A 57410-nucleotide genomic window follows, 5' to 3' on the forward strand; every position below is an offset into this window, starting at 1 on the left:
CCAACACCCGTCAATGACCGTCTGAGCGCAGAAGTCCGTGCCCGTGAAGCAAGCTTCGCCAGAGCAGTGCAATGAAGATCGCCAGTTTCCATTCAGCCTCAGGGCAAAGCTACGGTCTTGTTTCTGCGGACGGGCTGCACCCGGTGACGACGGATTTTGCAGCACAGTATACCAGTTTACGCGCGCTTCTGGACGCCGGTATGTTGGAAGAGCTTGCCGGTAATTGCGCGAGGCTGGCGCTGGATTTGTCCTCTGTGCAACTCTTGCCGCCAATCCCGAGCCCTTCAAAAATCCTCTGCGTCGGCCTGAACTATCGCAAGCCTTACCCCGTGGCCGGGGCCGCTGTTCAGTCAGACGATATCGTTATTTTCGGGCGGCACGATGACACGCTGGTTGGCCACGGCGCATCGCTTGAAATGCCCATAGGTGACGCGGCGTTCAGCTTCGACTTCGAAGGCGAAATCGCTGTCGTTATTGGCAAAACCTGCCGCCATGTCACCGAAGCAGATGCCTTGTCCTATATCGCGGGCTATGCCTGCATGAATGAAGGATCGGTGAGGGGCTGGCAGAAACATTCGGTCCATGCGGGAAAGAATTTTCTCGCGTCCGGGTCATGGGGGCCGTGGCTCACCACAAAGGATGAGGCCGGGCCCATTGAAACCATGGCATTGATCACGCGGGTCAACGGCAAGGTCATGCAGCAGGCAACCGGCGCCGACATGATCCACTCTTTGCCCAAGCTGATCGCCTACATGGCCCATATCACCCAGTTGAACCCCGGCGATGTCATTGCCACCGGGTCACCTGATGGCACCGGCGGCAGCCGGAGCCCAACAGCCTTTTTAACCCCCGGCGACGTGGTCGAGGTCGATATCCCGGCCATTGGCATGTTGCGCAATCAAGTCGCCGCGCAGGCGGCCGAATAGGACGACACCCATGCATTCAGAGCTTAAAAAATTGCGATTTTCGGTTAAACCTTTTCCAGTTGAGGGAAACCGCCCTATCGAACTGGCCCGCACCATGGCCGTGCATCCGCTGACTTATCAGGAGTTGCCCTATGAGCCTGAGTATTCGCTTTATGCCGGGCGGCTGACGCCCGAAAAAATGACCAACGCCACCCCGGACGAAATGTATTGGGCGGCGCGCCAAGGGATCATCTTGCGACATACTGGCGAACATCCGTTCGAGATCGCCGGCCCGGATGCGTTGAAGCTGTTGCAAAGGATTTTTCCACGCGATGTATCCAAGGTGAAAACCGGGCGCTGTTCCTATCAATTCGCCTGTTATCATGATGGTGGCATGATCACCGATGGTCTGCTTTTGCGGGTGGCTGACGACCGCTACTGGTTTGCACAGGCCGACGGCGATCTGTTCTCGTGGTATATGGCACATTCTGAGGGGCTGGATGTCACGATTGGTGACCCGGACGTTTGGGTAAGCCAGGTCCAAGGTCCGCATTCGATGAAATTACTTGAACACCTGTTGGACGGCCCTATGCCCGATCCGTGGCGTTATTTTGATTGGACCGAGGTTAGCATGGCTGGCCAGAAGGTTGTCATCAGCCGCACCGGCTTTACCAATGAGCTCGGCTGGGAGATCTATTTCCGCCCGGAAAACGATATCGAGACGCTGGGCGATCTGATCCTGGACGAGGGCACAAAGATGGGTCTGCTCCTGACCGCGACCCCTGGGTTCCGCGGTCGCCGAATTGAAGCAGGCCTGTTGTCCGCGGGCCAAGACTTCAACCGCCATACCACGCCTTTTTCAGTGGGGCTGGGTAAGTTCATCGACTTCGAGTCCGGCGACTTTATCGGGCGCGAGGCGCTCATGGCGGCAGACAAGACCTGCCGCAGCTGGGGTATCCGGGTCGAAGGCGGCATCGCCTTGCGCGGTCAAACCTTACAGCAGGACGTTGAGAAAATAGGTCGGGTCACATCCAGCACATGGTCGCCCTATCAGGTATGCGGCATTGGGATCGTCCACATGGACGATGATACCTTCGGCCCCGGCAGCATTGTCGACGTCGATTGTACGGATGGCACAAGACACCGGGCAGAACTTTGCGCCCTGCCAATGTATGATCCGAAAGGCGAATTTGTACGCGGGATCAATACGACAATCCCAGCAGGGCCCGAACCTTGGTCGGGGATTGCATTAGGCAACGACACAGCCAAAACCGCCTGAACGCAAAGGTTTAGACAGAATGAATCCTGACGACTCTCTGCGAGAGGTATCTCTCGCCGATCGGTTTGATCTGAGCAAACACACTGTATTGCTGTCGGGCACACAGGCCCTGTTGCGGATCGCGTTGATGCAGCGGGCGCGCGACGCGGCCGCAGGTCACAATACCGCGGGATATGTTTCGGGATATCGTGGGTCCCCTTTGGGTGCTGTGGATGCAACATTTGAAAAAGCGCAGCCACTTCTGGAGTCCGCGGAAATCCGGTTTCAACCGGGTTTGAACGAAGATCTGGCTGCCACCGCGATCTGGGGCACCCAACAGGCCGAACTTCGGGGCGAAGGGCTTTATGAGGGCGTATTCGGGCTGTGGTATGGCAAGGGTCCGGGTGTGGATCGGTCCGGCGATGTCTTTCGCCATGCCAATCTTGCAGGAACCTCACCCATGGGAGGGGTTCTGGTTGCGGCTGGTGATGATCACACCTGCGAAAGCTCGACGACCTGCCACCAGTCCGAACTGGCCTTGATCGACGCGATGATTCCGATCCTGTCGCCTGCAGGTCTGCAGGACCTGCTGGATTTCAGCATCCATGGCTGGGCTCTCAGCAGGTATAGCGGCTGTTGGGTCGGTCTGAAGTCGCTCAAGGATACGATCGAAGCGACGGCCGTTGTTGATGGCGATCCCTTTCGTATCGAAACTCGGATTCCGGACAGGAGGATTGAGCAGGCCCTCAACATCCGCCTTGGCGACACACCTCAGGAACAGGAAGGCCGTTTGCATCTGCACAAGATACCGGCGGCTCAGGCCTATGCACGCGCCAACGGGCTGGACCGGCGCATGCACGGCACCAAAGGTGCGCGGATCGGTATCGTCTCATCCGGCAAAAGCTGGTTGGACCTTGCCCATGCCTTTGACCTTCTGGGCCTCGACGACGACGCAGCACAGCGGTTGGGGATCACGACTTACAAGGTCGGGATGGTTTGGCCACTGGAACCTGTCAACTTTGGCGACTGGGCTTCGGGCCTGGACCACGTGATCGTCGTCGAGGAAAAGCGCCCGGTTCTGGAGCCACAGGTCAGGAATAGCGTGCCTGCCGGGGTGACAGTGCTGGGTAACAATGACCTGCAAGGCGCGCCGCTTTTCCGCTCGGTTCTCGATCTTGATCCCGCGAACATTGGGCTTGGTCTCCTGCATGCGCTTGACCAGATCGGCATGGATACAAGCCAGTTTAAAGGCCGCGCGGAGCGGCTTTGCAGCTTGATGCAGGACAACCCGGCGCCAGACCTGACCGAACGCAAACCCTGGTTTTGCGCAGGTTGCCCTCACAGCAGTTCGACCCGCCTGCCCGATGGCGCGCGCGCCTATGCGGGGATCGGGTGCCATTATATGGCACAGTGGATGGACCGGGAAACCAGCGGCTACACCCATATGGGCGGCGAAGGGGCCAATTGGATCGGGGAAGCACCTTTCTCCAAACGCCCTCATGTTTTTCAGAACATGGGCGATGGAACCTATAATCACTCGGGTAATCAGGCGGTCCGGGCGGCTGTCTATGCCGGCACCAACATCACCTATAAAATCCTCTATAATGACGCTGTGGCGATGACCGGTGGGCAAGAGCATGAAGGCGCCATGACCCCCTATCAGATCGCGGCAGAGTTGCTGGCCTTCGGCGTGCGCAAGGTTGTCGCTGTCATCGACGAAAAAGAGGAAACACCACGGTTGCCAAGCGGGGTGCCATCACTGCCCCGCGGCAAGTTGCAAGATGTGCAAGAGGAGTTGCAGAGCATCAAGGGCGTGACGGCGATCATCTATGTCCAGACCTGCGCCGCCGAAAAACGCCGCCGCCGCAAGCGCGGTAAATTCCCCGACCCGGACAAACGGGTCTTCATTAACCCCGCAATCTGCGAAGGCTGCGGTGATTGCGGTAAGGCTTCGAATTGCGTGGCGATCCTGCCGCTGGACACGCCCTTTGGACGCAAGCGGCAGATAGATCAGTCGGCATGCAACAAGGATTTCTCCTGCCTGAACGGGTTTTGTCCCAGCTTTGTTACCCTGTCGGGCGCAACGCCCAAGGCATGGACTGCAACTGGCGCAGAGTTTCGGGATCTTCCTGATCCGGTGCTACCGCAACTGGATAGGCCTTGGAACATTCTGATCACCGGGATCGGCGGCACAGGCGTGGTCACTCTGGGGGCATTAATGACAATGGCGGCGCATCTGGAAGGCAAGGGGGCCGCCGAATTGCAGATGGCAGGTCTTGCTCAGAAGGGCGGCGCCGTGTCGATACATTGTCGAATTGCGCCCAGCCCGACCGACATAAAGGCAACCCGTCTGACGACCGGCGAAGCAGACGCCGTCATCGCCGGAGACCTTGTGGTCGCAGCCGGAGGTAAAGCCCTGAACCTTATGGAACCGGGCCGAACCCGCGTCATTGCCAATGAGACCACCGCGATGACTGGCCAATTCACCCTTGATCACGCTTTCAAAATTCCGGGTCCCGAGTTGCAGCACCGGATCAAAGAGCGCGTCGGCGCTGATGCCATGACCCTGATTGATGCCTCCTCGGCTGCGCGGGACCATTTAGGGGACAGTATCTACAGCAATGTTCTTTTGCTCGGGGCCGCCTGGCAGGCCGGATTGGTGCCCCTTGGTCGTGCGGCGCTGCGCAGGGCAATAGAGTTGAACGGTGCCGGCGTCGAAGGTAATTTGCAAGCTTTTGAGACCGGGCGCTGGTGTCACTTGCAGGCATCCGACAGTGTAACCCCCCCGGAGTCTACCACCGATACCGCACAAGAACGGATTGACCAGCTTGCTGAGTTTCTGATCGATTACCAAGGTGCCGCGCTTAAAACGCGCTTTGTAAACATGGTGGCCCGGGCCCGCGAAGCCGAGGCAGCCAAAGGCGTGACAGGTTTTGCCGAAGCCGTTGCCGATGGGTATTGGAAACTTCTGGCATACAAAGACGAATATGAGGTCGCCCGGCTTCACACACGCGAACTTGACACCTTGCTGGAGGCGAATTTCTCTTCCGTAGAGCGGCTGACCTTCCATCTTGCGCCCCCGCTCTTCAGTCGGGTGGGGAAAGACGGACGTCCGGTCAAGTCAGAATTCGGTCCTTGGATACGTCATGTTTTTCGGGTTTTATCGGGGATGAAGCGGCTACGCGGCACCCCGTTCGACATCTTTGGTTATACCGCCGAGCGACGGCATGAAAGACGTATGATCCGTCAGTTTGAGCACGACATCGAACAGGTAATGCCGGTTTTGTCTGTCGAAACGATCGCAGACGCAATCACGCTTGCCCGGCTTCCCGAAACGATCAAAGGTTTTGGGCATGTCAAAGCCGCGAATGCAACGCGTGCTGACGCGCAAAAGGTTCAACTGTTGGAAAGGCTTGGATTACTGGCCACCTGAGCGAGCCAAAATTGAGGGTGTAGTTGCGGCCAATCGAGCTGTTGAGGCGACAATGGCGCCTTCGCGCGGTCCCTAACGCCGACATCAAGCAGCCGTTGATCGAATGGTGTGGTGACATAGAATTCGATTGCGTCTGGTGTTAGGACGGCATCGTAGAACTCTGCCGCCCGGCCCAGATCATTGGTTCCGACCATGACATAACCGATCGCTTCTTGGTTCCCTTGTTTTAGGTAAGCCAGTTAGCGCTGGCGGGTCTCGTAGTCCGGGTTTCTCCAAACCTCAGCCTCGATGCGGGGCAGCGGCGCGTGGCCCAGAATGTCATCGCTCAGCTTTTCCGCCAGCATGATCGTGGGGGCATTGGTGTTGCCATTCGTCACGAAAGGCATGATCGACGCATCAACGACCCGAAGGCCGACCAGACCGTGAACCCGTCCGCGGGCATCGACAACGGCACCCTTGTCGGTCTCGGCCCCCATGCGCGCGGTGCAAGACAGGTGCCATTGCGTGGTCGTGTGCGTATTCAAAAGCGCATCGAGTTCCGCATCCGATTGCGCCGCCGCGCCTGGGAATATTTCATCGCCCTTGAGATCGGAGAACGCAGGTTGTTCGACAAGTTCACGAACCAGCCGGATGCCCTTGCGCATCAGCGCCCTGTCCCGGCTGTCCTTGAGATAGTTCACAAGGATACGCGGCGGTGCCGAAGGATCGGCACTGCGCAGCCGCAATTCACCGCGGCTATGCGCCCGCATGAGGCCGACATGGATTTGAAACGCGTGCTTTTTGAGCGGCTTCCATGTCGCATCGTCCACCGCGATCGGCGAAATGATGATCTGAAGGTCCGGATACTCCACCCCTGCGTCGGACCTGACACAAGCGACCGCCTCGAAAAGATTTGAGGCCACGATGCCGCGCCGGGTCATCAACCATTGAAAACCCGCCGCGACCTTCGCCAGCGGCTTTGTCTTGGGCCAGAACGAGACGGGCTTCAGGCAATTGTATTTCAGCACGAAATCTGGGTGATCGTTCAGGTTCTGACCGACACCGGGCAGATCGTGACGCACCTCGATGCCCTTGTCCTGCAAATGGTCCGCCGGGCCTATGCCGGACAGCATCAGGATATGCGGTGAGCCAACCGCGCCAGCGCTCAGGATGACTTCCCTGCGGGCGCGCGCAGTCGCGATCTGACCCGCCCGGTTCATGTAGGCGACCCCGACGGCCCTGTTTCCGTCAAAGACCAGATGCTGCACGCTTGCCTGGGCCAGAATCTTCAGATTTGATCGATGGCTCGCCGGATCGAGATAGGCGCGCGCGGTGCTCCATCGCTCACCCTTGAATACGGTGCGATCCGAGACGCCGAACCCTTCTTGGCGATAGCCGCTTATGTCGTCGGTCAGCGGGTATCCTGCCTGCTGCCCGGCTTCGAGAAAGGCGCGGGTTATCGTATCCTTCGGCGCGGCGCGATGCACATGCAGCGGGCCGCCATCGCCTCGGTACGCATCCCCGCCGGCGCAATAGGTTTCCATCCGTTTGAAATACGGCATCACATCGGCATAGCCCCAGCCGTCACATCCGGCCTGGCGCCAGCCTTCGTAATCCAGCGCATGCCCGCGAATGAACACCATCCCGTTGATCGACGACGATCCGCCCAAGGTCTTGCCGCGGTCATGCTGGATTTGCCGGTCGTTCAGCTCCGGCTCGGGTTCTCCCTGAAAGGCCCAGTTGTGCTTTGTGCTCTTGAGATTAGACAGCACAGCCGCCGGCATCTTGAGCGACAGCCCGCGGTCTTCCGGTCCGGCTTCGAGTAGTAGAACGGTGGTCTTGCTATCGCTGCTAAGCCTGTTGGCAAGAACACACCCGGCCGAACCCGCGCCGACGATTACAAAATCATATTCCATTCCGATTTTCCCGGTTGCCACTTTGCCGCAGGAAAGAGGGCTGCCATTCGTGCGCGGTTCACGTTCGGCGCCCTTCCCATGCTTACTTAATTATTGTAAAAATAACCTTTTGACAAGAAACTTACCAATGGTTAGTTAGCGATGTTGCCGCTTTAGTCATCTTGGAGCCTGATCGCAATGCCAAACGAGATTGCCGATGTCAGATGGCCTCATGGGGGCAGCATCGGCTTCAATACGGCCGGGCGGCGATCAAGACTGGAGAACCTGGAAACCTGGATCACGGAAGCAACCCCTGGCGGTCGTGGGTGGGGGATGGTCAAGCCATTCCTCATTCTCAGGTTGACTGTCGCAGATGGCGCTGTTGGCTCGGGCGAGGCTTATACCCTGCCATGCCGTGAACGCGCGGTTGCAGAAATCATCCACGCATTGGGGCGCAGGATGGCTTCGGAGGATGTTCTCAATTCGTGGCTGTTTCGCGAGATTGCTGCTGACATCGCCGGAAATCACCGGAGCATGGACTTCGCGACCGCGACCAGCGCTTTGGAGATAGCGCTGTGGGATCTGGAAGGCAAACGCCTGAGAAAACCTCTTTGCGAACTCCTCGGCGGCGCGCGCGAACATGCCGTTCCGATTTACGGAAACATCTGGAGCGAAACTCAGTGGAACACCCGGTCGCTTTTCAGACGCGCGGACAAGCTGGTTTCGGACAGGCAGTGCCTTGGTGTCGAGATTGATGCGCAGGCTTTGCACGCATGCTCGTCCGATTATCAAGAAAGCGCGTTGGGTGTATACGCGTCTCCAGCATGAGCACTGTGGTTGAGGGGCGCGCAACGCTTGCCTGCCTGTATGCCGGTGCCGTCTGGGGCTTGTTCTGGATACCATTGCGCGCGCTTGAAGGGGCAGGGCTGCACAGCCTGTGGATCACGACCGTCTATTTCCTTGTTCCGGCAGTCTGCATCCTGCCTCTCGCGGTGCTGCGCTGGCCCCACATCCGGCGGGCTGGGCTGGCGTTTCAGATCACAGTGGCCGCGAGCGGAGCGGCATTGACGCTTTATTCGGCATCCATTGTTTTTACCGATGTCGTGCGCGCGCTGATGCTGTTCTACCTGATGCCAGTCTGGAGCATGCTTTTGGCGCGTGTTGTGCTCAAAGAGCGGATTACCCCGATACGTATTGTTGCGATCTGCATGGCAATTTCCGGAATGCTGATCATGTTCGGACTCGGTGTCCGGTTTCCTGTTCCGCGAAATGTGGGGGACTGGATGGGGCTTGCGGCCGGTGTGTTCTGGGCGATTACGATGGTCCGGGTTCGGTGCCACCAGCATCATGCCTCTGCCGATCTAACGGTCGGCTTTTTCTTTTGGGGGCTGATAGTTTCGGCGTCTGCCGCACTGATGCTCGCGCCCGAGCACATGCCGTCATGGGATCAGACAAAGCCGACCCTGCCTCTGCTGCTGCTGTTCATGTTGCTGCTGGTCATTCCGGGCACCTATGCGTCGCTCTGGGGGCCGAAGTTCCTCAACCCGGGCGTTGTCGGCCTGCTTTTCATGACCGAAATCGTGGTTGGTGCGATTTCGGCCGCGCTTCTGGCAGGAGAGCCATTCGCCGCCCGAGAAGCGATCGGCGTGCTGCTGATCGCCGGAGCAAGCCTTGTGGAACCCCTGGTATCGCTCCGGCGCAGAAGGGTTTGACGTGACATCGGATGGCAATGTCCAAGCGCATGCATTCAATTGGTGGATCAGTCGGTCGAAATCACGCTCTTGAACTGATCGCGCAGCACGTTTTTTTGAACTTTCCCCATCGCATTGCGTGGTAATTCATCCACGAGAACAAGCTTTCGAGGATGCTTGAACCGGGCAAGCCGTGACTGAAAACCTGCCATAACCTGATCGAGGTTCGGGGCATTTCCCGGTTCGGGGACAAGCACACCCAGAACGGTCTCACCGAAATCCGCGTGCGGCACGCCGATCACCGCGCTTTCCAGTACGCCGGGCTGAGAGTCCAGCACCACCTCGATTTCCTTGGGGTAGATGTTGTAGCCGCCGGAAATGATCAGGTCCTTATTGCGGCCTACGATATGCAAATAGCCCTCACGGTCGATTTTCCCAAGATCGCCTGTGATGAAGTAGCCGTTGCTGCGCAGTTCGGCCCCGGTCTTTTCTGGCATCCGCCAGTAGCCCTTGAAGACGTTCGGCCCGCGCACCTCGATCTGGCCGATCTGGCCTTGCGAAAGCGCCTCGCCCGTGGCCGGATCGGTGATCTTCAGGTCTACTCCCGGCAGCGGAAAGCCCACAGTGCCGGCGCGGCGTTCGCCCTCATAAGGGTTCGAGGTGTTCATGTTGGTTTCCGTCATGCCGTAACGTTCCAGTATCCGGTGCCCGGTGCGGGTCTCGAAGGCAACGTTGGCTTCGGCCAGAAGCGGCGCGCTGCCCGAGATGAAAAGGCGCATGTGAGCGGTCAAGCCGCGAGTGAAACGGGGATCGTCCAGAAGTCGCGTGTAGAACGTAGGCACACCCATCAGCGTTGTGGCTTGCGGCATCCACTCGATCAATCGGTCCAGATCGAACCGAGGCAGAAAGATCATCGCCCCACCCGCCATGAGGGATACGTTGCTGGCGACGAACAGTCCGTGGGTATGAAAGATCGGCAGGGCATGCAGCAGCACGTCGTCGGCGCCGAAGCGCCATTCCTCGGCCAGTGTCATGGCGTTCGAAAGCAGGTTCCCTTGGGTTAGCATTGCCCCCTTCGACCGGCCCGTGGTGCCTGAGGTATAGAGCAGGGCGGCGAGATCGTCTTCCGAACGGCTGATCGTCGGAAATTCCCGTAGCTGGCCCCGTGCCTTTTCCATGAGTGTTCCCGAGCCATCCGCGTCCAGCGTTTCGACCCGTGTCCCCAATCCTTCGCAAACTGGTGAAAGCGCCTGGTATGAGTTTGCATCACAAATTAATGCGGCAGCGGCACTGTCTTTGACAAAGTAGCGCAGTTCGTCGGTGGTATAGGCCGTGTTGAGCGGCAGAAAGACGATCCCCGTTTGCACGCAGGCCGCATAGAGCGCCAGCGCCTCGGGGGATTTCGCAACTTGAACGGCAAGCCGGTCACCAGGCTGCAAGCCGCTTCGCGTCAGAACATGGGCCAGCCGCGCCGCGGTTTGAAGGAAGCCGTCGTAACTGATCGTCGATCCGTCTTTGAGCCACAGGAAGGGTCTGGAACTGCCAGCATGCTTGCCGAACAGCTGATCGTAGAGCGGGTTCGTCATATCGGCTTGTCCTGGGAAAGGTTTTTTTGTGCCGTCGCCGCCAGCGCACGGATACCGGAGGAGGCGGCGATATCATGATGGGTCGCAAAGCGTTCGTGGTTCTGCGCGACCTTGGCGAGGTCATAGAGATAGTTCACCATCACACCGACCGATTGGTTCAGCCCTTTCTGCGATACATCCGCGCCGGTATGAACCTCACGTACCATGGCACCGTTGCCCAGATGGAAGCGTGCCACCGGGTCCAGCGGCAGCCCGTCGGCGCGCTTTGCCGCGAGCAGGTAAAGGGCGGCCAGAGCGCGCAGAACCTCTGGCTCTAAGATGTCGTCGGACAATTCTCGCTCCTGCAACCAACGGGCAAAGCCGGGCATCGGCGACAGGGTGACGAAGGTTTTCAAGCCGGGCAGCTCCCGCGACAGATCGGCCGCGACCTGCTTGATCAGGGAATTGCCGAAAGAGATGCCGGCAAGACCCGCCTGACAGTTCGAGATCGAATAGAAGACGGCCGTGTCCGCGTCTTCCGCGTCGATGATTTGGCGGGTTTCTGCCAGCAGTTTCTGGATGGACCCTGCGATGCCGAGGGTCAGGGCAACCTCGACGAAGATCAGCGGTTCGTCCGGCATGGCAGGATGGAAGAAGGCGAAGCAACGCCGGTCGCCGGGCTCCAGTCTGCGCCGCAGATCGTCCCAGCTGTCGATCGCATGCACGGCCTCGTAGGCGATGATCTTCTCGAGAACATGGGCGGGACTTTCCCAGCTGATCGGACGTAGGACCAAGAAGCCGCGATTGAACCAGCTGACGAAGAGGTGGCGAAAATCGAGATCCAGAGCCGCTAATGCAGGCTCCTTGCCCCCAAGCCGCAACAGTTCCGCGCGCATCCGGACAAGTTGACCGGTGGCGCCCGGCACCCGGTTGAGACGCCGGATAAGTTCCTGTCGACGCGGTTCTGCCTTCTCTACATAGGCGCGATAGGTGACTTTGGACGGTGCATGCTGATAGGCGTCGAGTGCCGCCCGAGCAGCGCTTGCGTCAATGTCCATGGCCGTGGCGATGTGACGGAAGATCGTGAGCTTTTCGTCATCATCAAGTCGATCGAACCGACACAGGAATTCGCCGGCAAGGGCAATGCCAGAGGTTTCCCCTGCGGAACCGATAAGGTCCTCGGCCAGTTCGGCCAGTGAAAGGTCCTGGAGGGCCAGCGGTGGCGATGGCCGGTATCGGCGCTCGAATACCGTCGAAAGGAGATCGGCGAGGCGTGTCATCTGCGGGTCTCATTCGTGGGATTGTGAAGCGTGCGGCCGCGCCTGAGCTGGGGCGCCAGAAGTGGCGCATGCGAGAACAAAACCCCAGACATGAAACCCGATAGGCCTTCCGCGCCACGAATGGCGCGGAAAGCGGTGCGGTGCGGGAGGAAACTACGCCATCCACCAACGTTCCAGAATCCGCCGACCATCGAAGCCGCGCACCCAAGAAACTTCGCCGTGGGCGATCTTGTCGTTTCTGGCATGAACGGAATTGGCGAACATCGGAACGATAACGCTGCCTTCGTCGCGCAGAAGAATTTGCATCTCGCGGTACATTTCCGCACGCAGCCCCTCGTTGAGTTCGGCGCGAGCGGACACCAGAAGCTCGTTGAAACGCGGATTATCCCACTGGGATTCGTTCCATGCTGCTCCCGCCGCATATGCGGTCGAGAAAATCGCGTCTTCGGTTGCGTTGCCGCCCCAATAGCTGGCGCTCCACGGTTTCTTCATCCAAACGTCTGACCAGTAGCCGTCATTGACTTCGCGGACCACGTTGATGTTGACGTCAACCTTCTTGGCCGACGCCTGGAAGAGGACGGCCGCATCAACGGCCCCACCGAATGCGGCCTCGGCCGCGCTGAGATCGACGGAAATCTCGCCCAGCCCCGATTGCTGCCAATGATACCGCGCCTTGTCCGGATCGTAGCTGTTCTGCTCGATATCCGCGGCATGGTAGCGGTAGGACGGGCCGATCGGGTGATCATTGCCGATCACGCCATGGCCGAACAGGATCTTGTCGAGGATCTCCTGCCGGTCGATGGCGAATTTCAGCGCCTTGCGCAGGTGCGGATTGTCGAACGGGGCGACGGTGCCCAGCATCGGCAGGCTGTAATGCAGCGGGCCCGCGCCTTCCTCGATGATCACGTCGGAGTTTCTTTGTAGGAGCGACAGGGTCTTGAGTTCCACATTGTCGATGCAATCCACCTCGCCGGTGATCAGCGCGTTGGTGCGGGCGGCGGGATCGATGATCGAATGCAGGTCGATCGTGTCGGCATGGGCCGCGCCCTCTTTCCAGTAGTTCGGATTGCGTTCGAACTTGTAGAGTTGGCCCGGTTTTTCGACCTTGAGCACATAAGGTCCGGTTCCGCCAGAACGCCAGTCGATACTCCCGTCCTTCGAGGGGTAGATGCCAAAGAACGCTTCGTTGAAATTGAAGGGGAAATCGGCGTTTCCTTCGGACATCGCGATCACGACCGTATCGGGCCCGTCTGCCTTGACCTCGGTCACGGCGGCCAGAAGTGGCTTGCCGACCGACTTGGAGTCCTCGCCCCGGTGGTAGTTGATTGAGGCGACCACATCTTCGGCGGTCATGGTCTTACCGTTATGGAATTCGATCCCCTCACGCAATTTGAAGGTCCAGACTGTGGCGTCGGGCGACGACGACCATTCCGTCGCGAGCGAGCCGACCAGCTTGCCGGAGGCATCCACTTCGGTCAGCGTATTGGACACACCATAAGCCGCCGTCCATTGGATGCCGTTGGTGACCGTCGCCGGGTCAAGCGTATCCGACGTGCTGCCATGTCCCATGGCGAGGCGCATATGCCCTCCGCGCTTTGGTGTAGCGGCCTGTGCCTTGGTTAGCAGGCCCGCACTGAAGCTCGCGGCCATGCCCAGGGCCGCTGTCCGGCCCATGAACTCTCGCCGCGCATGTGGCCCTTTTCGATCTGAGCGATCAGCCATTTGGCGTGTTTTTCATTTGAATTCATTTCAGTTCCTCCCTGCCGTCCATGTGGCCGGATCCCTGTGCACATCTAGCGCAAGCATTGAGATCATACCGACGGTAGTTAAACTTACCAATGGTTTGTAATATGAGTCAATAGATGTAAATATGGTCCACAGATTTGCAAGTTCGGACTGATTGCACCTCGACAGAAGTATGCGCCATGCGAGATCAGTCGTTTCTCAGCGTGGAAGCTGTGCGCATTCTTGCTGTGCCGCATTCGCCCGGTCCTGACAGGTCGGCGGCCGGTTTGCCTGAGCTCCGTCGACGTGCGCAGGTGCGCGCGAACGCACGTCTCAAAGAAATTCTGCGGGCTACCGGGGTTGCGTCACGCAAGTCTGCTATCGGTGGCATTCCCTGCTTGGAACTGGTTCCGGTCGCGCCGACCGCTTCATGGCCGATCCTCTACGGGTTCGGTGGCGGCTTTGTTCAGGGCAGTCCGGTCGAGGATTTGCCAATAGCCGCACCGCTTTGCGCAGCTACTGGCGCGCGTGTGATCATTCCCGATTACCGTCTCGCGCCTGAGCATCCTTGGCCAGCGGCTGTGGATGACGGTTTCGCAGTCTATCGGGAAATGGCGCGGCGGCCATTCGCAATCGTCGGAGAATCCGCCGGCGGAAACCTGGCGCTTGCCCTCATGCTGCGCGCTAGAACGGCGGGGCTGTCACTGCCCTTGGCCGCCGCGCTTTTGTCCCCTTGGTGTGATTTAAGCAATTCCGGCGACAGCCTAAGCTTCAACGACGGACGCGATCCGTCGCTTTCCGCACGAAGTTCGTGGCAGGCGGCTCAATATTATGTCGGTGAAAACGCGGTGAATGATCCCGGCATCTCGCCGGTCAACGGCGTGTTCGACCCAGGGTTTCCGCCATTTGTCATCACCACGGGCACCCGCGACCTTCATCTCAGTCAGGCGGTGCGGCTTTCGCAGGTGCTCAGAGGCGACGGTGCGCGCGTCGACCTGCAAGTCTGGGATGGATTGTGGCATGTGTTCGAATGGTACGATCACCTGCCGGAGGCGAGATGTTCGATTCGCCGGATCGCGGCGCATCTGAAATCATGCATGGCCGGATGAGCCCTGTTTCAGGCGAACAGGGCCTTTTCCTGAAATGCCTTGGAGCCGAGCGCAATACTCGCGATGCCCTCGATCTTGGTTCGGGCTTCTTGGTGCTTGCGGACGCTTTCGGGATCGCTGGGAAGAAGTTTCATCAATGCGTATTCCATGTCAGAAATTGCCTCGTTGCTGTCCACGGGCTCTACTCGCGCACCGGTCCGGCTCCAGATTCCGTCGATGAGAATGCCGAGGGTCCGTGCGGCGTTCCGCGCCTCGTCCTCGTCGAGGAAGTGTTTCAGTTCGTGGACAAGGTTGTTCTGAATCCGGGTGTTGTTTGCGATCTGGATGCGTTGACATTGGGTGTTGTGCGGCACCTCTCCCAAAAGTGACACCCACGCCTGACAGACCCCGCTGTTGAAGATGGAGTCGTGGAAGTTGGCCACGATTATGGCCCAGAGCCTTTCATAGGGGGTTTCCGCATATCTGTAGAGTTCAACGACGCAGTCGCTCAGAAGTCCATTCGATCTGCGAAATACCGCCTCCAGAAGATTGCTCTTGTCCTTGAAATGGTGAAGCACCACGCCCTTCGAGACACCTGCAATCTCGCCGACTTTTTCGAGAGTCGTCCCGCGCAGCCCATAGCGGACGACGGCCTCGAATGTCGCACGTGACAGTTCGGAACGCCGGATTGCACTAATTGATCTGGATTTCATTGGGCGCTTTCCTGGTTCGTTGATTTTGTAATTGCGTAATAAATTGTTTGCGACGCGGGCACAACTATAGACTATTGACACACAAAACTGACCAAAGGTAAGTAACGTAGACAGCAATTAGAAATGGCTGCGCGATGGCATGAGCTGATCGTTGACGGCCAAAGGGAGGAAACAAGATGTTCAATATCGCAAGAACGGCACGATTGATGGCCTTTGGGCTTTGCGTCGCGGGCGGGATGGCTGTTGCGGCGGAGGGTCCGGAAAGCGACGAGCCGATCAAGGTCATCCTGAATGACTGGACCGGCCAATACGTCTCGGCGAAAATCGCTGGCGAGCTGCTCAAGAAGATGGGCTACAACATCGAGTATGTCAGCGCCGGCGCGATCCCTCAGCATGCGGGGCTGTCTCAGGGCAACCTGCATTTCCAGGCCGAGGTCTGGAGCAACAATGTCGGCGATATCTATCCTAAAGCAGTGGAAAAGGGCGATATCGTTGAAATAGGAGAGCTCGGGCTCGATGCTTGGCAGGACTGGATGTACCCGGCCTATCTGGAGGAAAAATGCCCAAGCCTGCCGAGCCATACCGCGCTCTGGGACTGCGCGCAGCTCTTTGCGACGGCGGAAACCTTTCCCAAGGGCCGACTGATCACCTACCCGGCGGATTGGGGTACGCGATCGCGCGACCTGGTTGAGGCCATTGATTTGCCATACGAGCCCATACCCGGCGGAAGCGAAGGAGCGATGATGGCGGAAATCCAGTCGGCCTATGCCGTCGAAGAGCCGATCTTGATCATGTGGTGGGCTCCGCACTGGGTGTTTGCCGAACATGATTTCAAGTGGATCGAGTGGCACGAATCCTGGGGTAAATGCGATACTCTGGAAGAGCAGGACAGCCAGACACCCGACAACATGTGCGGGTTCGAACAGCCCACCGTGGTCAAGGTCGTCTGGAGCGGGTTCGAGGACAAATGGCCGGCCGCCTACAGGATGCTGTTGCTCTACGAACAGACCAACGCGGATCAAAATGCCGCTATCCTCGAAATCGACCAAAAAGGTCGCGATCTGGACGAAGTCGTTGAGGAATGGTTGGCAAACAACGAAGACCGCTGGAAGGTCTGGATTGACGAGGCCATGCAGTAACCGCGTTGCTGCGTCGCTTTGGATCGGGGCTGATGTCATTCAAGGGCCGCCCCGATCGCCTTTACAGAAGCCAACCGCAAGCCATTGCAAATCTTGGCAAGGGCTGAATGCGCGACCAGCGCGCATCGCCCGCAATCCGAACAACCCGCATCCGGAGCATCGCATGAAACCCTCAGCAAGTGACCTTAGAGAGGTGAAACTGTCGTGCCGGAACGTCTGGAAAATCTATGGCGCACAGCCCGAGCAGTTTTTCCAGGGGGTAGGGGGCCGTATGGCTGACGCAGGGCAGCACGCGGGCATCATTCGCGGTAGCGGCCACATCGTCGCCAATGCCGATGTCAGCTTTGATGTGCATGTGGGCGAGATTTTCGTCATCATGGGGCTGTCGGGATCAGGTAAGTCCACCATCGTGCGTTGTCTGTCACGGCTGGTCGAGCCCACCGCAGGGGAGGTTCTACTGGATGGTGAGAATCTGCTGAAAAAATCGGATGAAGAACTGACCGACATACGCCGCCACAAGATGGGCATGGTGTTTCAGAGCTTCGGGCTGATGCCGCATCTCAATGTCATCGACAATATCGCCTTTCCGCTCAAGCTTCAGGGGGTCGGTGAGCGCGAGCGGTATACCCAGGCCAAGCGGGTGATCGAACTGGTGGGTCTGGAAGGTCGGGAGAGCAACTATCCCAAAGAGCTTTCGGGTGGACAACAGCAGCGGGTGGGGATCGCGCGTTCGCTGGCGGTCGAACCGGACGTGTGGCTTCTCGACGAACCGTTTTCAGCACTTGATCCGCTCATCCGCAAGCAGATGCAGGACGAGTTCCTGCGCATTCAATCCAAGCTGCACAAGTCGATCGTCTTTATCACTCATGATTTCCAGGAGGCTCTGCGCATCGCTGACCGCATGGCGATCATGCGCGATGGCGCGGTGGTGCAGATCGGCAGCCCGATCGACCTGATCCTGAACCCCGCCGACGATTATGTGCGAGAGTTCACCCAGGACGTGCCGTGGGAGCGTATCCTGCGGGCCGAGGACATTCTGGACAATACGATAAGCCAGGCTGACGGGCTCGACCGGGTGCCCGAGGGAACGCTGGTGGAATCCCTGCTGCCCAAGCTTGCTGGAAATGCTGCCGGGCTTGTCGTTGAGGATGCGAGCGGCAAGTGCCTTGGCGTCGCGACCGCGCGGGGATTGGCCACCGCGCTGGCGTCGGGATGTGCCACGACCATGACCCAGCAGGAGGGCTAGGCGATGCGTTTCAAGCTTGGCCGCGATGATCTACTTTGGGTTTGCGTGATCTGTATCACGTTTGCCTGTCTGGCACTTCAGGGCGAATGGGCCTGGATGACCAAGTACCCCGAGGATATGATCCTGCCGGTTGCCCGCTGGCTGAACGTGATCATGGACGGGATTGTCACCTATACCGGCTGGTTCTTTCTTGGCGTCTCGAAGGTTCTTGAATGGCCGATTGATGCGGTCAGGCAAGTCCTTCAGGCGCTTCCCTGGTCGGTCACTACTTTCTTGTTCTGTTTGGTAGCATGGGCCGCCGCAGGCTGGAAGTTGGCGGTATTTACGCTCGGCTCGCTGCTCTACATGCTGGTGATCGGCTATTGGAGCGAAAGCATGAATACGCTGTCGCTGGTTGCCATATCCGTACCATTGGCCATCCTTGTGGGTTTCATCTTTGGTGTCTGGGGATTCTTTTCGGATCGGGCGGAGCGGGCTATCATGCCGATGCTGGATGTCCTGCAGACGGTCCCGTCTTTTGCCTACTTGCTGCCGATCCTGATGCTTTTTGGTTTTGGCACCGTGGTCGGGTTGATCGCCAGCGTGCTCTATTGCTTCCCCCCGATGGTGCGCAACACCATTGTGGGCCTGCGGGGTGTCTCTCCGGAAGTGATCGAATCCGGCCTTATGTCCGGCGCAACCCCCGGTCAGCTTTTCTGGCAGGTCCGGGTGCCCTCATCGCTCAGGCAACTCTTGCTGGGTGTCAATCAGACAACGATGGCCTCTCTTAGCATGGTCATCATTGCCTCGATCATCGGTGGCACCTCTGACATCGGCTGGGAGGTGCTGACCCAGATCCGCAAGGCGCAATTCGGAGAAAGCCTTCTGGCCGGTATGGTGATTGCCCTTATGGCGATGGTGATCGACAGGGTGACCGCCGGCTTTGCGGCACGTTCAGGCCGCTACGAGCCTGAACACCAAGGCGTTGCGCAACGGTATCGTCACTGGCTCATCGCAGGTGTGGGAGCGGCCCTGCTTTGGGCGCTGGCGCAGGTGCTCGGGTTTCTGAGCGAGTGGCCGCGCGGCTGGGAATATTATCCGGCCCAGGTGATGAATGACGGGCTGACCTACCTGATCGTCAACTTCCGTGACCAGATCGAGGCGATAAAGAATTTCGCCTTCTTCTTCGTCATGCTGCCCACCAAGATCGGTTTGCAACAGGCGGTCAGTCCGTTCACATGGGGCTTTGAGCTGACGCCACCGCTTCGCATTGCCTATGCCGTGACGATCCTGATACTGACGGTCCTGGCCATGATCCGGGGCAAGAACACGATGGCGATTACCATACTCCTTCTTGCCATCCTGTTCTACTTCGGGCTCACGGGGATGCCATGGCCCGCCCTGCTGTTAATCTGTTCTCTGGCCGGCTGGAGGATCGGAGGGCGGGAACTGGGGATCGGAACCTTTTTGGGACTTGGCTTCATCGTGGTGACAGGCACGTGGCCCGAGGCGATGCTTTCGGTATATCTCTGCGGCATTGCTGTGTTTTTGTCATTCACGGTAGGCACCGCAATTGGAGTTTGGGCCGCGCATAACGATACGGTTTCGGCAATCGTGCGCCCCATAAACGACACGCTTCAGACCATGCCGCTTTTCGTAATCCTCATTCCCTTCGTGATGATTTTCAAGATCGGCGAGTTCACGGCGCTTCTGGCAATCATCGCCTACGCGATTGTTCCGGCGGTCCGCTATGCCGAGCATGGGCTGCGCAACCTGCCAGAGACCGTGATTGAAGCCGGCACGATGATCGGCGCCACCAAGCGGCAGATGCTATGGCAGATCAAGATACCTCTGGCCCTTCCGGTGATGATGTTGGGGCTGAACCAAACCATCATGTACGGAATCGCTATGTTGGTGATCGCGGCGCTTGTCGGGACCAACGGGCTTGAGCAGATCGTCTATATCGGGCTGAGCGACGGGAATTTCGGCATCGGCATCACCGCCGGGATCGGCATGGCCATCATCGCGATCATCACCGACCGCATGACCCACGCCTGGAGCCGGAAACGCCAAGAAAAACTAGGGCTTCGCTTAGCATGACAGAACATGACGATCTTCCCCTGACCAGTTTCCATTGGGGCACCTATCGCGCATGGGTCAGCAATGGCCGAGTGCAGGACCTGCTTGCCTTCGAGCACGACAAGGATCCGTCGCCAATCGGGCCGGGCATTCTGGACGCACAGCATGGACCTACCCGTGTCGACGCGCCGATGGTGCGGCAAAGCTGGCTCGAGGGCGGGCCGGGCACCCGTCCCGATCTTCGTGGCATCGATCCCTTTGTCGCGGTCAGTTGGGAAGAGGCCAACACGCTGGTCGCGGCGGAACTGAATCGCGTGCGCCACGGCTTTGGCAATCGCGCGATCTTTGGCGGCTCTTACGGCTGGGCCAGCGCCGGGCGGTTCCACCACGCGCAAAGCCAGCTCAAGCGGTTTCTGAATTGCATTGGCGGCTTCACCGGCTCGAAGTTCACCTACAGCTTTGCCGCCGCCGAGGCGATGATTCCACATGTCCTCGGCAGTTTCCGCGCCTATCTGGACACTTGCACCAGTTGGGAGTCGATACGCGACAACACACGGCTCTTCGTCTGCTTTGGCGGCGTGCCGCTGAAGAACGGGCAGATCAGCCAGGGCGGAACCGGCTGCCATATCCAGCGCGATGGGTTGGTGGACGCCGGGACCGCAGATATTCATTTCGTCAAAATCAGCCCGCTGAAATCCGATCTGCTGGACGAGGTGGGTGGTGAGTGGCTGGCGCCCAGACCCAACACCGACGTGGCGCTGATGCTGGGGCTGGCGCATACCTTGCAGACCGAGGGGTTGAGCGACCGGGCGTTTCTTGACCGCTACACGACCGGGTTCGCACATTTCCTGCCCTATCTGATGGGCGAGACCGACGGCGTGGCGAAATCCGCCGACTGGGCCGCCGAAATATGTGAAATTCCGGCCGCGACGATCCGTGCATTGGCCCGGCGCATGGCGGCCGATCGCACGATGATTTCGGTCAGCTGGTCACTCACCCGACAGGATCACGGCGAACAGCCGTTCTGGATGGCAATCACACTGGCCGCGATGCTGGGTCAGATCGGACTGCCCGGTGGCGGCTTCGGCTTTGGCTACAGCGCGATGAATTTCATTGGCGGAAAATTCACCATCCTGCCCGGCGCATCCCTGCCGCAGGGCGAGAATCCGGTGAACGATTTCATCCCGGTGGCTCGGATCACCGACCTGCTGCTGCGCCCGGGCGAACCTTTCGATTTCGACGGCTCTCGTCATGAATATCCCGATATCCGCCTTGTGTGGTGGGCCGGTGGCAATCCGTTCCACCACCATCAGGATCTCAACCTGATGATGCAGGCCTGGCAGAAGCCCGAAACGATCATCGTCAATGAATGGTGCTGGAACCCCCTCGCCAAACGCGCAGATATCGTCCTTCCCTGCACCACGCCGCTAGAACGGCAGGATATCGCCATGACCCCGCGCGACCCCTACGTGGTGTCGATGTCGAAGCTGACAGACCCCTACGAACAGGCCCGTGACGATTTCGAGATATTAGCAGGCATCGCTCGCGAAATGGGCTGCGAGGAGGCGTTTACCGAGGGCCGTACCCAGCTCGAATGGCAGCGCCGGATTTACGACCAGACGGTCCAGCGGGCCAGCGCTGTGGGGATCACGATCCCTGACTACGAAAGCTTCCTCGAAAAGGGCTGGTTCAGGATCGACGATCCCGCCGACCCGATTGTCATGCTCAGTGATTTCCGCGCCGATCCGCTGGCCAATCCGCTGGCTACCCCCAGCGGCAGGATCGAGATATTCAGTGGGACTGTCGCCGAATTCGGCTATGATGACTGCCCTGGCCACCCGGTCTGGCGTGAACCTTATGAGTGGCTGGGCAAATGCGACCACTATCCGCTCCACCTGATCTCGAACCAGCCCAAGGACAAGCTGCATTCGCAGCTGGATCACGGCGGTGTCAGCCGCGCCGGAAAGGTGGCCGGGCGCGAACCGCTGCACATCCACCCCGATGATGCTGCCGTGCGCGGGCTGAAGGATAGAGATGTCGTGCGGGTGTTCAACGATCGTGGCGCCTGTCTGTGTGGCGCGGTCCTCGACGCTTCGATCCGCCCGGGCGTTGTACAGATGAGCACCGGGGCCTGGTACGACCCGGACGAAACCGGCCTGTGCAAACATGGCAACCCAAACGTTCTGACCCGCGACAAAGGCACATCGAAACTGGGCCAGGGACCAAGCGCGCATTCGTGCCTGATCGAGGTCGAGCTTTTTAACGAAACACCTCCGCCTGTCACGGCCCACGAGCCGCCGAGCATTGTCAGGCTTCAACCAAGCGAAACAGAGACAAAGACATGAGCAATCTTCAGGAAGCCTCCGACCTCGTGAGTAAAGTCGCCGTAAGTGCGCGCAGATTTGAAGAATCGCCGTTCATTGCCCGTACTGCCAACCCGCAGATGGTGCGTGGCGTTTATGCCGGTCGGTTCTTTGCGATGTATCTGGGCGAAGACCCGATCGAGAAGTACTGGTGCCTGCGTCAGAAGGCGCTGATCTTCGACGTGCCGGAAAAGCCGGTTGAAATTTCCGGTCCCGACGCGGTGCCGTTCCTGGAAAAGGTGCTGTCCCGCAAGGTCGCCACGATGACACAGGGGCGCGGCTACTATGCCATTGCGTGCACGCCGCAGGGCGGCGTCTTCATGGACGGTGTCGTGTTTCGCCTCGATGAAAACCGCTTCTGGTATGTGCAGGCCGACGGGCCGTTCGAGACCTGGCTGATCGCCCATTCCGGCAGTTTCGACGTGACCATATCCGACCCGCGCAGCCGGGTTCTGCAAATCCAGGGGCCGGCCTCGATGGCGATCATGAGCGCGGCCTCGGATGGGGCGATCGACGAGACGCTGAAATATTTCCGCTCTGGCTATTTCGACTTGGGCGGGCAGCGGCTCTATGTCTCGCGCACCGGGTTCACCAATGAGTTGGGATACGAGATATACAGCGACGGCGCTAATACGGACCATCTGGCGCTGTGGGATCATCTGATGGCCTGCGGCGCGCCGCACGGGATGGAGTTTTCCTCGACCCGTGCGCTGACCATTCGGCGGATCGAGGGCGGTATCCTTGGCAATCTTACGGACATGACGCCCGACATGACGCCCTTCGAGGCGGGACTCGCGCCGTTCATTGACATGGATAAGGGGGACTTCATCGGGCGCACGGCGCTGGTGGGCAAGGACACGCGGTCCTGCCTGTTCGGGCTGACCTGTGAAACTGAAACCCCTGCGGCGGGCGGTGCGGTAATGGATGGTAGCAGAGTGGTCGGCCGGATCACCGCAGGTATCCCCTCACCAACGCTGGGGCTGGGCGTGGGCTATGTCCACTTCAACGCCCCCGACGATTGGGTCGGCCGCACCCTGAAGATGCACCTTCCAGATGGCGACCTCCATGACTGTCAGATCGTAAACGTGCCGTTCTTCGACCAAGAAAAGAATATCGTCCGCGGCGTGGATCGGACCATTCCGGAACGCCCTTCAAACTAAGAGAGAATAGCAATGCAGACCAATACAGAGGCAGAAATTCTGGAGCCGCAGGATTGGAGTTTTCCCGTACCTATAGCCTTTGGGCCGGGCCGGTTAACCGAAATCGGTCAGAGATGCCGCACGATGCATCTCAAAAACCCGCTGATCGTGACAGATTCCGGCAGCCGTAACCTGCCATTCATTGGCCAATTGCAATCGCATCTAGCCGAGGCTGGACTTTCATCAGGTGTTTTCTCGGACATTTCACCCAACCCGCGCGATGATGAGATCGAAACGGGGCGTGCGTCATTCCGGTCGGGCGGTCATGACGCGATCATCGCCATCGGTGGCGGCAGCGCGATGGATGGCGGCAAGGCCATCTGCCTGACGGCGGAAAACGAGATCGACCTCTGGGCGTTCGAGTTTGAGCAGGCCCCGCCCGAGATCGACGGCGGATTTCCCGCACTGATCACCATCCCTACCACCGCTGGGACCGGGGCCGAGACCGAGAGCACCGCGATGGTCACTCATGTCGAAAAGGGCATGAAGTTCTGTATCTGGCATCCCGACCTCAAACCGGCACTGGCGTTGCTTGATCCTGAACTGACGGTGGGTCTGCCCGTCAACCTGACCGCGTGGACCGGGGCCGATGCGCTGACACATGCGATAGAGGCTTATTGTGTGCCCGGTTTTCACCCGCTTTGCGATGGTCTGGCGCTTGAAGGGTTGGCACTGGTCTCGAAATGGTTGCCGGTGGCGGTGCGCGAACCGGAGAACATGGCGGCGCGCGGCGGCATGCTGGTTGGGTCTTGCCTAGCTGGAATCGCATTTCAGAAGGGTCTTGGCCTCGTTCACGCGATCTCTCACATGGTTGGCGCGGAATATAACACTCAGCACGGGCTGACCAATGCGATTGTCCTGCCGGTCGTCCTGCGGTTCAACCTTCCGGGTTTGGAGCACAAGGTGAAACGGATGGCTGACTCGATGGGCCTGCTGGATCATGGCATCGATGAGTTCATCACCGAGATCGAGCGCCTGTTGGATGAAATCGGAATCCCGCGATCGTTGGATGCAATAGACGTGCCTCAGAATTGCGCCCAGCGCATTGCCGAAAAGGCGATCCTTGACAGTGCTGCGGGAACGAACCCGCGCGCAGCCAGCGTGGAACAGATACGCGAACTGACCGCAACGGCAATTGTCAAAGCACGCTGACAGGGAGCAAGCCCATGGAAAAACTTGGAAAGTTCTACATCGGCGGACAATGGGTCGAACCGGACTCGGATCTCACTATGCCCGTTTTGAACCCTGCGACTGACAAGCAGATCAGCACCGTCGCAATGGGCAACGCGGCGGATGTGGACAAGGCAGTTATGGCCGCCAAGACCGCCTTCGAGAGCTTTTCGCAAACCAGGAAGGCAGACCGTTTGTCCCTTCTTTACCGCTTGAAGGCCGTCACCGAAAAGCGGTTCGAGGATCTGGCTCAGGCGATGCGCATGGAAATGGGGGCGCCGATCACCATGTCGCGTGAGGTGCAGGCCGATGCAGCCGTGGGCCACCTTCAGGGGTTCATCGATGCGTTGGAGGAGCTTCAGGAGCGGACCACGCTGGCCAACGGCGATGTCATGCTGCTCGAACCGATTGGCGTTTGCGGGCTGATCACCCCTTGGAACTGGCCGATGAACCAAATTGCGCTCAAGGTGATCCCCGCGCTGGCGACTGGCTGCGCTTGCATTCTCAAACCATCCGAACACACGCCGGTCTCGGCCATGGTCTATGCCGAGATCATCCACGAAGCAGGCTATCCGCCGGGGGTCTTCAACCTGGTGAATGGTGACGGCGTATCGGTCGGTTCGGCCATGTCGCGTCACCGGGATGTTCAGATGATGTCCTTCACCGGCTCGACTCGCGCAGGCATCGCCGTGACGCGGGATGCTGCCGAGACGGTCAAGCGCGTGACGCTGGAACTCGGCGGCAAATCCCCCAACATCGTGTTTGCCGATTGCGATCTGGAGACGCGCGTGACCGCCTCGGTTCAGGACTGCATGTTCAACACCGGGCAATCCTGTGATGCGCCTACAAGACTTTTGGTCGCGCGGTCGTGCTATTCCGAGGCGCTGAAGATTGCCAAGCGCGCCGCAGAGGCCATAACAGTCGGTGATCCCGCGCAGGAGGGCGATCATATCGGCCCGCTCTTCGACCGGATTCAGTTCGACCGGGTTCAGACGATGATACAGGCAGGGATCGAAGAAGGCGCGACCCTTTTGGCGGGCGGCCCCGGCAAGCCTGACGGGTTCGAGACCGGCTGGTTCGTCAAACCCACGATTTTTGCCGATGTCCGCAACGATATGCGCATCGCGCAAGAGGAAATCTTTGGCCCGGTGCTGGTGATCATTCCCTTTGAGGACGAGGATGAGGCTATCGCGATCGCCAACGATACGCCATACGGGCTTGCCGCCTATATCCAGACCGGCAATTCGGCCCGGGCGGAACGCGTCGCGTCGCGCCTCCGCGCTGGTGCGGTTCACATCAATGGCGGGGCTTTCAACTACGGTTCTCCTTTCGGGGGATACAAGCAGTCTGGCAATGGTCGCGAAGGCGGCCTGATGGGGCTGGAAGATTACCTTGAAACAAAAACCCTGCACGGCATCACCTGACCGGAACAGACTGACAGGAACGGAGCTACAACAATGACTGAACGCACCCCGCGCCCCCGTCGAAGCTTCATATTCACGCCGGGGCTGCGGCCTGACATGTTTTCCAAGGCGCTAGCCAGCGGCGCGGACATCGTTTGTGTCGAGCTCGAGGACGGGATCGCGCCCAAGGACAAGGCCGATGCGCGGCAAAAGGCGCTGGCGCTGTTCGAGCAGCCTCAGGCCGATGACGGGGTTGAGAGGATTGTGCGGATCAACTCGATGCGAGAACGGTTCGGGATCGAGGATGTGACCGCGATCCTCGCCACCGACACGCCTCCGCCTGCGCTGATGATGCCCAAGGTGCGGACGCCGGACGAGGTGGTGATGCTGGATCAGCTTCTGACCGAGGCGGGACACGCTACGCGCCTGCACGTCATCATCGAGACGAACGAAGGACTGGAGGCCGCAGTCGAGATCGCGCGGTGTTCGGACCGGATCGATGCGATGTTCTTCGGCGGCGTGGATATGGCTGCCGAACTGCGATGTGTGAATTCCTATGATGGGCTCCATTATGCCCGCGCCCGCGTGGTGCATGCCTCTGCGGCAGCGGGCCTCGATGTCATCGACGTGCCTTTCCTCGATCTTGATGACCCCGAGGGAATGAGGATCGAGGCGGAAAAAGTCCGTGATATGGGCTTTGCGGGCAAAGGCTCGATCCACCCCAAGCAGATCGCCGCATTGAACGAAGTGTTCACGCCGTCCGAGACGCAGATCGCGCGCGCACGCCGCATCATCACCGAGTTCGAGGCCGCCGATACAGGCCTTGTGGTGATCGACGGCAAGCTGATTGAAAAACCGGTGCTGCGCGACATGTACCGGATTGTCGCCATTGCCGGCCGGATGGGGCTCTAATCCACATTTCGTGCGTCCGTGCAATTTCAGTGACAGCACACCCTTGCCAGTCAAGCCACACAATTCCCAGCCATTATTGGCTGCCGCGTGTCGTTGAACCGGCGGATTGGGCCAGGCCGATCATGCACTAACAATCAAATTGGACCACTCAAGTGGGGCTGGCCATTCTCTCCTCACTTCTTGGTAATTTCTTCTTTGATCTTTTGTGTGGCCGGATGCTCCGGACCATAAAGTTTTTCACTGATGTCGAGTGTGTCGGCGAAGGCTGCCTCAGCTTTGCGATCGTGCCCCGCCTCTCTGTAGGATATCGCTAAAAACAAGAGACTTCTCAGAGTAGAGCTGTGCTCCCTCCCATTCTGCCTTTTATAACCCTCTGACAGCTTCTGGTATTGATCCGCGGCTTCATCAAAGCGCCTTGTCTGATAGTAGAAACCGCCAAGTTCGTTGATGCTGGCCAATGCTTTGGGATGATCAGGCCCAAAACGTTCCTGATAGTTTTCTGCAGCGCGCAGCAAAAGTGTTTCAGCCACTTCTGTTCGATTCAGGGCAAAATTTGCGCGTGCGAGATTTGCGAGGCTGAGGAGCGTTAGATTATGGGTCTCTCCAAGGCGTTTCCCACGCGCTTCATAGACGTTTTCCAAAAGCTTCAGCGCCTCTCCCTCTTTACCTGTGCGCTGATAAAGCACAGCAAGATTATTCTGCGCACTCAACGTATTTGGATGATCTGGGCCGAGTGTCTTTCGAAATAGGTCCAGCGCCGGTTCCAAAAGCGGTTCCGCTGAACTGAAATCATCAGTGTCACGGTACAGGGCACCGAGATTTGTCATGCTGGTCAGTGTGGCGGGATGTTCAGCCCCCAAAGTCCTGCTCCTTGAATCGAATGCACGGGCTAAAAAATCCCTTGCTCGATTAAAGCGTGATGTCCTGTGGTAAAGGGTTCCGAGATTGTCCACCACAATCAGGGTCTCCTCATCCTCCAACCCTTCCGTTCTTTCCAGGGCCTCCAGAGCCTTCAGGAACATCTCCTCTGCGGTTTCGTAACGGCCGGTGGCGCCATACAGACCGGCAAGTGCGACAAAGCTTTCAAGCGTATCTGCGTGCTCGCTTCCCAGGGCCTTTCGGCGCGCCCAGAGGGTCTGAGTCAATAGCGGTTTGGCCTCTTCGAAACGACCGGCAGTGGCATAAAGGCGCCCGAGATCACCTTGGCTGCGCAAGGTATTCAGGTGCTCTTCTCCAAAGGCCTCAACGTTTCGCTCGATTGCCAGTAGGTAGAGAGCTTCCGACTCCGCGTATAACCCGTTGGCCTTATAAACGAACGCCACGTCATTCAGGATCGCCAACGCCGTGGGATGCTTCTCACCCAGCGTCATTTCTGCCTTCGAGAGAAGATTGTCCGCATCCGAAAGTGCCAAGGGATAGGTCCCGGATTCAACTGATTTCTGGAGCGCCGAATGCGCTTCTATAGCTGAAGCATCAGACGCATCGGAAAACACTTTTTCCGGAAGTGCTATCGCCGCGACAATGAACAAAATTGCCGCAAAAGCCCTGCTCGAAAGAACCTTCATTTTAAGCCGCTCTCTTTATTTCCCCTGAGAATGTTCTGTAAAACCCGGCTCACGGTTATTGTCGGAATGCCGCGTAAGTCTTGGGGGTTTCACGCGCGCGCTACTTCGGCTGATGTTTCAGAAAAACGGTGTAACGGTATAAGAAACCTACTTTTACAACTGCCTAAATGTTCACAAACCTCTCAGTTGAAAAGTTCTCACATTCATTTGAGCAGTCTCAAGTCTTAAAACTCACTGACTGAAAATTCGGCAATTAAGGGGGGTAATTTTACGATATCTTTCAATCCTGCACGAAGCTCTGCGTTCAACTCAAGCACCTTATCGCGCACACATCAAGCTCAACTTCTGAGAGATTAAAATTGCTGCAGTATTTCATTTCATCGACGTTCTGACACCTGCCATGACCAAAAGGCTGTCGGGCTGAAGCAGAAGTTCCATTCGCCGGGAAGAATTCTGCGAAAAAAACCGCATCAGACATGCCGAGAGCAAACTCAGGGAGGCTATCGTCCCCCAAAGCAGGGTTGGGAGTCGATACGGGCCGAGATGCCCTGTCCGGGCTGATATTCGTTGACGATGACTTGGTCTGGAATGGTTTGGAAATGACCTTCAGCGGCCAAACGCTCTGCCAGCTGCTGGAAAGAGTCAGGCAGCGGCCCGAGGTAATCTTCCCGCCGGGCCTGCCGCGCCTTGTAGTCATAACGATAGCCGTAGTGCTGGGCCCGCCGTTTCAGATCAGTGCGCCAGGGGGCCGCGTCGATCTCGCGGACGAGCCTATCGGCTTCGTCCTCCGGGATGTAGTTTTCCAAATAGTTTATCCCGTCCGGCCACTCATCTCGAAGCGATAAAATTTGAGATGGTCCAGACATGCGGATTACCGTGTGACCCATCGCGTTCGGCACGTTTGATTGGCATATTCCGGCTGTCTTTGCAGCTCCATCAGGACGATATGAGAATCCACGACATTGATGCCTTTGTTTCCCATCGGTGCGCCAGCTTCTGAAATTAGGTTTTCATAAAGCGCAGGGTTCTCAGCCTTGAGAACTAGGCCAGTGTCTTTCCGCCATGCGAACCAGAAATCATCTTGGGGGTCAGTTTCTTCAGCAAGCCCATGAACCGTCGTTTCTGTTGAGAAGAATGGCCATGCGTCTCCGGGTAGCAGAGATTGCCCGTTGTCAAACTTGGGAACAATGTCTGGCCTGAAATATGGCTTACTCAAATCAATCAGCGCCTGTCTTCCGATATTCAGCCCGTTGGGAAGCTGCACGCAGTGCGTTGGCAGCCCCCAGTAGACCCTAAAGGAAAGAACGGTTGCGATCACCCCGATTGCCAAAACTGGCATGAATCTATCCATAGGCGCTTCGCGCAGGGTCCAAATAGGTTTGGCCGCTTAATGTCCCTGACCAATAGTCAGTTATCGAGCATGGCTCACCGGTTTGAACTCCAAGCCGTTGAGGTCCACGCGGCGGAAGGCGAGTGCGTCCCCTGAGATGGTTGTCGAGAGGTCTGTGGATGTTCTCAAAGATGGTCTCTCCGGGATCGATCACCTCAATGCCTATGTCGGCGGGGTCGGCAAACTCGTCCCTTAAATAGAAATCAAACGATCCTTCAACTGCTAGAACACCATGCTGTTCCTCTACGCTGCCCGAAAACGTGCCGCCGATCACGGTATCTCCGATGCTGAAAACAACACTGGTCATATTGTACGAGCGATAAAAGGTTTCACGGAACATCCCACTTCGCTTGTCTCGTGCTCGCCACGCAATTTGGTCCTTCAGCCGTTTTTCCACCTGAGCCATTTACTCATCAACGATTGCGGAAAGATGGCCGGTCTCGTGTACGGTGACGCCTCTACTGTTTCCACGGTAGTAGTGGTTCGCAAAATCCCTGCTGCTCCAAGCCGCACCGCCGTCTAGGACATCCTGCAACGTGATTTCCATGAACTCGGAGGTGTCTGGAAGGTATGGTTCCGCCGTACAGCGGCATCCATAGTCTTTCCCGGGGTGCCCACCTTCTGGCGGATTGTCCCATGAGAAAACTTGTCCTTCGCGCTCGGCATGAGATGAACGAACTTTTCCATCGCGTCTGGTCCGCCAGATGTAGTGCGTGGTTGGCTGAGTGTTCTTCGTCTCAAACCGGATCGGAGTTCCCTTGCGCAAATATTGCACAAAGGCTTCCCGATATTCTTGCGGATCGATCAGAGTCATGTCACGCGGCAGGCTGCCTATTCAGAACACCTTTGTGCCGATGATCGCTTTAGAAAACGTTAACCATGAGTCGGGTGGCCTCGCTCGTCGATGTAGCGACCCTGAGAGGCTCCGGGGGGGGCTCAGAGATCCTCCGTCGCGGCAAGGAAATCTGATAACATGGCATGGAGTAGTTTGAATCCGGCGCGCTTGCATTCTTCGCGGCGAATCTGCTCAAAGGCTTTCTTGGAATCCTCGGTTCGGACGTGCCCTTGCTTCAAGCCAGCCCCACCCAAACACCGCCGTCTTCCTGTCTATGTACGGGGTGGGGTGGCGGGACAGTCGCCGTGTGCGTATGGTGTGCACAGCGGGTCCGCTCCGGTATTGGGCGCATCCGAGGAGATTGCTGAATGCCCCTGAACGCAGCCACCGAGGCAGCGCGCCTATCTACGGCACCGATGATGGATTGGACCGACCGCCATTGCCGGTATTTGCATCGGCAACTGAGCCGCCATGCGCTGCTTTATACCGAGATGGTGACCGCGCCTGCGCTTGTGCGGGGCGGGGCGTTGCATTTGCTCGATCATGGGCAGGACGAGCATCCGGTGGCGCTTCAATTGGGTGGCTCCGATCCCAGGGAACTGGCGCAGGCTGCTTGTTTCGGGGCCGAAGCTGGCTATGACGAGATCAATCTCAATGTCGGATGTCCGTCGGACCGGGTGCAATCAGGAACGTTTGGCGCTGTCTTGATGAAGCAGCCGGATCTTGTGGCCGAATGCTGCGCCGCGATGATCGCCGCACAACCTGTTGAAGTGACGGTCAAATGCCGGATCGGCGTAGATGAGCAGAGCCCCGAGACGGTATTGCCCGAATTCCTGTCCCGCGTAAGTGCTGCTGGGGTGAGGCGGTTCTCGATCCATGCGCGCAAGGCGTGGCTCAAGGGGCTGAGCCCCAAGGAGAATCGTGATATCCCGCCGCTGGACTATGATCTCGTGCGCCGGGTGCGCGGGATGTTCCCCGAGCTTCACCTCTCGGTCAACGGTGGGGTCGACTCGCTGGACGCGGCCTGTGCCTTTCTCGATGAGGGGTTCGACGGAGTCATGCTGGGACGTGCGGCATATCATCGGCCCGCCGACATTCTCTGCGCCGCGGACCGCCGAATCTTTGGGGCCTCCGGTCCGGATACAACGGCCGAGCAGGCGGTGCTGAACATGCTGCCTTATATCGAGACACATCTTTCTGAAGGCGGGCGGCTCATTCAGGTTACGCGGCATATGCTGGGCCTGTTTGCAGGGCGGCCCGGGGCGCGTGCATGGCGGCGCATGCTGTCCGAGGGCGCCGCGCGGCCAGGGGCGGGACCGGAGCTTGTCCGGGAGGCTCTGACCGAAGTGGCGCCCGGCGTCGCAGCCTGACGCGGGTGCTTTTCCCCCGGTGCCGGTCGGTGTAAGGCTTGCGAAACCAACCGGGAGATCCCCCATGCCAGAAACCGCGCTGCTGATTCAGATGCTCTTGCTCTTGATGGTGATCGGCGCGTTCGCCGGTGTTTTGGCGGGGCTTCTGGGCGTCGGTGGCGGAATCGTCCTGGTGCCTGCGTTCTACTATGCGTTTCAGACACTTGGCTACGATGGGCCACAGCTCATGCAGATGTGTCTGGCCACGTCACTGGCCACGATCGTGGTCACTTCGATCCGTTCGGTGCTCAGCCATCACAAGAAAAACGCGGTCGATTGGGATATCCTCAAAGGCTGGGCGCCGGGGATCATCCTGGGCGCGCTTGCCGGGATGCTGGTGGCGGCGGGGTTGCGGTCGAACACGCTCACGGCGATCTTCGGTGTTCTGGGCATGGTCATCGGGCTTTACATGGGGTTTGGCCGCGCCCATTGGCGCATCGCACACGAGATGCCGGGCGGCGTGACACGTGCGGTTCTATCTCCGTTGCTTGGCTTTCTATCGGTGCTGATGGGCATTGGCGGCGGCAGTTTCGGCGTGCCGGTGATGAGCCTTTATGGCAGACCCATTCACCGCGCGGTGGCAACGGCGGCGGGGTTTGGCCTGTTGATCGCGGTGCCGTCGGTGGCGGGGTTCCTGCTGCTTGAAATCGCGCCCGAAACACGACCGCCCTATACCGTGGGGGCGGTGAACCTCGTGGCATTTGGCGTTGTGATCGCGATGACCCTTGTCACGACCCCGCTGGGTGTGCGGCTCGCCCATGCGATGAATCCCAAACCGCTCAAGCGGGTGTTCGCGGTCTTCCTGACGCTTGTCGCGCTCAACATGCTGCGAAAGGCGATGGGATGGTAGAGAGGCTGCTGACGCGCGGCTGGGCCGTGTTCCCGGCCGAGGCTGCGGTCGCGAAATGGGCCGATGCGGCGCGCGGCGCGGCCCTCGCGCGGATTGCCGATCCTGTGCACCGTGCCGAATGGTTGCAATGTGAGGGCACGTGGTTCGTGGGCGTCGACACGCTTCCCAACGATGCCACAGGCGCGGTGCCGGGTGGCCTGCCTCTCTCCGGCGCAGCGCAGGCCGCGCTGCGCGGTCTTTATGGTGATCTTCCACTTCACCGCGGGCAGGTTTCGGTGATCTATCCGGGCTATCCGCGGCCCCGCAAGGGCGAAGGCGAAGGGGCCTTCCGCTATCGACTCAGGCGCGATGCGGCCCATGTGGACGGGTTGCTGGCTGTGGGGGCTGATCGGCGGCGCATGCTCAAGGAACGTCACGCCTATATACTTGGCCTGCCTCTCACCCGCGCCGATGCCATGGCAAGCCCGCTCGTTGTTTGGGAGGGGAGCCATCATGTCATGCGTCGCGCCTTCGAGGCGGCCTTCGCGGACGTTCCGCCCGGGCGATGGGGCGAGGTGGATGTGACAGACACCTATCAGGCCGCCCGCCGCGAGGTGTTCGAGACCTGTCAACGCATCGCGGTGCCGGCCACCCCGGGCGAGGCATATGCCGTGCACCGTCTTGCGCTGCATGGCGTTGCGCCTTGGGGCACCGAGGCAGAGGCCGCGGATGAAGGACGGATGATCGCTTATTTCCGACCGGAATTTGCCATGCGGGACGACAAATGGCTAAGCGCCCCATGACGCGCGGCACCTTTCTTCTTGCGTAAAATATCCCCGCCGGAGGCGAAAAAACTCTCAGTTATTAATGCGTTTCGCCTTTCACGATGCCCAGATCAAAGGCGAAACGCTTTAGGAGCTGCGCGATATACGGGCGGCACGACCACCTTGGCGTTTTTTGAGCATCGGGGCGCGTGAGGGTAGCTCGGCCATGATATCGCGGCGCTTTTCCGGCGACATGCGTGACCAGTCGCGGATTTCATCCATCGTGCGCAGGCAGCCGGTGCAAATGCGCGCCTCGGGGTGGACGACGCAAACGCGCACGCAGGGGCTTTCGATTTCGTCACGGGTCCAGACGGGGATGTCGGTCATGGTCCACTCCTCAGATGGCGCAGTCGGTCAAGCGCCCCTTGCAGAATATAAGAGGCGGCGACATGGTCGATCACCTCGGCGCGACGTTTTCGGGACGTATCCGCCTCAAGCAGGGCGCGTTCGGCGGCTACGGTCGAAAGTCGCTCGTCCCAGAATGCGATGGGCAGATCGGTCAATGCTGAGAGGTTGCGGGCAAAGGCGCGGGTTGACTGGGCGCGGGGCCCTTCGGTTCCGTCCATGTTGCGCGGCAGGCCGAGGACAAGCCCGGTGGCGCTGCGTGCGGTGGCCAGTTCCAGCAGGCGGGCGGCATCAAGGCCGAACTTGCGACGCTTGATCGTTTCGATCGGAGAGGCCACGTTGCGCAGCGTGTCGGACGCGGCAACGCCGATGGTCTTGGTTCCAAGATCAAGCCCAAGCACAGTGCCGTGGGCGGGCAGGATGGCGGCGAATTCGGTGATGTCTTCATGGATCATTCCGCGACACCTGCACGCGCCCCAGCGGCACGCAGGACAGACAGGGCATCTGGATTTTCCGCAAACACTCCAAGGGCTTCGTCGTAGATAGCACTGGCCTGTTCGCGATTGCCCAGCACGCCATGCGCGGTGATGAGCCGGGCCCATTCGGCGGGGGTGCCCCCCTCGGTCGCAAGACGGTCCGAGAGCTGTGCCACCATGCCTTCGATGAATTCGGCGCGCTCGGCCTCGGTCATGTCCCGGGCGACGTCGAGGGTGTCGGCATCGGGGCCGGGGAGGGCCGGGGCGGCCTCGGGCGGGTTGTAGCGGGGTTGACCCGCGCGGGCGGCCACCTCGCCGATGGCGGCCCGAATGGGCGCGACCCATGGTGCTTCGGCGGGGCTGTCACGCAGGAGCGAATCCCACGTCCGAAGCGCCGCGTCGGGGCGGTCGATCTGAAGGAACAGATACCCCAGATAATAACGCGCCTCGGGCTGTTCCGGGTTCTTGCTCAGGGCGTTGCGCAGGGCGGTTTCGGCCTCGGCGGAGACGATGCCACCGGCGGCCGAAATCAATAGATCGGCCAGACGGGCATGATCCTGAGCTGTGGCTGCCGCGCCCTTGAGTTCGATGATCCGGTTTTGAGCGCGTAGGGCCGCGCGGGTGTTGCCAAGCCGCGCCTCGTTCCGCACCAGAAGGGTAAGCCCCTGAATATCATCAGGCTTTTTCTCGATCGCCGTGCGAAGCTGCTCCATCAGGATGAGGAAGTCCTCGGAAATATTGGGATCCGAGGGCATCTGTTCGGGCGTGTCGGCCATCAGTTCGGCTTGGGCCGGTAGGTCGGCGCGGGCCGCGTTCGAGGCCTCGAGGCGGGCCGACAATGGCAGGTCGGCATAGCCCGGCGCGCCAAGGTTGAGATAGAGAAAAACCGAGCCTGATAAAAGAGTTACAAGAAGGAATGCGGCCAAGGCCGGGCCGGCGCGATGGGGCCGCGTCTCATCGGTTTCGCGGGTCAGCGCGGCATCGGCGGCAAGGATGCGGCGCGACACTTCGGTGCGCAGGCGCGCGGCCTCGTCGGGGCTGACCACGCCGCGGGCAAGGTCGCGATCCACATCGCGCAACTGATCGCGGTAGACCTTCAAATCATAGGCCGCGGGCGGCTCTGAGCCGATGCGCCCTTTCATCAGGGCGCGAGCCAGAAGCAACGCCGCGCCGAGTGCGAGCACTATGCTGATGATCCAGAATGTCATGGGCAGCGCGGCCTCCTTGCCGTCCTCATGTAGCGATGTAGGGCGCCGGAAAAAAGGCCCGATTGCAACGTCGGCATTCACGTCGGCATTCACGTCGGTATCGCGTCGGTGCGGTTGCACGCCCCGGTGACGCAAAATTAACCGATACGATGTCGCAAATCGGGCATTTCACGCCGCACAGGCAAGCGGGTCGTGCCGCGATTTGTCGCAATACATGCCGAGCCGAACCCCGGCCCGATTCTGCCATAACGCCCGGACCCGAACATGAAACGCTATTCCGCTTTTGCTGTCGCCCGTGAGGCCCTGAACTATCACATGGGATGGGAGCGGGCCTGGGCCTCGCCCGAGCCGAAGAAGAAATACGATGTGATCATCATCGGAGCCGGAGGTCACGGCCTTGCCACGGCGTATTACCTTGGCAAGAACTTCGGGATCACCAATGTGGCCATCCTCGAAAAAGGCTGGCTGGGTGGTGGCAACACCGGCCGGAACACGACGATCATCCGCTCGAACTATCTTCAGGATCCGTCAGCGGCGATCTATGAGAAATCCCGCTCGCTCTATGAGACGATGAGTCAGGACCTGAACTATAACGTCATGTTCAGCCCGCGTGGCGTGATCATGCTGGCGCAGACCGAGCACGAGGTGCGCGGCTACAAGCGGACCGCGCATGCCAACGCGCTTCAGGGTGTGCAGACCGAGTTCATAACGCCACAGCGCGTGAAAGAGATCGTGCCGATCATCAACCTTGATGGCCCGCGTTATCCGGTTCTGGGCGGGTTGTGGCAGGCCCGTGGTGGCACCGCGCGGCATGACGCCGTGGCGTGGGGCTATGCCCGCGCGTGCAGTGACATGGGGATGGACGTCATCCAGAAATGCGAAGTGACCGGCATCCGGCAGGAGGGCGGCAAGGTTCAGGGCGTCACCACCAACCGCGGCGACATCGACTGTGACAAGCTGGGCATCGTGGTTGCGGGGCATTCGGGCGATCTTGCGGGGATGGCGGGCTTCCGCCTTCCGATCGAGAGCGTGCCGCTTCAGGCGCTGGTGAGCGAGCCGATCAAGCCGTGCATGGATTGCGTCGTGATGGCGAACACGGTGCATGGCTACATGAGCCAATCGGACAAGGGCGAGATGGTCATCGGCGGCGGCACCGATGGGCACAATGCCTTTACGCAGCGCGGCAGTTTCCACCACGCCGAAGAGACCGTGCGCGCACTGGTCGAGACATTCCCGATGGTCGCGCGCCTCAAAATGCTGCGACAGTGGGGCGGCATCGTGGACGTGACTGGCGACCGCTCTCCGATCCTTAGCAAGACGCCGGTCGATGGCATCTTTATCAACGCGGGTTGGGGCACTGGCGGGTTCAAGGCGATCCCCGGCTCCGGCTGGGGCTTTGCGGAGCTGATGGCCAAGGATTATTCGCCGCTTTGCGACGAGTTCGGACTCGACCGGTTCCATCAAGGGCGGTTTATCGACGAGAGTGTCGCGGCAGGGGTCGCGCACTGATGACGGGTGGGAACAAATCCTGCACGGCCAAGGTTCGTCCTGTGACATATTTCACAGGAGGCAAACCATGTCCGATCAGAAAGAACCGCACGAGAACTCGAGCAACAGTTTCCTTGCCTTCGTCGTGGGTGGCCTTGTCGTCGCGGTGGGGATCATCGCATGGATCATGTATGGCAGCGACGAATCCGGCGATGTTGACATCAATGTCGACGGTGGCGGTGACGCCGCCGATGCCGTCGAGGACGCGGCCGAGAGCGTGGGCGATGCGGCCGACGATGTCACGGACGGCGACAGCACGCAGTAATCGCAGGACCATTGATAAACACCGGACCGGGGGGAGCGTTGTCACGCATCTCCGGTCTGCCGCGTTGCAGACGGTTTGCGGGATTCCACGTGTCAGTGACAAAGGCCGGAACAAAGCGGGCAAGCCATTTGTTTTGAGGATGACGCCAGAGATCGGAGGTGTGTCATGTCAAAACGCAGAGATTCGACCGAAGTGTCGCCCGGCAAAGGCTACAAATGGCTTGTGGTCCTTTTCGTCGTCCTCTTGGGTGTCGTGGTCCTCACCATGGCCGGCGACAACGGCGACGACGGCGATGACATCGAAATGCCAGCGACCAGCGAAAACGTCAAAGACGCCATCACCGCAGATGATGGTGAGGGTGACGACACGGTCGAATAACGGCGGAACAACGGAAAATTATAATTTGCGGCACGGGCCGCGCCGTATGGCGTGCGCCCGTGTTTCTTGTGCGCACATGCGTGAGGAGAGTGTCACATGCTGATCCTGGAGTGTCCCTGCTGCGGTGTGGCGGGTGAAGAAACCGAATTCGCCGCGGGGGGTGAAGCGCATCTCAGGCGATATGGCCCCGGTTCGAGCGAGCAGGAGTTCCATGACTACCTGTTTGCCAAGGAGAACCCGAAGGGTGTGCATCTGGAACGCTGGCGGCACGCCAATGGCTGTGGCAAGTGGTTTCTGGCCGCGCGCGATACGGTGACCATGGAAGTTTACGGCACCTATAGCGCCCAGACCCATGAGCCGCCGCAGGATATCAAGGACAAGATCTCGGCCAAGCGGCCGGGTTGGAGCTGGAGGGAGTTCTCATGAGCACGCGCCTGGCAAAGGGCGGTCGCCTTCTCGACAAGGGCCGCGCGATGGAATTTACCTTCAACGGCAAGCGGATGCGCGGCTTTGAGGGCGACACGATCGCAAGTGCGCTTCTGGCCAATGACCAGATGCTTGTGGGTCGGTCGTTCAAATACCACCGCCCGCGCGGTATCGTGGCGAGCGGTGGCGAGGAGCCCAATGCGCTCGTGGGGTTGGGCGAAGGCGCGCGGTTCGAGCCGAACCAGCGGGCCACCACGACCGAGCTTTATGACGGGCTGAGCTGTATCAGTCAGAACCATTGGCCGAGTCTTGAGTTCGATGTGGGCGCGGTGAGCACCAAGCTGAGCCGGTTCCTGCCTGCCGGGTTCTATTACAAGACCTTCATCTTTCCCCGGCCGTTCTGGAAACACATATACGAGCCGTTCATCCGAAAGTCGGCGGGTCTTGGCAAGGCGCCGCAGGCCGGTGACCCGGATCGGTATGAGCATTTTTATGCGTTCGTGGATGTCCTGATCATCGGTGGCGGTGTCGCCGGGCTTCAGGCGGCCAAGGCCGCGGGCAAGTCCGGTGCGAAGGTCATGCTGATCGAGCAGACCGCGCATTGGGGTGGCCGTGCGCCGGTCGATGGCGGCGAGGTCGATGGCGCGCCTGTGGATAAGTTCGTGGAGGAAATCGTCTCGGACCTGGATGCGATGGACAACGTGACCATGCGCCTGCGCACGATGGGCGCGGGGGTCTATGATCATGGCTATGTTCTTGGCTATGAGCGGGTGAACGACCATCAGCCTGACGCGCCCGGACCGCGCCACCGTCTGTGGCGTATTCGCGCCGGTCAGACCATCACAGCCACCGGCGCGATCGAACGGCCGCTCAGCTTTGCCGGGAACGATATTCCGGGGGTCATGCTGGCCAGTGCGGTGCGCGATTACGCCGTTGATTACGGGGTGTCGGTGGGCGACCGGACGGTCGTCGTGACGAATAATGACGACGCTTACCTTACGGCAATTACGCTTAGGAAACTGGGCCTTGATGTGCCCGCCATCATCGATGCGCGTCCCGGCGGCGCGGGCGCTCTGGGGGATGAGGCCAAGGCGCTTGGTATCCGTGTCGAGACCGGAAAGGGCGTGGCATCGGTCAAGGGCGGCAAGCGCGTTGAGGGTGTCACAATCTGCAATCAGGCGGGCGAGGGCGCGGTCCTTGAGGACATCGCCTGTGACGCGGTGGCAATGTCGGGTGGCTGGTCGCCGGTCGTGCATCTGTGGTCGCATTGCGGTGGCAAGCTGGTGTGGGACGAAGCTCAGGCGTGTTTCCGCCCGGATGTGGATAAAGCGCCGACCGGCGCGCGCGGTGAGCCGTTTGTGATTGTCGCGGGCACGGCCAACGGTGAGACGAACCTTGGTGCGGTGCTCTCCGATGCGGACGCCGCGGGCCGCAAGGCCGCCAAGGCCACAGGTCACGATGCGGCCGGTAGCAAGGCCCCCAAGGGCGAGAGCCCGGCGCAGAACCCGATCGAGCCTGTCTGGCTCATGCCGCAGGGGGCGGGCATCAAGCTTCGGATGAAATCGTGGCTGGATTACCAGAACGATGTGAAGGTGAGCGACGTGCAACTGGCCGCGCGCGAAGGCTATGAGAGCGTTGAGCACGCCAAGCGCTATACCACCCTCGGGATGGCGACGGATCAGGGCAAGCTGAGTAATATCAATGGTCTGGCGATCCTGTCGGATGCGCTCAATCAGCCGATTCCGCAGACGGGCACCACCACGTTCCGCCCGCCTTATACGCCCATCTCGCTCAGCTCGATCGCGGGCGAGGCGCGGGGTGAGATATTTCAGCCGATCCGCAAGACGCCGATCCATGGCTGGCACGAGGAAAACGGCGCGTTCTTTGAGCCGGTTGATCAGTGGCGGCGGCCTTATTGCTATACCCGGGGCACCGAAAGCCACGGCGAGAGCGTCACGCGTGAGATCAATCAGGCGCGCGGCAAGCTGAGCCTTCTGGATGCCTCGACGCTTGGCAAGATCATCGTCAAGGGGCCGGATGCGGGGAAATTCCTCGACATGCTGTATACCAACATGATGAGCACGCTTAAGCCGGGCCGGTGTCGGTATGGGCTGATGTGTAACGAGAACGGGTTCCTAATGGATGACGGCGTGGTTGCGCGCATCGACGAGGACACCTTCCTGTGCCACACCACCACCGGCGGGGCCGAGAGTGTCCATGGCCACATGGAAGACTGGCTGCAATGCGAATGGTGGGACTGGAAGGTTTATACCGCGAACGTGACGGAGCAATACGCCCAGATCGCCGTGGTGGGCCCGAAGGCGCGCGAGGTTCTCGAGGAATTGACCGAGGACGATATCAGCGCCGATGGTCTGACCTTCATGGGCTGGAAGGACATCACGCTCCATGGCATTCCGGCGCGGGCCTATCGCATCTCGTTCTCGGGCGAACTCAGCTATGAGATCGCCGTGCCAGCGAGTTATGGACGCGCCCTCTGGGATAAGCTTCTGGAGGTGGGCGCAAAGCATGACGTGATGCCTTATGGCACCGAAGGGTTGCACGTGATGCGGGCCGAGAAGGGCTTTATCATGATCGGGGACGAGACGGATGGCACGGTCATTCCGCAAGACCTGAACATGCAGTGGGCCATTTCGAAGAAGAAAGAGGACTATCTGGGCAAGCGCGCGCAGGAGCGGTCGCACATGGCCGATCCGAACCGCTGGAAACTGGTGGGGCTGGAAACGCTGGACGGTTCGGTTCTGCCCGAAGGGGCCTATGCCGTTGCGGAAGGCACCAACAAGAACGGCCAGCGCAACACGCAGGGGCGGGTCACGTCGACCTATTATTCCCCAACGCTTGAGCGCGGTATCGCCATGGGCCTTTTGCATAACGGGCCGGACCGCATGGGCGAGGTGATCGACTTTCCCAAGGTGGATGGCGCGGTGGTGCAGGCCAAGGTGGTCGATCCCATCTTCTATGACAAGGACGGGGAGAAGCAGAATGTCTGAACCAGTCAGCGCAATGGCGGGCGCGTTCCATGATGGTATCGTCCGGGTAGAAGATGCCGGCCTTCACGGGATGATCACGCTGCGTGGCGACCTGTCGTCGGCCAAGGTGAAAAAGGCGGTCAAGGCGGCTGTGGGCGCGGATGTACCGGGACAGCGGATGATCGCCTCGGCGGGGGAAAAATCAGTGGCGTGGATGTCGCCCGACGAGCTTCTTCTGCTGGTGCCTTATAGCGAGGTGGGTGATATTCTGTCGGGGCTTGAGGCGGCCCTTGCGGGAGAGCATTTTCTTGCGGTCAACGTGTCGGATGCGCGCGCGATCTTTGCCCTCAGGGGCGGGCAGGTGCGCGACGTTCTGGCCAAGCTCGCACCGGTGGACATGGCGCGTGACGCCTTCAAGCCGGGCGATTTCCGGCGCACGCGTCTGGCGCAGATTGCCGGAGCGTTCTGGATGCCCGACAATGAGACGATCATGATCGTCTGTTTCCGTTCGGTCGCTGAATATGCCTTCAATCTTCTCAAGACGGCGGCGCTGAGCGGTGGCGAGGTTGGCTATCACGACGCGTGAGATCGCGCGTCTCGGGTCGTGGCACAAGTAGAAAGAGCGGGGCCGGAGGGGAACTTCGGCCCCGCTCTTTGCGTTGCATCCAAGATAATGAGGCTCTGCCCTTGACGTCAGTCGAGGGAATCCTCAATCAATGGCGTAAGTCAAAGTTTAACCGATAAGGGGGCCACCATGGCATTCGAACTTCCTGATCTTCCCTATGCGCATGACGCATTGGCCAATAAAGGCATGTCCGCCGAGACGCTGGAATATCACCATGACATTCACCACAATGCCTATGTCACGAATGGCAACAAGGCGATTGAGGGCACCCAGTGGGATGGCAAGTCTCTTGAGGAGATCATCAAGGGCACCTATGAGCCGAACGCCGTCGCGCAGTCGGGCATTTTCAACAATATCAGCCAGCTTTGGAACCATAACCAGTTCTGGGAAATGATGACCCCTGGCGATAGCAAGATGCCCGGAGAGCTTGAAAGTGCGCTGAACAACACGTTCGGGTCGGTCGACAAGTTCAAGGACGAGTTCAAGGCCGCAGGTGCTGGCCAATTCGGTAGCGGCTGGGCATGGCTCGTGAAGGATACCGATGGCAGCTTCAAGGTGACCAAGACCGAGAATGGCGTGAACCCCATTTGCTTTGGTCAGACCGCGCTTCTGGGTTGTGACGTATGGGAGCACTCCTACTACATCGATTTCCGCAACAAGCGGCCCGCCTATCTTGAGAATTTCCTCGACAACCTCGTCAACTGGGAGAACGTGGCCAGCCGCATGTGAGCGGATGTCGCATGACATTCTGACAGATTGCCGGCCCGGCGCGGACACATCTCCGCGGCGGGCCTTTTTGCATCGCTCACGGGCCTTTGTGCAGCCTTGTTTTGACCGCCCGCGGCGCTGTTGCTAAGGTCGCGCAACCGCGCGTCGAAAGCGCGGAGCGGTGGAAGGACACTCATGAGTAAATTCGCGGGAATGGCCGGAGGTCAGGCCTTGGCGGCGCTGGGCGGCGTGGCCGTTGCGGTCGTGGTTGGCGGCGCCCTGATGGTATCGGGCATTGTGCCCGATCCGCGTGATGCAACCGTGCCCGGACCCGGCGCGGAGGACGCGGCGCGTCCTGCGGTGGAGGCACCGGAGGAAAACGTGGAACGCGAGAGCGCGAAGGCCGTAGAGCCCGAGAGCGCCGACCCGGTAGAGCGCGAGAGTGTCAAGGAGCCCGAACCGACCCCGGACCTTCCTGAACCGCCCGAGATAAGCCTGTTCCGGCTGGACCCTGATGGCAGCGCGATCATCGCGGGGCGCGGCGCGCAGGGCTGGCGCACGGTGATCACCCTTGATGGGAGTGACATGACCGAGGCCAGTATCGACGCGAAGGGAGAGTTTGCCGAGTTCGTCACCATTGCCCCCAGTGATGCGCCGCGTGTTGTGTCGCTGCGTATGACGCGGGATGAGGACGGTGAGACGATCGAGGCGCGCCAGGAGGTGATCGTCGCGCCGACGCCGCCCGACGCCAAGGCGGACGAGACCGGGACATCAGATCAGGTGGCGGCCCTGACGCCGGAGACCAACCCACAAGAACCGATGTCCGAGACGGAACCCGATGAGGCGACGGGCACTGAACACTCCGGGTCCGAGCCCGTGGAGATGCAGCCTTTGGACGGGCAAGCCGAGAGCGCGCCATCCCCGGATGTAGAGCCCACGGAGGCAGATCGCGAAGATACCGAGGTCGCTGAAGGCAGGCCCGCAGAGGAGCAGGTCGCAGAGGAGCAGGTAGAGGAGGAACAGGTGGCGGAGGCACCTTCGGAAGAGACGCAGCCCGAAGATATCGCGACCCGAGATGCGCAAGAGACACCTGAGGCAGCGACCGCAGTGGACCCGGCCAACGGCACGGAACCTTCACAGGCGACCGAAACCGCCGAGACCAAGGCCGAAGAGGCCGCGCCTTCGGCAGATACCACGGAGCCAGACGCGCGCGGCGGACAGGCGGTGCTTTTGGCGGGGGAGGACGGAGTTGAAGTGCTTCAGCCCGCGGCGGCACCGCAGGTTCTCAGCCGTGTCGCGCTTGATGCGATCACCTATGACGACGCGGGCGAGGTGCAGCTTGCCGGGCGGGGGGCCGAAGGGGCCTTTGTGCGGGTCTATCTCGACAATACGCCGATAACCACGTCGCGGATCGCCGAGGATGGCCGCTGGCGCACCGAATTGCCGCAGGTCGATACCGGTGTCTATACGCTGCGCATCGACGAGGTCACTGACTCCGGCACGGTCGCATCGCGGATCGAAACCCCGTTCAAGCGCGAGGACGAGGCGGTGATCGCCGAGACCGAGGCCCGCGCGCAGGCCGATACCGAGACTGGCACCACGCGCGTCGACGTCGTGACGGTGCAGCCGGGGTCGACCCTATGGGCCATCTCGCGTGAACGCTATGGTAAGGGAATCCTCTATGTCCGAGTCTTCAACGCCAATCGCGACCGCATCCGTGACCCCGACCTGATCTATCCGGGACAGGTGTTCAGCCTGCCGGAATAAGGCGGGCGTGGTTCGGGCCACATGGGTGGCATCCCTTTTTTGCGTGCCGACTTGCTTTGCGACTGCAGCGCACCTGCGCTGCATCATCGCAGACATGCCCATCCGGGATCAGTTCACTACAGGCGCTTATTGGGATGCTTTAGGTGCCACCATTACCGATGTTTGGAACAAACCGGTCGAGGCCGGCGTGATGTCCTGTCCGAACACCTGTCGGCGCCGGAACGCGGGCCTGACCGCCCGGGCGTGGTCATAGGTTTAAGCCCCGTCAACGCACGGTTACGACCGTGCATTCAGCCTTCTCATTGACCTTCTTGGATACGCTCCCCTGGAACATCCGTTGGACTCTTCCCAAGCCGCGTTGGCCGATCACGATCGTATCTGACCCAACGTCTTTGGCCATTTCCAGTATGCCGTCGTCGTAATCTCCGTTCACGACATGGGTGGAAACATCCGTTGCGCCCGCGTCTTGCGCGCGCCTTGCAGCACGGTTCACGATTTCGTCGCCGATTACGCCGATAATCCGCTGCTTTTCTGCGCCGGAGATGTCTCCAGCGACCATGGCATCCAGGTTTAACGGGACGTTAGCGAGACCCGAGCGTGTCTCAGCGGCGGCGTGGCGCACCAAATGCTCAACTTCCGCCATTCGGTTCAACTCCTCCGCCCGGGCGCCATGTTGCAGCACATGCCCTATAGTCAGCGGAACGCCGAGTTTGGATGCCAAGTTCGCGGCAAGGTCAATGGCACGATCCGCCGTGTCAGAGCCGTCCGTTGCGACCAAGATATTCGAAATCATTTTCTCATCTCCCTTCAAGGCCAAATGAATGATGAAGGATCAAACGATCAATTTCATTGATGTCGATCAAGCCAACCTCACGTCAGGATGTGCGGGCCGCCACGCGGGGGTGCCGCATCCGCATCGGATTGGTGGGAGATGCCACTGGGAAGCACGTCTAAGTGGTGGTTTCAGGACGAATTTCTTGGCAAAGATATCAATCCTGCGACAAGTCGAATTCGATGGCCGCGGCTTATCGTACAGAAAAAGGACGTGTTCAGACCCAAGGTCCGGTTTTTCCACGGGTCCGAGTATTGGGAACACGGCTGGCGGATAGGGGCGGATCGGCCGCACCTGAGCCCGGTTTGCGTTGCGCTGCCATTGCGCGGAGAGCGGCCACGCGGTTTTCGGTCGCAGGGTGTGTCGCGAAGAGGCTGTCGTGTTTGTGCGCGTGCAATGGATTGATAATAAACATATGCGCCGTCGCCGGGTTGCGCTCGGCCGCGTGGTTGTCGATCCGGGATGCGCCCATTGCAATCTTTTTCAAGGCCGAGGCCAGCCAGAGTGGCTGACCGCAGATCTCGGCACCGGCCTTGTCGGCGGCATACTCCCGTGTTCGGCTGATCGCCATCTGCACCAATGCCGCCGCCATGGGCGCAAGAAACATCATCAGGAGCGTGCCGACCAGTCCCAGCCGCTCGCGCGAGCCGCCGAAGAAAAGCGCGAAGTTGGCCAGCATCGAAACCGCACCGGCGAAGGTTGCGGTGATGGTCATGATCGCGGTGTCGTGGTTGCGGATATGGGCCAGCTCGTGGGCGATCACACCGGCCAGTTCCTCCCGCGTCAGGCTGCGCATCAGACCCGTCGTCACCGCCACCGCCGCGTTTGCGGGGTTGCGACCGGTGGCGAAGGCATTGGGCTGCGGCGTGTCGATCAGATAGACCTTGGGTTCGGGCAAGTCCGCGTTCCGCGCAAGCTTGGCGGTCAAGGCATGAAGGCTCATCCGGTCGCCTGCTGTCACCGGCTGAGCGTTGTGCATGCGCAGGACCATGCGGTCGGAGTTCCACCATGTAAAACCGTTCATTGCCGCCGCAACGACAAGTGCGATCACCGCGCCGCCCGTTCCGCCGATCAGGTAACCCACGCCCATGAAAAGCGCGGTCATCGCCGCCATCAGCATCGCTGTCTTCACATAGCCCATCGTGGCCTCTTTGATTTCACGTCAAGGGAATGATGGAAATATGGGGAGGTTTGCGGCCTGTGCAAGCATTGGTAACAGGCGCACAGGCCGCCCGGATCATGGTAGAGGGGGAGCTGAGCGTTCGCTTGGAGTGTTTCGTGAATAACGTGGCTCACAGATTTTTGCAAAACGCAGCGCGGCATTCAGGCGTTGCATGCGCTTCGGGCCGATTGTCATACATGATTTGAACCAGTGTTTGGACAGTATCGGCACCGATACTGTTCGGATGACCGGGATTGTAATGCCTGAAATTTCTGCAGTTAGAGGTGCCCTCGAAATGGCCACGCCAGTAAGAAAGAATAAAAACCAGTTAGCCCGCTTGAGCGGCTTTTGCACGCCACGAAGGTAGGCGGATGATGGCAGATGTGTGATCTTCGGCAGCGATCACCTCGAATTCGCCGCCATGAAGCTCAACCAATTTCCGTGTCAGTGGCAGCCCCAGGCCCAGTCCGCCCCGTGTATCCCTGTTGTTGATGTCACCGCCGACAACAAACGGTTCATAAAGTCCCGCCAGCTCGACATTTTCGTCAAGCCTACCATCGTCGGTGATCGAAAGCTCGATGTTCCCGGATGCGTCGAGGCGACTTCCCACGGTGATCTTGTTGCCCCCGTGATTTATTGCATTGAGAACCAGAGCGTTCAAAGCCATTTTCACCTGATCGGGGTCGATGTAGATGGGCGTCGCATGGGAAGCGCTCGCGACACGAACCGTCTTTAGCACACCGTCTGCGCCCGGTAGACTCACGTCGGCGGTATCGGCGAGCAGGTCTTCCAAATTGTAGATTTTCTCATTAAGCCGGAGTTCGCCGGTTGTGGCATCACTATAAGCGATAATCGTTTCAACAAGCCCGATCAGATGCTTGGCCGATTTGCGGACGGAACTCATCAGAGTTTTGTTTGTGCCATTTTCGGCAGTTGCTTCAAGAAGTTGTAAACTGCCAAAGAGAATTGTTAGTGGGGTCCGCAGCTCATGCCCCACCAGGATAATGAAAGTGGACTTTGCGGCGTCATCTTCTTTTTGGTCCAGCGGCGCTGGCGGGACACCTTCCAATGCAGCCACGACTGCCTTGCCCAAATCCGCAAGAATAGCCATTTGCTGATCTGTGGGCGCGTCATGGGGCACCAGATCAAGCCCACACAAACTTCCAAAACGATGCCCCGACGATAATATCAGCGGCACTCCGGCGTAGAAACGGGCGCCCGGCCCCCCCGTCGACGACCATGGGGTGCGCCTCAAACCGAGGGTCCGCACGCAAATCGGGGACGACCAGAGGCTCGCCTTACATAATGGTATGAGCGCAGAAGCTGTTGTCCTTCGGCATCCGCTCAAGCTTGATCCCCACCACGGATTTATACCATTGAGTATCGTCTTCAACGACACTGATATGAGCGATCGGACAGTCGAGAAGCTTCCTCGTTGCTTCGCAAATCGCAGTGAATACCCCGGCATTGTCCTCGGTTAATCCCGGTACTGAAAATACCGCTCGAAGCCGCGCTTCTTCATTGAAGGGAATGGGATAAGTTCTCAAACGTAAACTACCTTTGTCAGTTTGCTCTTTAGCTAGCTGGCGTCATGCACCTTGAAGTCAACGGTTATTCAAATCTGTGCGCGGGGCATCAAGATGCTGTGGCGCTTGCGTCACAAGCTTAGGGGGCAGCGAGCGGGGCCATATGGGTTGCCCGGGTCTTCCCGTCGTGGCCGCAAGGGTTGAGGTCTGAGCCATAGCTTGGATAATTGCGACCGTGACCAAAAGCAGACTGTGCGTGGTCAGGCGTTTGCGGCGCCTATCAACTTGGCAGTGGATCCCGGCGCTTTGAGACCGCGCCTGCCGCGTTGCCGAAACATAAGTCTGCCCCTGTCAGTCCACGGAAGGCGGAACGCTCGGGTCCGGAACGCGGACGGCTTTGAGGATCGGCGGGGCGTTATTCCGGTTCCTTTGCAAGATCGTCCAGAAAACGCCGGATCGGCAGGTTGATAGCGCCGGGGTTTTCGGCGAGCGCCATGTGCCGCAGGCCGCGCAGAACAAGCGCCTCGGCGCCGTCGATCTCGGCCGCGATGGCGTGGGTCATTTCAGGCCCGTTGCCGAAATCCTCGTCTCCGGTAATCACCAGCGCCGGGCAGGAGAGCGGCGGCTCAGGCAACACGATTTCGTCAATGCCGTCAGCGAGGACGCGATATATCGTGTCATAGATGCCCGTGCGATTGGCGAGAACCCAGCCGCGCACGGTGTCCATCATCGCCGGGTTGGCCGTCCGGTAGGCATCTGTGAACCAGCGTTCGAGCGCCGCATCGACCGTTGCCGCCGGGCCCATCTCGCGGGCTTGTTCCACACGGGCCAGAATGGCGGCTTGCGCCTCGGCGCTGCGCTTGTGCGGGGAATGGAGGATGATCAACGCACGCGTCATTGACGGCACGTCCTGCGCAAAGCGGCGGGCGATCATCCCCCCCAAAGAGAACCCGGCGATACAGGCTTTCGACATGCCGCAATGCATCATTAGGTTTTGTAATTGCTTGGAAAAAAGTGACAGGTTTGTCCTGTGCATATCTTAGCGTGCTGGAGAACGCGTCCGGGTATTGCGAAGATTATATGGCCGAGACGATCGAGTGTCTGCAAATCCTGACCGAGGTATTCGAGCGCGAAACGGTGTAGGGAAATCCGAATTTCTGACATAAGGGAGGCGTTACCCAGTCGTTGTCTCTGCCAATTGCGATTGCAAAATACAGGAACGACAGACTTTCTAGCTATGTTGCGGCTTGGGTTTCTTTTGCACTCCGCGCCGAGTTGGCTTCAGCATCAAGCGCAACGAAAAGCCGGAGGCTCTCTTCGGCCAAGGTGCCGATGCGCGGCAGTGAAAACTGAGTTTGGATATCGAGCCAAACGACATGTCAGCTTCGGTCAGATTGGGTTCGATGTTCCGCGCCTTCACTCTCCAGACCCGTCTGGCGTGTTCTTTACAGCCCCATCACTCGATGATCGAATAGGGCGTGTCGAACCAGTGTTCTTCCAGATTTTGTCCCGCGCCGATCCGGTCGATCACGGCAAAGAGCCCCGGCGCGCTGAGCGGTGTGAGAACCCCGTGCCAGACCCCGCGGTGATAGTTCACGCCTTGCCCGGCCTGCGTCAAAAAGGCGATGGGGTGTCCGGGCCTGCCATCTTGGTCGGGTGCGACGACGACAAGGAACCGGTTTTGGGTCATGGGCAGAAAAGCTTGGCTGCCTTGCGGATGGCGCTCGACCATGTCGAGGCGGATCGGCAGTTGCCGGGGCGTGGCGTCGAACAGGCTGATGCCTGCGCATCCATCCCCGAAATCGAGCGCCGCGCGGTTATGATAGCGACTGCAAAGCCCCTGATTGATCAGTTTGTCGGGGGCACCGTGCGTATCGAGTACGTCACCGAAGGGGGCGAAGGCCTCGGGCGTGAGCGGCCGGGTTCGGATGCTGTCGGTCATGCGCGAAACTTCTCGATCAGGTGCAATTCGGCGATCCGCTCAACTTGGTGGCAGGCCTCGATGAATTCTGTCTCGGGATCGTTCTCGATCCTGCGATGGAGGGCATCCATGATCGATTCCTTGGTGATGCCGCCCAAGGCGATTATGAAGGGAAACCTGAACTTCTTGATGTAAGCCGCATTGAGGTCAGTCAGAGCGTCACGATCCCGTTCGCTCAGAAGATCGCATTCTGCCCCTGACACTCCGGCGATGTTTGGGCCGGACAATTCCTTTGCAAGATCGGGCTGAGCCATGAGCACATCGGTGCGCGCGTTCCGGGGGGCCCTGCGGAAAATGCGGGCAAGAGCGTTGTGGACGCCCTGAGCATTGTCGTGGGTCGGTCCAAGCTCCAACCCGAATGCGCCCTCGGCAATCCACGGGCTGTCTTTGAACATTCCGCCGAATTCGGCAACAAAGGTTTCGCGGTCCATCTCGGAGGGTTTGAGGCGCGGTGACGGGGGGTGCTCTTGGGCCCAATGATCGGCGATTTGCGCGCGCGTGGCGAACCAGACCCCGTCATGGGCCATGAAATGCGCAAGCGCGCGCTTTATCGCCATTGCGCGACCGGGACGTCCGGCGATGCGGCAATGCAGGCCAATCGAGAGCATTTTCGGCGCGCCGGCCTGTCCCTCGGCATAGAGCATGTCGAAGCTGTCTTTGAGATAGCTTTCGAACTGATCCCCATTGGTGAAGCCAGCCTGAATGGCGAACCGCATGTCATTGCAGTCCATTGTGTAGGGCACGATCAGTTGATCTTTGCCACCGGCCACCATCCAGTAGGGCAGGTCGTCGGCGTAACTGTCCGCGATATAAGCGAAATCCCCCTCTTCGGCAGCAAGATTGACCGTATTCATCGAGCAACGCCCGGTATACCAGCCGCGGGGTGGGGCGCCCACGACCTCGGTGTGCAGGCGGATCGCATCGCGGATTTGCAGGCGTTCTTCGTCGGCACTCATGTCTTTGTGTTCGATCCATTTGAAGCCGTGGCTGGCAATCTCCCATCCGGCCTGTTTCATCGCGGCCAATTGTTGTGGCGCGCGCGCGAGCGCTGTGGCGACGCCATAGACGGTGATCGGCAGATCTTTGAGCAGGCTGTGGAGCCGCCAGAAGCCGGCGCGGCTTCCGTATTCATAAATCGATTCCATGTTCCAATGCCGCTGACCGTGCCACGGGGTTGCACCGGTGATTTCGGACAAGAACGCCTCTGACGCGGCGTCACCATGCAGGATGTTGTTTTCGCTACCTTCTTCGTAATTCAGAACAATCTGGACAGCAATTTTGGCGCTGTTCGGCCAGCTTACGGCGGGCACCTCGGCACCATAACCTGTCATGTCTCGGGGATATCGTGTCACTTTGGTCCCTTTCTGATCGGGAAATGTATAAAACGGATATTCCCGTGCTGGCTTTTATCTGTGGGCGGGTCGGCCCGCCTGATCCGTGATGTTGATGGTGGCGGCGATCCTGTCGATCATGAATTCCATGAACAGACGCGTTTTGGGGTCCTGCATGCGGCGATGGGTGAAGAGGCAGGCCATTTGAATCGCGGTCGGAGGCGTTTCCCGGGCGACGGGAACCAATGTGCCCGCGTTGAGATGTTCCGCGATCTCGAAGATCGGTTTCATCGCAATGCCGTGTCCGGCAAGCGCCCAGTCGGTCAACACATCGCCATCGTCGGATTCATAGCGCCCTGAAACGCGATATCGCTTTGGTCCCGCCGGTGTCGTCAGGAGCCATTGAAATTCGGTTGCGCCCGGGAAACGCAAGCTGAGGCATTCATGCCGACCCGAGAGCAGGTCGTCTCCGCTTGTGGGCATGCCCATTTTCTCGATGTAATCGGGGGAGGCGCAGAGAACCCGCGCCACGTCCGCGATCTTGCGAATCCGTAGATTGCTGTCCTCAGGTTGGCCAAGGAAAAAGGCGAGGTCCAATCCCTCGGCCGTAAGATCGACCTTTCGGTCAGTCAGCCTGAGCCTGAAACTGATCTCTTGGTAGGCGTTCAGGAAATCAGGGATCTGCGGGGCAATCAAGCGACGGCCCACGCCCAAAGGCGCGGCAACATAAAGGGCCCCTTTCAGGTTCTCGGTGATATTGACGATCTGTGCCTCGGCGCTTTGAACCGCGTCGAGGATATTTGTGGCACCTTGGTAAAAGGATTGACCCTGCTCTGTCGGTGTGAGGCTTCGGGTTGTTCTTTGGAACAGGCGGACGCCGAGGTGTTCCTCGAGTTGCGAAATCCGCGACGACGTGACGGCCGGAGATATCCGCAAGTCACGGCCTGCTGCGGACATGCTGCCCAACTCGTAGACGCGGACAAAGGTTCGGATGTTGTCAATGTAAGACATTATTCTGATATTTTTCGGGTCTTGTCATTATCCCGGAATAAAGGAGTGTCGCCCGGTCGATCGCCTCCGACGAAGCCAGGGCGGGGATTACCCCGCCCGTGATTGTGCGACTTCGGTCGGCTGTCCAAGAATTTCCATCGCCTTGGCTGCTGCGGCATCCACAGGGTCGATCACCTTGATGCCGAGGCTGTCGCCGAATTCCTCTGCGAGGCCGCCCATGCCGGCACAGCCGAGAATAAGGCAGGAAATATGGGGGTTGCGTTTAAGGATGGCTTCGGCACTTTCGATCAGGCTTTGATAGGAGCGATCGCGTTCGTGTTCGAAGGCAAGGACGGGTATGTCCGATGCGAACACGCCCTCACAGCGCCCGCCAAGATTAAGGCGTTTGATTTTACTGGTGATTACCGGCACCGAGACCGACATCGTGGTCAGTACGCACCACGGCCCCTCAGACGCATTCGCCTGCTGAAAGCTGCTTTCTCCCAGTCCGATCAGCGGAGTGTCGATCGCGTCGCGTATCTCGCTCATGCCGGTGTCGTCAAAACAACCAAGGATCGCAAGGTCGCACTCGGCGCTTCGCAGCAACGACATTGTGCCGTGAACCGAACGAATGCCATCCGAAAGCCCTTGAATCGCAGGTGGACCGTCTGCATTCGTGACGCCAGTCACGCTTATGGTGTTCGGAAGTTGGTTTGAGATTTGGGCCACCATGCGGTCGGTCATCGCCGCCGTGGAGTTTGGGTTCGCCACGAGTATCCGGGTCATTGTGCATCCTCGCGTATTTTAGTTTGCATTTGCGCCCATTGTTCGGGCGAGGGGGTGGGAAGATCGAAGGTGGCGTTGCTCCGGCAGTAGGCATGTCCGCCCATCCGGCCCAGCGCGTCGAGCTGTGTGGCGTCAACATGAAGACGCTCGTTGACCAGTCCCGGACGCGCCCACATCCCAAGCACTTGGCCAAGAACGATGTCGCGCGATAGTCCGATATTGAGCGTGATGTATCGCCGGCATTCGAAACTGACAGGTGCCTCGGCGATGCGCGGCACATCGGTGAATTCACCGGGCACCAGTGTCAGATCGGCTTCGGTGAGTTCATCGGTCTCGGGGGGGAACGCGATTGCGGTGATGTTCATCTGCTCCAATGTGCTGTGGTCGCAGATGTTTACCGTAAACTGCTCTGTGTCCCGGATGTTTTGGGCGGTGTCCTTGAATGTCTTGTCGGACCGGTATTCGACGCCGATGGCCACGATCGCCGGATCAGCCGACAAGCAATTGAAGAAGCTGTAGGGGGCTGCATTCGGCACGCCACTGGTGCTTAGCGTGGTCACCCATGCAATGGGCCTTGGCACGACCGAGCCGATGAGCAGCTTGTATCTGTCACGTGCCTCCAGCTCCGAAAAATCAAAACGGCTGGAGGTCTCGGGTGGGGGAGCGTGCGTCACTGCAATTGCTTTCCTTGGGAGGGTTATTTGGCGGGCGACGGGATGTAGCGCGACAAGATGTTAGAGACGTCTTGGGCGCCGTCCTCCGTCGTGTTCAGCAAGGCCCGGTCTTGAACACATTGAAGATGTGTTGACATCAGCTCCATCGCCCCTGAGGCATCGCCGCGCTCAAGCGTTTCGATGATTTGCGTATGCTCTTCGAGCCCGCATTGCCCTGAATGCGCCTTGGCAAAGCGCGCGATGATGAGCGAGCACCTCGATACCACCTCGTTGACATAGTTGGCGAGGAGCTTGGAGCCGGTCATCTCGGCCATGAGAATATGAAACTCACCGGCAAGCCGAATCGATTGCGTGCTGTCTGTCGCGAGGCACTTCTCCTCTTCGGAGAGATGCTCGCGCAAGGCCTTGACGATCGGAGCCGGGTCCATCTCGCAGAGCCGGCGCATCACTTCGGTCTCCAGGCAGTGGCGCATTTCGAAGATGTCATGCGCCTCTTCGATTGTCGGCGTTGCGACCGACGCGCCACGATTGGGCTGTAGGTCGACGAGGCCTTCGGCATCGAGGCGGACAAGGGCGTTTCGAACGGTTGTCCGGCTCACGCCGAAGGTTTCTCCAATCGAATCCTCGGGGAGCTTGAGCCCCGGTTTCAGGGCCTGCTCGATAATGGCGCGGCGGAGAGAATCGTATACAGGCGCGCTTCGTGTAGAGGATTTCAGCATGTTTTTTCCTGCCTAAATGCACTTTTCCATCTACCTATGATCATAGTGTATCCAATGATTGTATGCAAATAAATTAAAAAATGTAGCCAAAAAACCGAATCAGAGCTAGGATCATCACGTCTCTGCTGGCTCAAGTGGCATTAATGCGCGTGATCTAGGCGAGATTTAGATGGCGGCATACCGATGGTTATGACGTTGTTGAGATACATGATGCGCACAACTGTGTATCCGAAATGGGAGGATTAATGTATGATAAGTGTGAAAAATTTAGGCCGCACGACTATGGCCGGGGCCCTGTCGGCCGCGATGCTAAGCGGGCCGGCCTTCGCGGAAGAGGTCACGTGGGGCGCTGCCCGGGACATCTTTTCGATGGACCCGTATTCCTATGGCAGCAGCTATACGATCAGCTTCCTCAATCACGTCTATGAAGGGCTTGTCCGGTACAACGAGGATTTGGAGATCGAGCCAGCCTTGGCCGTGTCCTGGGAGATCACGTCTCCAACGACATGGCGGTTCGAGCTGCGCGAGGACGTGACTTACCACAATGGCAATCCCTTCACCGCCGATGACGTGATTGCGTCTCTGGAGCGGGTAAGCGCGGAGTCGTCGCCGCTCAAGGGCAACCTGCCGGCCTACAAGAGTGCAACGAAGGTTGACGATTACACGCTCGACATCGAATTGACGGGCACCTATCCGCTTTTGCTCAATGATCTGACCAATATCCATATCTTCGACAAGGAATGGCTGGTCGAGCATAATGCGGAAATGCCGACCGACGTGGCGGCCGGGGTCGAGGGGCATGCGACCTTCAATGCCAACGGCACGGGCCCCTTCAAATTCGTGTCCCGGACGCCGGATGTCGAGACCATCCTCGAGGTCAACGAGGGCTGGTGGGACGATCCGCAGCATAACATCACGCGCATCGAATTCCGCCCGATCACCTCGGCTGCGACGCGTGTGTCGGCCCTTTTGTCGGGCGAGATCGACTTTACCGAGGCTGTGCCGGTTCAGGATATTCCGCGTCTTGAAAGCGCGGCGAATGTCGACGTGCTTGAGCGCACGGATCTTCGGACCGTCATGCTGGGCATGAATCGGCGTCCCGAACTGACAAACGGGGAAGAAAACCCGATGAACGATCTGCGTGTGCGTCAAGCCATGCAGATGGCGATCAACAAGGATCTTATTCGAGATAAGGTCATGCGGGGCAAGTCACGCAACGCCGGAACCCTCGTGGCGCCATCCATTCCGGGCTATGACGAAGCCCTTGATGCGCCGATCGAAACGAATGTCGAGAAGGCCAAGGCGCTTCTGGAAGAGGCCGGATATGGCGACGGGTTCGAGTTTACCTTTGTTTGCGCCAATGCCGACTATGTCAGCGAAGAGCAGATTTGTCAGGCGATCGCGTCTATGTGGTCGCGTATCGGGCTGAATCCACAGTTGGATATCGGGCCGTCGGCCAAGCAGACGCCAAAGCAATCCAATGGCGAGGCGGATGTTTACACCCTTGGTTGGGCGACGCTTCCCATGCTCGACACCTACAGCATTCTTGCGCAGGTGCTTCACAGCAAGGAAGGCAATTTCGGCGTCTTCAACTGGGGCGGCTGGACGAACGACAAGATCGACGAGCTTACCAAGGCTGCTTCGGTCGAGATGGATCGCGAAAAACGGCTGGCAATGGAAACCGAAGCCCTGAAGGTTGCGCGTGAGCAGATCATCATGATCCCGCTTCACCAACAGCCGATGGCTTGGGCCGCTGCATCGGATTTCGAGGACTTCCCGCAGTTCCCCGATAACAAGCCGCGCTTTTGGTACGTCACCCGCTAAGCGCTGAAATCACTGACCGCCCGGGCGATTGGGCCCGGGTGGTCACTTATAACGAGGCCCCCGCATGCTTGCCTTCATAATAAAGAGAACGATCAACGCCATTTTCGTGATGTTGTCGGTGACGTTTCTGGCCTTTATAATCTTCCAGTTCGTGGGTGATCCGGTGCGCCAGATGCTCAACGAGCAGGCGACCCAAGCGCAACGCGATGCACTTCGTGACAAACTCGGGCTTAATGATCCGTTCCTTGTGCAGTTCGGAAAGTTTGTCGGCAACGCCGTGCAGGGTGATTTCGGGGTCTCGTTCCGCAATCAACAGGACGTGATGACGATGATCGCCGATCGCTTCCCCGCAACCTTTGAGCTTGTGCTGGTGGCTACGTTTATCTCGATCGTGGTGGGCATGCCTCTTGGGGTGCTGACGGCGATCCGGCGACGAAGTTGGTATGCGGAATCCCTTCAGTTCGTCTCGATTATTGGAATTTCGCTTCCCAGTTTTGTGGTCGGCATCGGACTTATCCTGGTGTTTTCGGTTTGGCTGGGATGGTTTCCGGCATTCGGACGCGGAGACACGGTTGATATCGGCTGGTGGAGCACCGGATTGCTGACCTCGTCGGGGCGCATGGCACTCTTTCTGCCCGCGTTGTCGCTGTCGCTCTTTCAGATCACCCTTGTCATGCGCCTTGTGCGGGCTGAAATGCTTGAGGTTCTGCGCGCCGATTTCATCAAGTTCGCCCGTGCGCGGGGCATCCCGGCCAGGGTCGTGCATTTCCGACATGCGCTGCGCAATACGCTGATGCCTGTGGTGACAATGACCGCGATGCAGTTCGGCGGACTCATCGCCTTTGCCCTCGTGACCGAAACGGTTTTCCAGTGGCCCGGCATGGGGCTTCTCTTCATCCAGGCTGTGACCTTTGTCGATGTGCCGATCATGGCGGCATATCTGTGCGTCGTGGCATTCATCTTTGTTTTCCTGAACGC

General features: G+C 59.3%; 51 protein-coding genes (2 of these 51 running past the window's edge). 28 read left to right on the top strand and 23 right to left on the bottom strand.

Features of this window, described 5'->3' with window-relative positions; genetic code table 11:
• The 4 genes in view from V8359_RS13815 to V8359_RS13830 are tightly spaced (at most 19 nt apart) and all read left to right on the top strand, a layout consistent with a single transcriptional unit that may run on beyond the window.
• On the top strand, positions 1 to 75 hold the final stretch of the coding sequence (locus V8359_RS13815) for a ketopantoate reductase family protein (RefSeq protein ID WP_336429591.1). Its footprint begins 861 nt before the window's first position; only the last 75 of its 936 coding nucleotides appear in the window; its start codon lies off the left edge, out of view; it ends in the stop codon at positions 73 to 75.
• Positions 72 to 926: a fumarylacetoacetate hydrolase family protein gene (locus tag V8359_RS13820; protein ID WP_336429592.1), complete on the top strand. Its 855-nt coding sequence runs from the start codon at positions 72 to 74 to the stop codon at positions 924 to 926. The genes V8359_RS13815 and V8359_RS13820 overlap by 4 nt, the downstream gene beginning before the upstream one ends.
• 10 nt (positions 927 to 936) lie before the next feature.
• A complete protein-coding gene (locus tag V8359_RS13825; protein ID WP_336429593.1) occupies positions 937 to 2184 on the top strand; it encodes an aminomethyltransferase family protein in 1248 nt (415 codons plus the stop codon).
• A 19-nt stretch (positions 2185 to 2203) separates the two neighbouring features.
• Positions 2204 to 5596: an indolepyruvate ferredoxin oxidoreductase family protein gene (locus tag V8359_RS13830; RefSeq protein ID WP_336429594.1), complete on the top strand. Its 3393-nt coding sequence runs from the start codon at positions 2204 to 2206 to the stop codon at positions 5594 to 5596.
• Between the two features lie 239 nt (positions 5597 to 5835).
• On the opposite strand, the gene V8359_RS13835 is transcribed toward V8359_RS13830, so the two are convergent.
• On the bottom strand, positions 5836 to 7491 hold the full coding sequence (locus V8359_RS13835) for a choline dehydrogenase (protein WP_336429596.1): 1656 nt from the start codon (positions 7489 to 7491) through the stop codon (positions 5836 to 5838).
• A 177-nt stretch (positions 7492 to 7668) separates the two neighbouring features.
• On the opposite strand from V8359_RS13835, the gene V8359_RS13840 reads away from it, so the two are divergent.
• Both V8359_RS13840 and V8359_RS13845 read left to right on the top strand, forming a co-directional pair.
• A complete protein-coding gene (locus tag V8359_RS13840) occupies positions 7669 to 8298 on the top strand; it encodes a hypothetical protein (RefSeq protein WP_336429597.1) in 630 nt (209 codons plus the stop codon).
• Positions 8295 to 9182, top strand: coding sequence for a DMT family transporter (locus V8359_RS13845; RefSeq protein WP_336429598.1), 888 nt, complete (start codon positions 8295 to 8297; stop codon positions 9180 to 9182). The genes V8359_RS13840 and V8359_RS13845 overlap by 4 nt, the downstream gene beginning before the upstream one ends.
• A gap of 47 nt (positions 9183 to 9229) precedes the next feature.
• Here the strand turns inward: V8359_RS13845 and V8359_RS13850 are convergent, their stop codons facing one another.
• The 3 genes from V8359_RS13850 to V8359_RS13860 form a co-directional block, all read right to left on the bottom strand.
• Entirely contained in the window at positions 9230 to 10747 is a 1518-nt protein-coding gene (locus V8359_RS13850; RefSeq protein WP_336429599.1) for a malonate--CoA ligase, read from the bottom strand.
• Positions 10744 to 12006, bottom strand: a complete 1263-nt coding sequence (locus V8359_RS13855; RefSeq protein ID WP_336429600.1) for a malonyl-CoA decarboxylase — start codon at positions 12004 to 12006, stop codon at positions 10744 to 10746. The genes V8359_RS13850 and V8359_RS13855 overlap by 4 nt, the downstream gene beginning before the upstream one ends.
• Before the next feature lie 153 nt (positions 12007 to 12159).
• Complete coding sequence (locus tag V8359_RS13860) at positions 12160 to 13680, bottom strand: ABC transporter substrate-binding protein (protein WP_336429602.1); 1521 nt, start codon at positions 13678 to 13680, stop codon at positions 12160 to 12162.
• Between the two features lie 449 nt (positions 13681 to 14129).
• On the opposite strand from V8359_RS13860, the gene V8359_RS13865 reads away from it, so the two are divergent.
• Positions 14130 to 14840 carry an alpha/beta hydrolase gene (locus V8359_RS13865; protein WP_336429604.1) on the top strand — a complete coding sequence of 237 codons (711 nt, stop codon included), beginning with the start codon at positions 14130 to 14132 and terminating at the stop codon, positions 14838 to 14840.
• An 8-nt stretch (positions 14841 to 14848) separates the two neighbouring features.
• Here V8359_RS13865 and betI read toward each other — a convergent pair whose 3' ends face one another.
• Complete coding sequence (betI, locus tag V8359_RS13870; protein WP_336429605.1) at positions 14849 to 15532, bottom strand: transcriptional regulator BetI; 684 nt, start codon at positions 15530 to 15532, stop codon at positions 14849 to 14851.
• 176 nt (positions 15533 to 15708) lie between these two features.
• Here betI and V8359_RS13875 point away from each other — a divergent pair, with 176 nt between their 5' ends.
• The 8 genes from V8359_RS13875 (at position 15709) to V8359_RS13910 (ending at position 27022) form a co-directional block, all read left to right on the top strand.
• On the top strand, positions 15709 to 16671 hold the full coding sequence (locus tag V8359_RS13875) for an ABC transporter substrate-binding protein (protein ID WP_336429607.1): 963 nt from the start codon (positions 15709 to 15711) through the stop codon (positions 16669 to 16671).
• Between the two features lie 163 nt (positions 16672 to 16834).
• Positions 16835 to 17917: a quaternary amine ABC transporter ATP-binding protein gene (locus tag V8359_RS13880; protein ID WP_336429609.1), complete on the top strand. Its 1083-nt coding sequence runs from the start codon at positions 16835 to 16837 to the stop codon at positions 17915 to 17917.
• Positions 17918 to 17920: 3 nt separating this feature from the next.
• Positions 17921 to 19996, top strand: a complete 2076-nt coding sequence (locus V8359_RS13885) for an ABC transporter permease (RefSeq protein WP_336429611.1) — start codon at positions 17921 to 17923, stop codon at positions 19994 to 19996.
• Positions 19993 to 22320 carry a molybdopterin guanine dinucleotide-containing S/N-oxide reductase gene (locus V8359_RS13890; RefSeq protein ID WP_336429612.1) on the top strand — a complete coding sequence of 776 codons (2328 nt, stop codon included), beginning with the start codon at positions 19993 to 19995 and terminating at the stop codon, positions 22318 to 22320. The genes V8359_RS13885 and V8359_RS13890 overlap by 4 nt, the downstream gene beginning before the upstream one ends.
• A complete protein-coding gene (locus V8359_RS13895) occupies positions 22317 to 23498 on the top strand; it encodes an aminomethyltransferase family protein (RefSeq protein WP_336429613.1) in 1182 nt (393 codons plus the stop codon). Before V8359_RS13890 ends, V8359_RS13895 begins: the two co-directional genes overlap by 4 nt.
• Positions 23499 to 23510: 12 nt before the next feature.
• Positions 23511 to 24689 (top strand): iron-containing alcohol dehydrogenase, encoded by a 1179-nt coding sequence (locus V8359_RS13900; RefSeq protein ID WP_336429614.1) that lies wholly within the window; start codon positions 23511 to 23513, stop codon positions 24687 to 24689.
• Between the two features lie 14 nt (positions 24690 to 24703).
• Complete coding sequence (locus V8359_RS13905; RefSeq protein WP_336429615.1) at positions 24704 to 26131, top strand: aldehyde dehydrogenase family protein; 1428 nt, start codon at positions 24704 to 24706, stop codon at positions 26129 to 26131.
• A 33-nt stretch (positions 26132 to 26164) separates the two neighbouring features.
• Positions 26165 to 27022 carry an HpcH/HpaI aldolase/citrate lyase family protein gene (locus tag V8359_RS13910; protein ID WP_336429617.1) on the top strand — a complete coding sequence of 286 codons (858 nt, stop codon included), beginning with the start codon at positions 26165 to 26167 and terminating at the stop codon, positions 27020 to 27022.
• A gap of 173 nt (positions 27023 to 27195) precedes the next feature.
• Here V8359_RS13910 and V8359_RS13915 read toward each other — a convergent pair whose 3' ends face one another.
• The 5 genes from V8359_RS13915 to V8359_RS13935 form a co-directional block, all read right to left on the bottom strand.
• Entirely contained in the window at positions 27196 to 28587 is a 1392-nt protein-coding gene (locus tag V8359_RS13915) for a tetratricopeptide repeat protein (protein ID WP_336429618.1), read from the bottom strand.
• Positions 28588 to 29087: 500 nt separating this feature from the next.
• Positions 29088 to 29393 (bottom strand): hypothetical protein, encoded by a 306-nt coding sequence (locus V8359_RS13920; RefSeq protein WP_336429619.1) that lies wholly within the window; start codon positions 29391 to 29393, stop codon positions 29088 to 29090.
• A 65-nt stretch (positions 29394 to 29458) separates the two neighbouring features.
• Positions 29459 to 29926: a hypothetical protein gene (locus tag V8359_RS13925; RefSeq protein ID WP_336429620.1), complete on the bottom strand. Its 468-nt coding sequence runs from the start codon at positions 29924 to 29926 to the stop codon at positions 29459 to 29461.
• 4 nt (positions 29927 to 29930) lie between these two features.
• Positions 29931 to 30383, bottom strand: coding sequence for a hypothetical protein (locus tag V8359_RS13930; RefSeq protein ID WP_336429621.1), 453 nt, complete (start codon positions 30381 to 30383; stop codon positions 29931 to 29933).
• Positions 30384 to 30791, bottom strand: coding sequence for a phage minor head protein (locus V8359_RS13935; protein ID WP_336429622.1), 408 nt, complete (start codon positions 30789 to 30791; stop codon positions 30384 to 30386).
• 389 nt (positions 30792 to 31180) lie between these two features.
• Here V8359_RS13935 and dusA point away from each other — a divergent pair, with 389 nt between their 5' ends.
• From dusA to V8359_RS13950, 3 genes are all read left to right on the top strand, one after another.
• On the top strand, positions 31181 to 32182 hold the full coding sequence (gene dusA / locus V8359_RS13940; RefSeq protein ID WP_336429623.1) for a tRNA dihydrouridine(20/20a) synthase DusA: 1002 nt from the start codon (positions 31181 to 31183) through the stop codon (positions 32180 to 32182).
• Between the two features lie 64 nt (positions 32183 to 32246).
• Positions 32247 to 33071, top strand: a complete 825-nt coding sequence (locus V8359_RS13945) for a sulfite exporter TauE/SafE family protein (RefSeq protein WP_336429625.1) — start codon at positions 32247 to 32249, stop codon at positions 33069 to 33071.
• Positions 33065 to 33853, top strand: a complete 789-nt coding sequence (locus V8359_RS13950) for a hypothetical protein (protein WP_336429626.1) — start codon at positions 33065 to 33067, stop codon at positions 33851 to 33853. The genes V8359_RS13945 and V8359_RS13950 overlap by 7 nt, the downstream gene beginning before the upstream one ends.
• 108 nt (positions 33854 to 33961) lie before the next feature.
• Here the strand turns inward: V8359_RS13950 and V8359_RS13955 are convergent, their stop codons facing one another.
• Genes V8359_RS13955 through ccmI form a run of 3 tightly spaced genes read right to left on the bottom strand, consistent with a single transcriptional unit; the run spans position 33962 to position 35903 of the window.
• Positions 33962 to 34201 carry a DUF1289 domain-containing protein gene (locus V8359_RS13955; RefSeq protein ID WP_336429627.1) on the bottom strand — a complete coding sequence of 80 codons (240 nt, stop codon included), beginning with the start codon at positions 34199 to 34201 and terminating at the stop codon, positions 33962 to 33964.
• The gene (gene ruvX / locus V8359_RS13960) at positions 34198 to 34674 is read right to left on the bottom strand and encodes a Holliday junction resolvase RuvX (RefSeq protein ID WP_336429628.1); all 477 of its coding nucleotides are present in this window, start codon (positions 34672 to 34674) and stop codon (positions 34198 to 34200) included. The genes V8359_RS13955 and ruvX overlap by 4 nt, the downstream gene beginning before the upstream one ends.
• On the bottom strand, positions 34671 to 35903 hold the full coding sequence (gene ccmI / locus V8359_RS13965; protein ID WP_336429629.1) for a c-type cytochrome biogenesis protein CcmI: 1233 nt from the start codon (positions 35901 to 35903) through the stop codon (positions 34671 to 34673). The genes ruvX and ccmI overlap by 4 nt, the downstream gene beginning before the upstream one ends.
• 264 nt (positions 35904 to 36167) lie before the next feature.
• Here ccmI and V8359_RS13970 point away from each other — a divergent pair, with 264 nt between their 5' ends.
• From V8359_RS13970 to V8359_RS14005, 8 genes are all read left to right on the top strand, one after another.
• Positions 36168 to 37412, top strand: coding sequence for a sarcosine oxidase subunit beta family protein (locus tag V8359_RS13970; RefSeq protein ID WP_336429630.1), 1245 nt, complete (start codon positions 36168 to 36170; stop codon positions 37410 to 37412).
• Between the two features lie 67 nt (positions 37413 to 37479).
• Positions 37480 to 37716, top strand: coding sequence for a hypothetical protein (locus tag V8359_RS13975; protein ID WP_336429631.1), 237 nt, complete (start codon positions 37480 to 37482; stop codon positions 37714 to 37716).
• A 165-nt stretch (positions 37717 to 37881) separates the two neighbouring features.
• The gene (locus V8359_RS13980; protein WP_336429633.1) at positions 37882 to 38094 is read left to right on the top strand and encodes a hypothetical protein; all 213 of its coding nucleotides are present in this window, start codon (positions 37882 to 37884) and stop codon (positions 38092 to 38094) included.
• 96 nt (positions 38095 to 38190) lie between these two features.
• Complete coding sequence (locus V8359_RS13985; RefSeq protein WP_336429634.1) at positions 38191 to 38520, top strand: sarcosine oxidase subunit delta; 330 nt, start codon at positions 38191 to 38193, stop codon at positions 38518 to 38520.
• Complete coding sequence (locus V8359_RS13990) at positions 38517 to 41528, top strand: sarcosine oxidase subunit alpha family protein (protein WP_336429635.1); 3012 nt, start codon at positions 38517 to 38519, stop codon at positions 41526 to 41528. Before V8359_RS13985 ends, V8359_RS13990 begins: the two co-directional genes overlap by 4 nt.
• The gene (locus tag V8359_RS13995) at positions 41521 to 42093 is read left to right on the top strand and encodes a sarcosine oxidase subunit gamma (protein ID WP_336429636.1); all 573 of its coding nucleotides are present in this window, start codon (positions 41521 to 41523) and stop codon (positions 42091 to 42093) included. The genes V8359_RS13990 and V8359_RS13995 overlap by 8 nt, the downstream gene beginning before the upstream one ends.
• Before the next feature lie 168 nt (positions 42094 to 42261).
• Positions 42262 to 42861 carry a superoxide dismutase gene (locus V8359_RS14000; RefSeq protein WP_336429637.1) on the top strand — a complete coding sequence of 200 codons (600 nt, stop codon included), beginning with the start codon at positions 42262 to 42264 and terminating at the stop codon, positions 42859 to 42861.
• 174 nt (positions 42862 to 43035) lie between these two features.
• Positions 43036 to 44607: a LysM peptidoglycan-binding domain-containing protein gene (locus V8359_RS14005; RefSeq protein ID WP_336429638.1), complete on the top strand. Its 1572-nt coding sequence runs from the start codon at positions 43036 to 43038 to the stop codon at positions 44605 to 44607.
• Positions 44608 to 44872: 265 nt separating this feature from the next.
• On the opposite strand, the gene V8359_RS14010 is transcribed toward V8359_RS14005, so the two are convergent.
• From V8359_RS14010 to V8359_RS14055, 10 genes are all read right to left on the bottom strand, one after another.
• Positions 44873 to 45400: a universal stress protein gene (locus tag V8359_RS14010; RefSeq protein ID WP_336429639.1), complete on the bottom strand. Its 528-nt coding sequence runs from the start codon at positions 45398 to 45400 to the stop codon at positions 44873 to 44875.
• A gap of 256 nt (positions 45401 to 45656) precedes the next feature.
• On the bottom strand, positions 45657 to 46580 hold the full coding sequence (gene htpX / locus V8359_RS14015; protein ID WP_336429640.1) for a zinc metalloprotease HtpX: 924 nt from the start codon (positions 46578 to 46580) through the stop codon (positions 45657 to 45659).
• A 349-nt stretch (positions 46581 to 46929) separates the two neighbouring features.
• The gene (locus V8359_RS14020; protein WP_336429641.1) at positions 46930 to 47712 is read right to left on the bottom strand and encodes a sensor histidine kinase; all 783 of its coding nucleotides are present in this window, start codon (positions 47710 to 47712) and stop codon (positions 46930 to 46932) included.
• Positions 47713 to 48542: 830 nt separating this feature from the next.
• Positions 48543 to 49100: an alpha/beta fold hydrolase gene (locus tag V8359_RS14025; protein ID WP_336429642.1), complete on the bottom strand. Its 558-nt coding sequence runs from the start codon at positions 49098 to 49100 to the stop codon at positions 48543 to 48545.
• A gap of 483 nt (positions 49101 to 49583) precedes the next feature.
• Entirely contained in the window at positions 49584 to 50069 is a 486-nt protein-coding gene (locus V8359_RS14030; protein WP_336429643.1) for an ureidoglycolate lyase, read from the bottom strand.
• The gene (puuE, locus tag V8359_RS14035; protein WP_336429644.1) at positions 50066 to 51460 is read right to left on the bottom strand and encodes an allantoinase PuuE; all 1395 of its coding nucleotides are present in this window, start codon (positions 51458 to 51460) and stop codon (positions 50066 to 50068) included. Before puuE ends, V8359_RS14030 begins: the two co-directional genes overlap by 4 nt.
• Positions 51461 to 51514: 54 nt before the next feature.
• Positions 51515 to 52450 (bottom strand): LysR family transcriptional regulator, encoded by a 936-nt coding sequence (locus V8359_RS14040; protein ID WP_336429645.1) that lies wholly within the window; start codon positions 52448 to 52450, stop codon positions 51515 to 51517.
• Between the two features lie 87 nt (positions 52451 to 52537).
• A complete protein-coding gene (locus tag V8359_RS14045; protein WP_336429646.1) occupies positions 52538 to 53215 on the bottom strand; it encodes an aspartate/glutamate racemase family protein in 678 nt (225 codons plus the stop codon).
• Positions 53212 to 53889, bottom strand: coding sequence for a flavin reductase family protein (locus V8359_RS14050; RefSeq protein ID WP_336429647.1), 678 nt, complete (start codon positions 53887 to 53889; stop codon positions 53212 to 53214). The genes V8359_RS14045 and V8359_RS14050 overlap by 4 nt, the downstream gene beginning before the upstream one ends.
• Before the next feature lie 23 nt (positions 53890 to 53912).
• Positions 53913 to 54608, bottom strand: a complete 696-nt coding sequence (locus V8359_RS14055; RefSeq protein WP_336429648.1) for a GntR family transcriptional regulator — start codon at positions 54606 to 54608, stop codon at positions 53913 to 53915.
• A 249-nt stretch (positions 54609 to 54857) separates the two neighbouring features.
• Between V8359_RS14055 and V8359_RS14060 the strand changes: the two genes are divergently transcribed.
• Together V8359_RS14060 and V8359_RS14065 are read left to right on the top strand one after the other, a co-directional pair.
• Positions 54858 to 56432 (top strand): ABC transporter substrate-binding protein, encoded by a 1575-nt coding sequence (locus V8359_RS14060; RefSeq protein ID WP_336429649.1) that lies wholly within the window; start codon positions 54858 to 54860, stop codon positions 56430 to 56432.
• A 64-nt stretch (positions 56433 to 56496) separates the two neighbouring features.
• On the top strand, positions 56497 to 57410 hold the 5' portion of the coding sequence (locus V8359_RS14065) for an ABC transporter permease (protein ID WP_336429650.1). 58 nt of this gene lie beyond the right edge of the window; only the first 914 of its 972 coding nucleotides appear in the window; it begins with the start codon at positions 56497 to 56499; the stop codon falls past the right edge of the window.

The sequence above is a fragment of the Roseovarius sp. E0-M6 genome (genome assembly GCF_037083845.1).
Lineage (GTDB): Bacteria > Pseudomonadota > Alphaproteobacteria > Rhodobacterales > Rhodobacteraceae > Roseovarius.

What these genes read in the sequence shown, in the direction of transcription:
- betI (WP_336429605.1), bottom strand. Translation starts at nt 15,532, where the DNA reads ATGAAATCCAGATCAATTAGTGCAATCCGGCGTTCCGAACTGTCACGT.
- V8359_RS14060 (WP_336429649.1), top strand. Translation starts at nt 54,858, where the DNA reads ATGATAAGTGTGAAAAATTTAGGCCGCACGACTATGGCCGGGGCCCTG.
- V8359_RS13830 (WP_336429594.1), top strand. Translation starts at nt 2,204, where the DNA reads ATGAATCCTGACGACTCTCTGCGAGAGGTATCTCTCGCCGATCGGTTT.
- V8359_RS14040 (WP_336429645.1), bottom strand. Translation starts at nt 52,450, where the DNA reads ATGTCTTACATTGACAACATCCGAACCTTTGTCCGCGTCTACGAGTTG.
- V8359_RS13970 (WP_336429630.1), top strand. Translation starts at nt 36,168, where the DNA reads ATGAAACGCTATTCCGCTTTTGCTGTCGCCCGTGAGGCCCTGAACTAT.
- V8359_RS14030 (WP_336429643.1), bottom strand. Translation starts at nt 50,069, where the DNA reads ATGACCGACAGCATCCGAACCCGGCCGCTCACGCCCGAGGCCTTCGCC.
- ccmI (WP_336429629.1), bottom strand. Translation starts at nt 35,903, where the DNA reads ATGACATTCTGGATCATCAGCATAGTGCTCGCACTCGGCGCGGCGTTG.
- V8359_RS13955 (WP_336429627.1), bottom strand. Translation starts at nt 34,201, where the DNA reads ATGACCGACATCCCCGTCTGGACCCGTGACGAAATCGAAAGCCCCTGC.
- V8359_RS13980 (WP_336429633.1), top strand. Translation starts at nt 37,882, where the DNA reads ATGTCAAAACGCAGAGATTCGACCGAAGTGTCGCCCGGCAAAGGCTAC.
- V8359_RS14055 (WP_336429648.1), bottom strand. Translation starts at nt 54,608, where the DNA reads ATGCTGAAATCCTCTACACGAAGCGCGCCTGTATACGATTCTCTCCGC.
- V8359_RS13840 (WP_336429597.1), top strand. Translation starts at nt 7,669, where the DNA reads ATGCCAAACGAGATTGCCGATGTCAGATGGCCTCATGGGGGCAGCATC.
- htpX (WP_336429640.1), bottom strand. Translation starts at nt 46,580, where the DNA reads ATGGGCTATGTGAAGACAGCGATGCTGATGGCGGCGATGACCGCGCTT.
- V8359_RS13945 (WP_336429625.1), top strand. Translation starts at nt 32,247, where the DNA reads ATGCCAGAAACCGCGCTGCTGATTCAGATGCTCTTGCTCTTGATGGTG.
- V8359_RS13875 (WP_336429607.1), top strand. Translation starts at nt 15,709, where the DNA reads ATGTTCAATATCGCAAGAACGGCACGATTGATGGCCTTTGGGCTTTGC.
- V8359_RS14025 (WP_336429642.1), bottom strand. Translation starts at nt 49,100, where the DNA reads ATGTCGAAAGCCTGTATCGCCGGGTTCTCTTTGGGGGGGATGATCGCC.
- V8359_RS13835 (WP_336429596.1), bottom strand. Translation starts at nt 7,491, where the DNA reads ATGGAATATGATTTTGTAATCGTCGGCGCGGGTTCGGCCGGGTGTGTT.
- V8359_RS13895 (WP_336429613.1), top strand. Translation starts at nt 22,317, where the DNA reads ATGAGCAATCTTCAGGAAGCCTCCGACCTCGTGAGTAAAGTCGCCGTA.
- V8359_RS13995 (WP_336429636.1), top strand. Translation starts at nt 41,521, where the DNA reads ATGTCTGAACCAGTCAGCGCAATGGCGGGCGCGTTCCATGATGGTATC.
- dusA (WP_336429623.1), top strand. Translation starts at nt 31,181, where the DNA reads ATGCCCCTGAACGCAGCCACCGAGGCAGCGCGCCTATCTACGGCACCG.
- V8359_RS14005 (WP_336429638.1), top strand. Translation starts at nt 43,036, where the DNA reads ATGAGTAAATTCGCGGGAATGGCCGGAGGTCAGGCCTTGGCGGCGCTG.
- V8359_RS13850 (WP_336429599.1), bottom strand. Translation starts at nt 10,747, where the DNA reads ATGACGAACCCGCTCTACGATCAGCTGTTCGGCAAGCATGCTGGCAGT.
- V8359_RS14010 (WP_336429639.1), bottom strand. Translation starts at nt 45,400, where the DNA reads ATGATTTCGAATATCTTGGTCGCAACGGACGGCTCTGACACGGCGGAT.
- V8359_RS13975 (WP_336429631.1), top strand. Translation starts at nt 37,480, where the DNA reads ATGTCCGATCAGAAAGAACCGCACGAGAACTCGAGCAACAGTTTCCTT.
- V8359_RS13930 (WP_336429621.1), bottom strand. Translation starts at nt 30,383, where the DNA reads ATGGCTCAGGTGGAAAAACGGCTGAAGGACCAAATTGCGTGGCGAGCA.
- V8359_RS13885 (WP_336429611.1), top strand. Translation starts at nt 17,921, where the DNA reads ATGCGTTTCAAGCTTGGCCGCGATGATCTACTTTGGGTTTGCGTGATC.
- ruvX (WP_336429628.1), bottom strand. Translation starts at nt 34,674, where the DNA reads ATGATCCATGAAGACATCACCGAATTCGCCGCCATCCTGCCCGCCCAC.
- V8359_RS13925 (WP_336429620.1), bottom strand. Translation starts at nt 29,926, where the DNA reads ATGCCAGTTTTGGCAATCGGGGTGATCGCAACCGTTCTTTCCTTTAGG.
- V8359_RS13990 (WP_336429635.1), top strand. Translation starts at nt 38,517, where the DNA reads ATGAGCACGCGCCTGGCAAAGGGCGGTCGCCTTCTCGACAAGGGCCGC.
- V8359_RS14000 (WP_336429637.1), top strand. Translation starts at nt 42,262, where the DNA reads ATGGCATTCGAACTTCCTGATCTTCCCTATGCGCATGACGCATTGGCC.
- V8359_RS13855 (WP_336429600.1), bottom strand. Translation starts at nt 12,006, where the DNA reads ATGACACGCCTCGCCGATCTCCTTTCGACGGTATTCGAGCGCCGATAC.
- V8359_RS13915 (WP_336429618.1), bottom strand. Translation starts at nt 28,587, where the DNA reads ATGAAGGTTCTTTCGAGCAGGGCTTTTGCGGCAATTTTGTTCATTGTC.
- V8359_RS13890 (WP_336429612.1), top strand. Translation starts at nt 19,993, where the DNA reads ATGACAGAACATGACGATCTTCCCCTGACCAGTTTCCATTGGGGCACC.
- V8359_RS13985 (WP_336429634.1), top strand. Translation starts at nt 38,191, where the DNA reads ATGCTGATCCTGGAGTGTCCCTGCTGCGGTGTGGCGGGTGAAGAAACC.
- V8359_RS13825 (WP_336429593.1), top strand. Translation starts at nt 937, where the DNA reads ATGCATTCAGAGCTTAAAAAATTGCGATTTTCGGTTAAACCTTTTCCA.
- V8359_RS13845 (WP_336429598.1), top strand. Translation starts at nt 8,295, where the DNA reads ATGAGCACTGTGGTTGAGGGGCGCGCAACGCTTGCCTGCCTGTATGCC.
- V8359_RS13910 (WP_336429617.1), top strand. Translation starts at nt 26,165, where the DNA reads ATGACTGAACGCACCCCGCGCCCCCGTCGAAGCTTCATATTCACGCCG.
- V8359_RS13860 (WP_336429602.1), bottom strand. Translation starts at nt 13,680, where the DNA reads ATGGGCCGGACAGCGGCCCTGGGCATGGCCGCGAGCTTCAGTGCGGGC.
- V8359_RS13950 (WP_336429626.1), top strand. Translation starts at nt 33,065, where the DNA reads ATGGTAGAGAGGCTGCTGACGCGCGGCTGGGCCGTGTTCCCGGCCGAG.
- V8359_RS14045 (WP_336429646.1), bottom strand. Translation starts at nt 53,215, where the DNA reads ATGACCCGGATACTCGTGGCGAACCCAAACTCCACGGCGGCGATGACC.
- V8359_RS13900 (WP_336429614.1), top strand. Translation starts at nt 23,511, where the DNA reads ATGCAGACCAATACAGAGGCAGAAATTCTGGAGCCGCAGGATTGGAGT.
- V8359_RS14020 (WP_336429641.1), bottom strand. Translation starts at nt 47,712, where the DNA reads ATGGCTATTCTTGCGGATTTGGGCAAGGCAGTCGTGGCTGCATTGGAA.
- V8359_RS13905 (WP_336429615.1), top strand. Translation starts at nt 24,704, where the DNA reads ATGGAAAAACTTGGAAAGTTCTACATCGGCGGACAATGGGTCGAACCG.
- V8359_RS13935 (WP_336429622.1), bottom strand. Translation starts at nt 30,791, where the DNA reads ATGACTCTGATCGATCCGCAAGAATATCGGGAAGCCTTTGTGCAATAT.
- V8359_RS13820 (WP_336429592.1), top strand. Translation starts at nt 72, where the DNA reads ATGAAGATCGCCAGTTTCCATTCAGCCTCAGGGCAAAGCTACGGTCTT.
- V8359_RS13880 (WP_336429609.1), top strand. Translation starts at nt 16,835, where the DNA reads ATGAAACCCTCAGCAAGTGACCTTAGAGAGGTGAAACTGTCGTGCCGG.